At 37.9% G+C, this 43,184-nt stretch carries 37 protein-coding genes; 11 read left to right on the forward strand and 26 right to left on the reverse strand.

Going from position 1 to position 43,184, the window contains the following annotated elements; translation table 11 throughout:
• Window positions 1–814: 814 nt before the first annotated feature.
• The 7 genes from ACQKN2_RS15270 (at window position 815) to ACQKN2_RS15300 (ending at window position 11,086) form a co-directional block, all read left to right on the forward strand.
• Window positions 815–2,512 carry an Rqc2 family fibronectin-binding protein gene (locus ACQKN2_RS15270; RefSeq protein ID WP_427415702.1) on the forward strand — a complete coding sequence of 566 codons (1,698 nt, stop codon included), beginning with the start codon at window positions 815–817 and terminating at the stop codon, window positions 2,510–2,512.
• A 249-nt stretch (window positions 2,513–2,761) separates the two neighbouring features.
• Window positions 2,762–4,447 (forward strand): methyl-accepting chemotaxis protein, encoded by a 1,686-nt coding sequence (locus ACQKN2_RS15275; protein ID WP_427415703.1) that lies wholly within the window; start codon window positions 2,762–2,764, stop codon window positions 4,445–4,447.
• Between the two features lie 1,025 nt (window positions 4,448–5,472).
• Window positions 5,473–7,125 carry a peptide ABC transporter substrate-binding protein gene (locus ACQKN2_RS15280; protein ID WP_427415704.1) on the forward strand — a complete coding sequence of 551 codons (1,653 nt, stop codon included), beginning with the start codon at window positions 5,473–5,475 and terminating at the stop codon, window positions 7,123–7,125.
• Window positions 7,126–7,247: 122 nt separating this feature from the next.
• Window positions 7,248–8,177, forward strand: coding sequence for an ABC transporter permease (locus ACQKN2_RS15285; RefSeq protein WP_427415705.1), 930 nt, complete (start codon window positions 7,248–7,250; stop codon window positions 8,175–8,177).
• Window positions 8,177–9,097: an ABC transporter permease gene (locus ACQKN2_RS15290; protein WP_427415706.1), complete on the forward strand. Its 921-nt coding sequence runs from the start codon at window positions 8,177–8,179 to the stop codon at window positions 9,095–9,097. The genes ACQKN2_RS15285 and ACQKN2_RS15290 overlap by 1 nt, the downstream gene beginning before the upstream one ends.
• A 14-nt stretch (window positions 9,098–9,111) precedes the next feature.
• Complete coding sequence (locus ACQKN2_RS15295) at window positions 9,112–10,167, forward strand: ABC transporter ATP-binding protein (protein ID WP_427415707.1); 1,056 nt, start codon at window positions 9,112–9,114, stop codon at window positions 10,165–10,167.
• Entirely contained in the window at window positions 10,160–11,086 is a 927-nt protein-coding gene (locus ACQKN2_RS15300) for an ABC transporter ATP-binding protein (protein ID WP_427415708.1), read from the forward strand. Before ACQKN2_RS15295 ends, ACQKN2_RS15300 begins: the two co-directional genes overlap by 8 nt.
• 174 nt (window positions 11,087–11,260) lie before the next feature.
• Here the strand turns inward: ACQKN2_RS15300 and ACQKN2_RS15305 are convergent, their stop codons facing one another.
• From ACQKN2_RS15305 to ACQKN2_RS15330, 6 genes are read right to left on the reverse strand one after another with little or no spacing between them, the layout of a single operon-like run.
• Window positions 11,261–13,066 (reverse strand): oligopeptide ABC transporter substrate-binding protein, encoded by a 1,806-nt coding sequence (locus ACQKN2_RS15305; protein WP_427415709.1) that lies wholly within the window; start codon window positions 13,064–13,066, stop codon window positions 11,261–11,263.
• Between the two features lie 16 nt (window positions 13,067–13,082).
• The gene (locus tag ACQKN2_RS15310) at window positions 13,083–13,982 is read right to left on the reverse strand and encodes an ABC transporter permease (protein ID WP_427415710.1); all 900 of its coding nucleotides are present in this window, start codon (window positions 13,980–13,982) and stop codon (window positions 13,083–13,085) included.
• A 36-nt stretch (window positions 13,983–14,018) separates the two neighbouring features.
• Entirely contained in the window at window positions 14,019–14,981 is a 963-nt protein-coding gene (gene opp4B / locus ACQKN2_RS15315) for an oligopeptide ABC transporter permease (RefSeq protein WP_427415711.1), read from the reverse strand.
• A 1-nt stretch (window position 14,982) separates the two neighbouring features.
• The gene (locus ACQKN2_RS15320) at window positions 14,983–15,918 is read right to left on the reverse strand and encodes an ATP-binding cassette domain-containing protein (protein WP_427415712.1); all 936 of its coding nucleotides are present in this window, start codon (window positions 15,916–15,918) and stop codon (window positions 14,983–14,985) included.
• Complete coding sequence (locus ACQKN2_RS15325; protein WP_427415713.1) at window positions 15,915–16,928, reverse strand: ABC transporter ATP-binding protein; 1,014 nt, start codon at window positions 16,926–16,928, stop codon at window positions 15,915–15,917. The genes ACQKN2_RS15320 and ACQKN2_RS15325 overlap by 4 nt, the downstream gene beginning before the upstream one ends.
• 27 nt (window positions 16,929–16,955) lie before the next feature.
• Window positions 16,956–17,129 carry a hypothetical protein gene (locus ACQKN2_RS15330; RefSeq protein ID WP_427415714.1) on the reverse strand — a complete coding sequence of 58 codons (174 nt, stop codon included), beginning with the start codon at window positions 17,127–17,129 and terminating at the stop codon, window positions 16,956–16,958.
• Between the two features lie 194 nt (window positions 17,130–17,323).
• Here ACQKN2_RS15330 and ACQKN2_RS15335 point away from each other — a divergent pair, with 194 nt between their 5' ends.
• From ACQKN2_RS15335 to ACQKN2_RS15345, 3 genes are all read left to right on the forward strand, one after another.
• Window positions 17,324–17,788, forward strand: a complete 465-nt coding sequence (locus ACQKN2_RS15335; protein ID WP_427415715.1) for a helix-turn-helix domain-containing protein — start codon at window positions 17,324–17,326, stop codon at window positions 17,786–17,788.
• A 669-nt stretch (window positions 17,789–18,457) separates the two neighbouring features.
• Entirely contained in the window at window positions 18,458–19,174 is a 717-nt protein-coding gene (locus ACQKN2_RS15340) for a Fic family protein (RefSeq protein ID WP_427415716.1), read from the forward strand.
• 358 nt (window positions 19,175–19,532) lie between these two features.
• Complete coding sequence (locus ACQKN2_RS15345) at window positions 19,533–19,775, forward strand: hypothetical protein (RefSeq protein WP_427415717.1); 243 nt, start codon at window positions 19,533–19,535, stop codon at window positions 19,773–19,775.
• Window positions 19,776–19,997: 222 nt separating this feature from the next.
• Here the strand turns inward: ACQKN2_RS15345 and opp4C are convergent, their stop codons facing one another.
• The 5 genes from opp4C to ACQKN2_RS15370 form a co-directional block, all read right to left on the reverse strand.
• Window positions 19,998–20,906: an oligopeptide ABC transporter permease gene (gene opp4C, locus ACQKN2_RS15350; RefSeq protein ID WP_427415718.1), complete on the reverse strand. Its 909-nt coding sequence runs from the start codon at window positions 20,904–20,906 to the stop codon at window positions 19,998–20,000.
• A gap of 12 nt (window positions 20,907–20,918) precedes the next feature.
• Complete coding sequence (gene opp4B / locus ACQKN2_RS15355) at window positions 20,919–21,884, reverse strand: oligopeptide ABC transporter permease (protein ID WP_427415719.1); 966 nt, start codon at window positions 21,882–21,884, stop codon at window positions 20,919–20,921.
• A gap of 83 nt (window positions 21,885–21,967) precedes the next feature.
• On the reverse strand, window positions 21,968–23,692 hold the full coding sequence (opp4A, locus tag ACQKN2_RS15360; RefSeq protein ID WP_427415720.1) for an oligopeptide ABC transporter substrate-binding protein: 1,725 nt from the start codon (window positions 23,690–23,692) through the stop codon (window positions 21,968–21,970).
• A gap of 60 nt (window positions 23,693–23,752) precedes the next feature.
• The gene (locus ACQKN2_RS15365; protein WP_427415721.1) at window positions 23,753–24,742 is read right to left on the reverse strand and encodes an ABC transporter ATP-binding protein; all 990 of its coding nucleotides are present in this window, start codon (window positions 24,740–24,742) and stop codon (window positions 23,753–23,755) included.
• A gap of 4 nt (window positions 24,743–24,746) precedes the next feature.
• Complete coding sequence (locus tag ACQKN2_RS15370; RefSeq protein WP_427415722.1) at window positions 24,747–25,742, reverse strand: ABC transporter ATP-binding protein; 996 nt, start codon at window positions 25,740–25,742, stop codon at window positions 24,747–24,749.
• Window positions 25,743–26,923: 1,181 nt separating this feature from the next.
• On the opposite strand from ACQKN2_RS15370, the gene ACQKN2_RS15375 reads away from it, so the two are divergent.
• Window positions 26,924–28,453: a cardiolipin synthase gene (locus ACQKN2_RS15375; RefSeq protein ID WP_427415723.1), complete on the forward strand. Its 1,530-nt coding sequence runs from the start codon at window positions 26,924–26,926 to the stop codon at window positions 28,451–28,453.
• 629 nt (window positions 28,454–29,082) lie between these two features.
• Here the strand turns inward: ACQKN2_RS15375 and pyrE are convergent.
• From pyrE to ACQKN2_RS15450, 15 genes are all read right to left on the reverse strand, one after another.
• Window positions 29,083–29,712 (reverse strand): orotate phosphoribosyltransferase, encoded by a 630-nt coding sequence (pyrE, locus tag ACQKN2_RS15380; RefSeq protein ID WP_427415724.1) that lies wholly within the window; start codon window positions 29,710–29,712, stop codon window positions 29,083–29,085.
• A gap of 2 nt (window positions 29,713–29,714) precedes the next feature.
• Entirely contained in the window at window positions 29,715–30,419 is a 705-nt protein-coding gene (gene pyrF / locus ACQKN2_RS15385; protein WP_427415725.1) for an orotidine-5'-phosphate decarboxylase, read from the reverse strand.
• The gene (locus ACQKN2_RS15390) at window positions 30,416–31,330 is read right to left on the reverse strand and encodes a dihydroorotate dehydrogenase (protein WP_427415726.1); all 915 of its coding nucleotides are present in this window, start codon (window positions 31,328–31,330) and stop codon (window positions 30,416–30,418) included. Before ACQKN2_RS15390 ends, pyrF begins: the two co-directional genes overlap by 4 nt.
• Window positions 31,327–32,100, reverse strand: a complete 774-nt coding sequence (locus ACQKN2_RS15395) for a dihydroorotate dehydrogenase electron transfer subunit (protein WP_376075946.1) — start codon at window positions 32,098–32,100, stop codon at window positions 31,327–31,329. The genes ACQKN2_RS15390 and ACQKN2_RS15395 overlap by 4 nt, the downstream gene beginning before the upstream one ends.
• A 1-nt stretch (window position 32,101) precedes the next feature.
• Complete coding sequence (gene carB / locus ACQKN2_RS15400; protein ID WP_427415727.1) at window positions 32,102–35,299, reverse strand: carbamoyl-phosphate synthase large subunit; 3,198 nt, start codon at window positions 35,297–35,299, stop codon at window positions 32,102–32,104.
• Complete coding sequence (locus ACQKN2_RS15405) at window positions 35,292–36,392, reverse strand: carbamoyl phosphate synthase small subunit (protein ID WP_427415728.1); 1,101 nt, start codon at window positions 36,390–36,392, stop codon at window positions 35,292–35,294. Before ACQKN2_RS15405 ends, carB begins: the two co-directional genes overlap by 8 nt.
• A complete protein-coding gene (locus tag ACQKN2_RS15410) occupies window positions 36,392–37,669 on the reverse strand; it encodes a dihydroorotase (protein WP_427415729.1) in 1,278 nt (425 codons plus the stop codon). The genes ACQKN2_RS15405 and ACQKN2_RS15410 overlap by 1 nt, the downstream gene beginning before the upstream one ends.
• Window position 37,670: 1 nt before the next feature.
• Window positions 37,671–38,549 (reverse strand): aspartate carbamoyltransferase catalytic subunit, encoded by an 879-nt coding sequence (locus tag ACQKN2_RS15415; protein WP_427415730.1) that lies wholly within the window; start codon window positions 38,547–38,549, stop codon window positions 37,671–37,673.
• A gap of 212 nt (window positions 38,550–38,761) precedes the next feature.
• Window positions 38,762–40,072, reverse strand: coding sequence for a solute carrier family 23 protein (locus ACQKN2_RS15420; RefSeq protein ID WP_427415731.1), 1,311 nt, complete (start codon window positions 40,070–40,072; stop codon window positions 38,762–38,764).
• A 19-nt stretch (window positions 40,073–40,091) separates the two neighbouring features.
• A complete protein-coding gene (gene pyrR / locus ACQKN2_RS15425) occupies window positions 40,092–40,634 on the reverse strand; it encodes a bifunctional pyr operon transcriptional regulator/uracil phosphoribosyltransferase PyrR (protein ID WP_427415732.1) in 543 nt (180 codons plus the stop codon).
• Window positions 40,635–40,876: 242 nt separating this feature from the next.
• Entirely contained in the window at window positions 40,877–41,788 is a 912-nt protein-coding gene (locus ACQKN2_RS15430) for an RluA family pseudouridine synthase (protein WP_427415733.1), read from the reverse strand.
• Window positions 41,788–42,264, reverse strand: a complete 477-nt coding sequence (gene lspA, locus ACQKN2_RS15435) for a signal peptidase II (protein ID WP_427415734.1) — start codon at window positions 42,262–42,264, stop codon at window positions 41,788–41,790. Before lspA ends, ACQKN2_RS15430 begins: the two co-directional genes overlap by 1 nt.
• Before the next feature lie 51 nt (window positions 42,265–42,315).
• Entirely contained in the window at window positions 42,316–42,537 is a 222-nt protein-coding gene (locus tag ACQKN2_RS15440) for a hypothetical protein (RefSeq protein ID WP_427415735.1), read from the reverse strand.
• Between the two features lie 13 nt (window positions 42,538–42,550).
• Window positions 42,551–42,742 carry a hypothetical protein gene (locus ACQKN2_RS15445; RefSeq protein ID WP_427415736.1) on the reverse strand — a complete coding sequence of 64 codons (192 nt, stop codon included), beginning with the start codon at window positions 42,740–42,742 and terminating at the stop codon, window positions 42,551–42,553.
• Window positions 42,743–42,755: 13 nt separating this feature from the next.
• Window positions 42,756–42,884 (reverse strand): hypothetical protein, encoded by a 129-nt coding sequence (locus ACQKN2_RS15450; RefSeq protein ID WP_427415737.1) that lies wholly within the window; start codon window positions 42,882–42,884, stop codon window positions 42,756–42,758.
• Window positions 42,885–43,184: the final 300 nt, after the last annotated feature.

Raw genomic sequence — 43,184 nt, forward strand, 5'->3', positions numbered from 1 at the left:
CGAAGGCTAAATGCGTCACGTCCTGTGACAATGCCTTCGTGACCAACATCATGTTGGCCTCAGGGTCTCGTCTGTCTCGCTTTCCCGCGGGAGTCAAGTAGCCCTTCACTACAATCTGCTAAAAATGGGCACTTATAAGCAAAATATCAACATAAAACCCTTTAATTGCTCAAAACAATGTTTTCTAATCAACATTTCTTCTCAAATTAATTCAGTTGCAATCTAAATAATTTGAGAAGATAAAAGTGGTTAATCAATACACCTGATCAATTATGCCTCGGTATAATTGCGTCCGGAATCGGCTTTGTGCTTTGGCCTGCAGATGTTTTTTGCGTGAAAGCGTAGCGGCAGCAAAAGGTTTTGTCTATACGAAAGCAAAGCGTCAGTAACAACATGATGCAGGTCAGTTAGCCGTTATCGCATGGATGTGAAGATTTTAGACTTACATCCTACTTGAACTCCTTTCCGATTCCGTGACATCTGCCAGAGGCTTTAACTTCTTTCAGCGGATGTTTCACAAATGATGTCTAATAATTTGACCCTTCAGCGGAATTTAGGGATGACATTTTGCTAAAACGTATGTCATGCAAATAAGTTGATTGGAGTGGAGGCTGGGCGACTCCTCGGGGATCAGCGTCACAGATGAGACCCTGCAGCGCAGCGAAGCGGCTCATCGGACGCCCCCAGGAAAGCGCCCAGCCGGAACGGAAATCAACCACACATTATGGTAATGAGTGTGAAGCTAATTCACCATTAAATTATAATAAATACGAAAGTACCAAGGATGCTTATATCGTTGGAAAGAGGAATTCATATGGCATTTGACGGCTTATTTACTTATTCAATGACAGCCGACCTACAACAATTAGTAACAGGTCGGATTACTAAAATACATCAACCAAACGCTCAGGAGGTTGTTCTACATATTCGTGCGAACGGAAGCAATCATAAATTACTTTTTTCGATTCATTCTTCTTACGCACGTGTTCACCTTACGGAGCATTCTATTGACAATCCAGCAGAACCCCCAATGTTTTGTATGCTGTTGAGAAAGCATATAGAGGGTGGTTTTATTTCTTCTATTAAACAGCACGATTTTGATCGTATTATAATAGTAGAAATCGAAAGTAAAAATGAAATTGGCGACCCGATTGTAAGAGAATTACATGCTGAAATTATGGGCCGTCACAGTAACCTATTATTAATAGATAAGGAGCAGGGAAAAATAGTCGACAGCTTAAAGCATTTGCCACCATCCGTAAATAGCTTCCGTACAGTTTTACCTGGTCAGCCTTATATCGCACCACCCGCACAAAATAAATGGCACCCTTTAGCAGTAACCGACGAACAGATTACACTGTTTTTCTCAGAACCAAAAACGGCTAAGGAAATTGTTTCGCAATTTACTGGTTTCTCTCCTATACATGCTGAGGAATTATTATTCCGATTAACAGACACAGATGATCATGTAAATTGCTTTAAAAATTTTATAGCTTCCTTTAATAATGGTGGAGCAAAGCCAATGTATGTAATCGCAAATAATAAAACTTACTTCTCGCCAATCGCTCTAACTCATTTACAAGGAGATGTAACGATTTATCCGAATGTCCATGAGCTACTTGACCGCGTATTCTTTGCTCGAGCTGAGCGTGATCGTGTCAAACAGCAAGCTGGTGATTTGGAACGATGGCTACAAAATGAAATTGACAAACTTATATTAAAAACTAAAAAGTTAAATAAAGACTACGAACGCGCATCAAAGCTAGACCAGTTCCAATTATATGGGGAGTTACTGATGGCGAGTATTTACGCGTTTGAAAAAGGTGTAAAGGAAGTAACTGTCACTAATTATTATAGCGAAACTGGAGATGAGGAAATCACCATTCCAGTGAGTGAACGTAAAACACCTATTGAAAATGCTCAAAGCTATTTCACCAAATACACAAAAGCAAAAAATGCCCTTATTATGGTGCAAGAACAGTTAGAAAAAACGAAGGAAGAAATAGCTTATTTTGAAATGCTTGCTCAGCAAGTACAGCAAGCTGCTCCTGGAGATATAGAAGAAATTCGCGAAGAATTAGCAGAACAAGGTTATTTGAAATTACGTCATGGAAGAAAAAAGAAAAAACAAACGAAACCAGAGCCTGAACGTTATGTCTCTTCTACAGGTGTAGCGATTTCTGTTGGGAAAAATAACAAACAGAATGACATACTTACATTTAAAATGGCTAAACGCGCAGATATCTGGCTGCATACGAAGGATATTCCTGGCTCACATGTTGTCATCCATACAAGCGAACCTGACGAAACAACATTACGAGAAGCTGCAACGCTTGCTGCTTATTTTTCAAAAGCAAGAGACTCTTCCTCTGTTCCAGTAGATTACACAGAAGTACGTCAAGTAAAAAAACCAAATGGTGCTAAACCTGGTTTTGTTATTTACTTTGAACAAAAGACTTTATACATCGATCCAGATGAAGCTGTCATTTTACAATTAAAAAAACAGTCTTAAAGGGTTGGAATACGATACAAATTGTATCGTGTTCCTTTTTTATGGCGATAACCACGTAATCCGTACTATACATCTATTAACTCCCCCTTTAACTTAATTGATTTTATAGCTATTGTTTCCTATTATAATAACGCTAAAAAAACTCGTGAATATTCCGAACTGTTTATTCCGAGCGTTATTGACTTCCTCCTCTCTTAATGGCTAAATTTAAATAAACTATAAATTGCATTTCAGAAAGGGCGTATTTCTATGTCTGTAGGCAAAAAATTAAGCTTTGGATTTATCACCATCATCCTGACCTTAATTATTTCATTGGTAATTATGTTTATTCAATTCTCAAATATTGAAAAGAAAGTAGAAAATGCACTAGAAAATCGTGTAGCTCTAGTAGAATTAGCTGATAATATTCAAACTGTGCGAGCAATGCAAGGTCTTTACATTCGGGCAATACTCATCGAAGACACAGCAGCTAATAAAGATAACTTTACAAAGTATGCTAAAATGCTAGATTCGCATGTAATTGAGATCATAGAAAAATCTGATTCATCCGAAATGGTGACTTATGCAAAAGATCTAAATACATATAACGAAGCTTTTAACAAAGCCGCTGAAGAAGCACTAGCACTTCATGATGGCGGAAAATTAGATGAAGCGATACAAAAAGTTAATGGCGATGTCCAACAAGCAAATACAGATTTGTTAGCAGTATCAGAGAAAATTGTAAGTTATCAAAAAAATCAACTTGATATTGTCACGAAAGAATCTAAAGAAGTAGTATCAAATTCACAAATAATCTCAATCATTGCTATCATCATTGGTGTAATACTTGGGATATCTTTGATGTTTTATGTACAGCGTACAATTTCACGACCTTTAAAATCCGTCGTTATGGCTGCCAATAATATCGCTAATGGTGAATTATATCATCAAGATATTTCCCATCAATCTAAAGATGAAATTGGACAGCTTTCTACAGCATTTAACGTAATGAAAAGTAGCTTACGAAGTTTATTAACACATATTCAAGGCAATGCGGAACATTTATCAGCTTCTGCTGAAGAACTATCCGCCTCTATCGAAGAGATTTCAGCTTCTGCAGATGAGATTACTGTACGAATTAACGGGACGGCAAATGCGGCATCTACTGCTACAATTGCTGCCAATGAAAGTGCCCATGCAATGGATGAAACAGCCGTAGGTGTACAGCGTATAGCAGAGGCTACTCAACAACTTCACCAAAGCGCAGTGTCAACAACTGAATTGGCGAATAACGGTAATAGTACAGTTGATGAAGCTCAACAACAAATGAACGTGATTTTTAATTCTACCCAAACGATTAACAATCTCGTTCAAAAATTAAGTAAGCAATCAGAAGAAATAGGCAATATCACTACAGTCATTACAGCCATCACAGATCAAACGAATTTATTAGCACTAAACGCTGCAATCGAAGCTGCACGTGCAGGTGAACACGGCAAAGGCTTCGCTGTCGTAGCTGATGAAGTTCGTAAGCTAGCAGAAGAATCAAAGCAATCAGCCAATCAAATTGTTACCTTAACACAAGAAATCCAAGAAGATACCCAAAATGTAGAAAAAGCTGTCGAAGATGGGCTACAATCTGTCACAGATGGTGTAAAAATCATTGGGGATGCTGGCAACTCTTTTGAAGCAATCGTAAAAGCGATCAATACGATGACAAATCAAATAGAAGACATTTCCGCTACTTCTGAAGAAATCTCTGCAAGTGCTGAACAAGTAGCAGCCTCTGTTGCAGAAATTGCTCATGGTGCTTCTTCTAGTGCAGCCAATACACAGATCATTGCCGAAGCTAGTGAAGAACAAGCAGCGACAATGCAACAAGTAAATCATGTTGCTACAGATTTAAGTGAAAAATCTTCGGACTTACAAACCCAAATCAATCAATTTAAACTTTAAACATTCAAGCAGAGAATTTCTTTATTCTCTGCTTGTTTTCGTCCCAGTCCTCATTTCTGAAAGCAAAAGCATGAATGTAACGAAACGACAGTAGTAGAAACTAATATCGTTTAGCACTATGATAAGCCCTTACTTACTTAAGAAATCGTCCATCTATAACTATAGTTTCTAATTACTTTACTGTTTTTTTTAGGAAAACCACCATTTAACAATTGAAATATGGTAAAATTGACCACATAAATAGATCAAGTAATTTTCTACTTACACATTTTTCAGTAACTATATGTAGGAGCTTTCCTCCTAAGCGAGACAAATGGACTTCTCCATAAAACAACATCATAGAATTATCTTAAATTAGGTATGTTTTTCATGTTCAATCCCCTATAAACATATAATTGATTCCATACAAAGCTTTATTTATACATTATTGAATATACAAGTAATGTGTAAATTATTTCAAAAAAACGTATTTCACTAAAATAACGTTCATCTATTCTTTAAGAAAGGCACATTTTGTCATACATATACTCTACTTTTTCTTTGTTCTCTCTTATACTGGATATTCTTAAATAAATACAAAACAAGTTTCTTATATATCATTAATAGATACAATTATTCATTCTTCGAGATTAAAATTTTACAAAAAACACCTTTCCAAGAATCAAAATTACTCGATTTTGCAACAATTCTCTACAAATCCACACAAACCTCTCATAACACCCCACGTGACTTTTGACTCATTTTTAAAATAACTATAATATTATCTAAACAATATGAATTTTCGGTATAGTAAGTAAGTTCCGTATTTTTGTTTTATTTTTGATATTCAGAACAAATAAATATCAAATTTTTATTATGAAAACGCTTTTATTCTTTAATGTGATGAATAGAAAAAATTTATCATCCTCTTAAATGTCAGATAATACTATATAAATTTGAATCTTTTTTATTTTGTACACAATGATTTTTTGGTATATTAAATAAGAGCTTCACAAAAGGCTTAAAATTGTATAAGGGGGATTCACATGATTAAAAACAAAAAGTTTTTATTATTAACTGTCCTTGCAGTCTTCTCACTAGTATTAGCTGCATGTGGCTTCGGCGGTGATTCGTCTGATAATTCTTCATCTTCAGACGACAAAAAGGATTCTAGTTCAAAATCAGCTAAAGAACTTAAATTAGCAATCACTTCAGAACCACCGTCTTTACATCCACAACTTGCAACAGATACTACATCTAGTGCAATCTTAATTAACGTTTTTGAAGGTCTGACTGTTTCAGACGCTGAAGGCAATACTACTCCAGGTATGGCTGAAAAATGGGACGTAAGTGAAGATAAAAAGACTTATACTTTCCACTTACGTGATGCAAAATGGTCAAATGGTGATGCAGTTGTAGCAGGTGACTTCGAATATTCTTGGAAATGGGCGTTAAATCCAGAAAATCTTTCTGAGTATGCTTCTATTTTCTACTCAATTAAAGGGGCTCAAGCATACAACGAAGGCAAGGGTTCTGTTGATGCTGTTGGTATCAAAGCTGAAGATGAAAAAACTTTAGTCGTAACTTTAGAAAATCCAACTCCATATTTCTTAGAATTAACAGGATTCAAAACTTATTTACCAGTTAACCAAAAAGTAACTGAAGCTAATAAAGAATGGTACGCAGACGCAGGTGAAAACTTCGTAACAAATGGTCCTTATAAATTAAGCGATTGGAAACATACTGAATCTATCGTTCTTGCAAAAAATGCAGATTATTGGGATGCATCAAATGTTGATGTTGATACTGTAAATATTGATATGGTTGAAAAAGAAGCAACTGTTGCTACTAAGTATAAAGGTAACGAGCTTGACTATATCGGTGCACCATTCCAAACAGTAGATCTTAACGTAATTGATGAGTTCAAAAAAGATAAAACTTTACGAATCAAAGACCAAGCATCTATTTATTGGTACAAATTCAATACAAAAGACAAAATTATGTCTAACGCAAATATCCGTAAAGCTCTTACTCTAGCAATCGATCGTCAAAAACTTATTGACAACGTAACTAAAGGTGAACAAAAACCGGCTACAGGTATGGTTCCTATCGCAGTTCCTAAGTTTGAAGATGACCGTGGTTACATCAAAGATAACGATGTTGATGGAGCAAAAGCTGCTCTTGAAGCTGGTATGAAAGAACTTGGCATTAAAGATGCTAAAGATATTAAAGTGAATATTTCATTTAACACTTCTGAAGCGCATGCTGCAATCGCTCAATATATTCAAGAAGAATGGAAAACAAAACTTGGTATTACATCTCAGTTAGATAATTCAGAATGGCAAGTTTATCTAGAAAAAATCAACACTGGTGACTACCAAGTAGCTCGTATGGGTTGGGTAGCTGACTATCTAGACGCATATACATTCCTTGAAATGTTCGATTCTGCTAAAAACGGTAATAACGATACTGGTTGGGAAAGCGCTGAATACAAAGGCTTCTTAGATAAAGCTATGGCTGAAGTAGATGAGGCTAAACGTATTGACTTCTTAAAACAAGCAGAAGCAGTTATTATGAAAGAACTTCCAGTTGCACCTATTTACTACTACACTAACTTGTCAGTAGTTAAAGATGGTATCGAAAACTTAAATCCAAATCCAACTGGTGATGTTCATCTTAAATATGTAAAGATGAAATAATACTTTCTTTTTAAGCTCTAAGCGGAGAGCTGCCTCGTGGCCACTTGGCGCGAGTCAGCTCTTTTTAAAATACGAAGGCACTAATTTGTCAGATAATTGACAAATTGAAGGAGGAGTTTTATGTGATTAAATATATTTTGAAAAGGCTGATGTATATACTTCTCGCGCTTTTCGTCATCGTAACGGCTACGTTTTTCCTATTGCGTCTTGCTCCTGGTAACCCATTTGCATCTGAACGTAATTTCCCTCCTCAAATAGAGGAAAAGTTAAACGAAACGTATGGATTAAATAACCCTTGGTATATTCAGTACAAAGATTATTTAATCGATGCGGCCACTTTTGATTTCGGTGAATCTATGAAATATAAAGCGCGTTCTACGAATGATATGATTGCAGAAGGCTTCCCGGTATCCTTAACTTTAGGAATTGAAGCTATGCTGCTAGCTATTGGATTTGGTGTATTAATCGGTGTAGTGGCAGCGCTTTATCATAATAAGTTCCCAGATTATTTGGCAACGACCTTTGCGGTGCTTGGAATTTCCGTTCCATCTTTCATTTTAGCTGGACTCATGCAGTATTTCCTTGCATACAAACTTCAGTTATTCCCGATTAGTGGATGGAAAGGCTTTAGTTATAGTATATTGCCAGCCTTAGCTATTGCATTATCACATATGGGCTTTATCGCTAAACTGACACGCTCAAGTATGCTTGAAGAAAACAATAGCGATTATGTAAAAATGGCTCGTGCAAAAGGTTTAGGTAAATGGACAGTCGTCTTCCGCCATACTTTACGTAACGCCCTTTTACCAGTCGTTACTTATTTAGGTCCATTAACAGCTGGTGTTGTTACAGGTAGCTTCATTGTAGAGCAAATTTTTGCGGTTCCTGGTTTAGGTAAACACTTTGTACAAAGTATTACGAACCGTGACTATACAGTTGTTATGGGCACAACGGTGTTCTTCGCAATCATTCTTTTATTTGCGGTACTCATCGTAGATATTTTATATAGCGTAATCGATCCGCGAATTAAGCTGAAAGGAGCGAAAAAGTAATGACACAGCAACAAATCGAAAAAGATAAGTTTAAAATTGTTGGCGGAAATCATGAAGCAACTGATCAATTAGCTGATAAATCTGTCTCCTTTTGGAAGGAAGTATTTCTTCGTTTTTCCCATAATAAAATGGCGATCTTCGGTTTAATCGCTTTAATAGCTATTATTTTAATGGCTACCTTTGTACCAATGTTTTCACAATACCACTATAGTGAGCAATTAGGTTCTTATAATGCCCCACCATCGGCAGAATTTTGGTTTGGTACAGATGATTTAGGCCGAGATATTTTCGTTCGAGTATGGGCTGGCGCTCGTATTTCTTTATTCATCGGGTTTGCTGCTGCCGTTATTGACTTGATCATTGGTGTATTATGGGGATGTATTTCTGGTTTAGCAGGCGGTCGTGTTGACAATATTATGATGCGTATTGCCGATGTTTTAACAGCTATACCTTATCTTTTAGTTGTAATCGTACTTTTAGTAGTATTACAACCAGGTATTGTACCAATGATTATCGCATTATCCATTACAGGTTGGATCAATATGGCTCGTATTGTTCGCGGTCAAGTCTTATCTATTAAAGGCCAAGAATATGTACTAGCTGCTCGTACATTAGGTGCACGCACAGGACATTTAATTTTAAAACATTTAGTACCAAATGCACTTGGTGCGATTTTAGTATCAATGACATTAACAGTGCCATCTGCTATTTTTACAGAGTCTTTCCTTAGTTATTTAGGGCTTGGAGTTCCTGCTCCACTTGCATCTTGGGGAACAATGGCTTCTGAAGGTAATGGTGCAATTACAAATGCTCCTTGGCGTTTAATATTCCCAGCATTGTTCATTTCACTAACAATCTTTGCGTTTAACGCCGTTGGTGACGGCTTACGTGATGCATTAGATCCAAAACTACGTAAATAAGGAGGTGGCCAAAAATGAATAAAACAATTCTGGAAGTAAAAGATTTAAAAATAAACTTTAAAACGTACGCAGGACTTGTACACGCTGTTCGTGGTGTAAACTTTGACTTAAAAGAAGGCGAAACACTCGCAATCGTTGGTGAATCCGGTTCTGGTAAAAGTGTAACGAGTAACGCATTAATGAAACTAATCCCACAGCCACCTGGTATTTATGAGTCAGGACAAATTTTATTTAATGGCCGTGATTTAGTGCCTTTAAGCGATAAAGAAATGTCAAAAATACGCGGAAATGAAATTGCAATGATTTTCCAAGATCCAATGACAAGCTTAAACCCGACAATGAAGGTCGGACGTCAAATAACTGAAGTTATTTTACAACATAAAAAAGTATCAAAAGCTGATGCTAAAAAACGTGCAATCGAACTTTTAACGCAGGTAGGTATCCCCTTCCCTGAAAAACGTTATAACCAATACCCGCATGAATTTTCAGGCGGTATGCGTCAACGTGTTGTTATTGCCATCGCACTTGCAGCTGATCCAAAGCTTCTAATTGCCGATGAACCAACAACAGCATTAGACGTTACAATCCAAGCGCAAATTTTAGAGCTAATGAAAGAAATCCAAAAAAATTCGAAAACATCTATCATTTTCATTACGCACGATTTAGGTGTCGTTGCAAATATTGCCGACCGAGTTGCAGTTATGTATGCAGGTCAAATCGTCGAATACGGTACTGTTAATGATATTTTCTATAATCCTAAGCATCCATATACATGGGGTCTGCTCGGTTCAATGCCAGACTTAGATAACGATACTGATGAGCTATTACGCACGATTCCTGGTTCACCACCAGATCTTACGAACCCTCCAAAGGGCGATGCGTTTGCCGCTCGTAACGAATTTGCAATGGCTATTGACTATGAGCAAGAACCACCGATGTTCCAAGTAAGTGAAACACACTTTGCAAAAACTTGGTTGATGCATCCTGACGCACCAAAAATCCCGCTTCCAGATGCGGTTGCTAAACGTATTGAAGGATATTTAGCAAAGGAGGCACAATCAGATGACTAAATTGGGCACAAAAAAAATTCTAGAAATTAAAAATTTAAAGCAGCATTTCGGTTCAGCAGGTAACCCTATTAAAGCTGTCGATGGTATTAGCTTCGATGTATACGAAGGTGAGACACTTGGTCTTGTTGGAGAATCAGGCTGTGGTAAATCGACAACTGGTCGTTCCATTATCCGCCTGTACGACATTACAGATGGTGAAATTATTTTCGATGGTGAGAACGTCCATGGGAAAAAATCTAAAAATGACTTAAAGAAATTTAATCGTCAAATGCAAATGATTTTCCAAGATCCATACGCTTCATTAAATCCGCGTATGACAGCTGGAGAAATCATTAGTGAAGGCTTTACGATTCACGGTCTTTACAAAGATAAAAAAGAGCGTCGTGAAAAAGTTAATCAACTGTTAGAGGCTGTTGGTTTAAACAAAGAGCACGCAAACCGTTATGCACACGAATTCTCTGGTGGTCAACGTCAACGTATTGGTATTGCGCGTGCACTAAGCTTAGATCCGAAGTTTATTATCGCCGATGAACCGATTTCAGCACTTGACGTATCGATTCAAGCGCAAGTTGTTAACTTATTAAAACAAATACAAAAAGAACGTGGCCTAACGTATCTTTTCATTGCCCATGACTTATCAATGGTTAAATATATCAGTGACCGTATCGCTGTTATGTACCGTGGTAAAATCTTGGAAATCGGTAAAGCAGATGATATTTACAATCACCCTGTTCATCCGTATACCAAATCATTATTATCTGCTATTCCACTTCCTGACCCAATGTCAGAAAAACGCCGTCAACGTATTCCGTACAAGCATACGGAAGTTGACGATAGCGCATCTTACCATGAAGTTGGCGAGCAGCATTACGTTTATGGTACTGCCGACCTTGTGAAATCTTGGGTTACGAATCGATAATAACTTATAAATCCATCCATTGGAGATTTTCAGTGGGTGGATTTTTTTGTCTATGACACGGGGCTGTTTTACAAAAGATATAAATATGTAACCCACCTGCCATATTTTTACCTTTATTTTAGTTTATGAAAAACAGTCTTTCTCATATAAAGAAAGACTGTTCCTTCCATTCAATTATTTCAATGGTGCATCTGCTGTTAATTCAATTTCTTGCAGCTCTGTAGAATTTCCATACTCAACATTATAATTTTTTACACGCTTATTCACTGGAATAACTTCAGTCCGGAAGAATGTTGGGAATACCATCGCTTGTTCACTCATATATTCTTGCCAAGCACGGAATGCTTTTGTACGTTTTTCTAAATCCATCGAATCTTTAGAGTCGATATCGTTTAATAATTTTGTTAAATCGGCAGATACGAAACGGCTAAAGTTAAATTCAGCATCGTCACTATATAAACCTGCTGGAGATGGGTTTGTCCCTGTGCCCCATGCTGCCATAAACATATCGATTTCTGGATCATCTGCTCGGACTTTATCATAGAAAGCATTAAATTCGATTGGACGACCTGTTGTTAATTGCACATCTAAGCCAACCTCTTTCCAGTTTTGAATGAAATATTCACCAATCGCCTCGTCCGTTTCAGAACCAGCCTTTGTAGCTACACGAATTGTGAATTTTTTACCATCTTTATCCTCACGAATACCATCGCCATCTACATCTTTAAAGCCAGCTTTATCTAATAATTGTTTAGCCTTTTCAGGGTCATAATGGTAGCCCTCTAAAGTTTCATCATAGAATGAAAATACTGGTGGAATTAAAGAGTTCGCACGCTCACGTAAACCTTGATAGAACTTCTCTGCAACACCCTCAATATCCATTGCATAAGCAATTGCTTGTCGTAACTCTACATTGTTCATTTTTGAATTTTCATCAAAAATGTTAACTTTGTTTTCTTTATCATATTTCCCTAATTTAAAGCCGACATAATCATAAGCTAGTTCCGCTCGACCTAGTACAGCCAAATTGTTTAAATCTTTAATATTATCATATTGGGTTGTGTCGAAACTTGATGCAAGATCATATTTCCCCGTTCGTAATGCTTCACTAATTGAAGCTGGTGGTACAACCTCAAGCACAACTTTATCAATTTTTGGCTTTCCTTTAAAGTAATGCTCATTTGCTACAAATTGTACAGACTCACCATTAACAATTTTATCTATTTTAAATGGTCCAAGCGTTACAGGGTTTTTTCGTACCGCGTCGGAAGAAATTAAATCTTTTACTGGAATAGATTCTAATTGATGCTTCGGTTCCGCAGATCCCCATAAACCATCACCACCATAATAAATGGCAGGGGATACTTCCTTTAATTGAATTTGAATTGCTTTATCGTTCACTTTTGTAATACCTGAAATTGTATCTGCTTTACCATTATGATATTCTTCTGCACCGACAATATTTTTGAAATCACCATCATAACGTACTCCAGGATAATCTGGATGTCCGATAATTAAATATGGGTACATTAAATCATCTGCAGTTAATGGTGTACCATCAGACCATTTATAATCCCCTTGAATGGTTACTGCTGCTGTTTTCGCTTCCGTATCAACCTCTAATTTTGCAGCACCTTCATCATTAATTATAAAGTCGCCATCTACATTAAAAATAGAGTTAGTCATATAGCCCATAATTTCTGAATCATATCCATCTTCATAAAGTTCCCTGTTAAAAATCCCTTGGAATGGAGAACTTGTTACAAGACCTACTCGCAATGTACCGCCCTGAATCGCCTCTCCTTCATTTGTCACTTCTGTTGGTAGTAAACTTTCCGTTTCTTTAGTTGTTTCTTTTTCTTCTGTTTTCTCTTTGCTATCAGATTTTGAGCCTTTATCAGTCCCACCGCCGCCCGTACAGGCTGCTAAAATAAGCATAAATGCAAACAGCACGGACAAGAATAACCAATTCTTCTTCATGTGTAAATCCTCCCTTTTATCCTAATCGTTGTTTTGCGTCAGCCGCACGTCGTAGCGCTTGTCCGACATAATTTATACCAAGCATCAATATTAAAATTAATAATGATGCGGGCAACCATATCCACCACTTAGTAGATAATACAATTGGATTCGTTGCATAGCTTACGAGAGTCCCTAAGCTAGGTGTAGTTGGGGGTAAACCAAAGCCTAAAAATGATAGACCTGTTTCAATACCAACATTCCCTGCAAAATTCAAGGTTAATTCTACAATAAGCAACGAGCTCAAATTTGGTAATATCCCCTTAAACATAATGGCAAAATCGCTAGTGCCCATTGTTTTAGAGGCATTCACATAATCACGGCGTCCTTCTGATAAGGCTTTACTACGGATTAAACGTGCTGTCCCTATCCATTGAAAGGCACTTAATATCAGAATCAATTCAACAACACCATATTTAGGAATAATTGTAACTAGCACGATGATAATCATTAAGGTTGGTAATGTCATGAGAAAGTCGATGATACGCATAAAAAAATTATCAATAAAGCCGCCATAATAGCCCATTATAATACCGAGTGCAATCCCGATTGTATTGGCGATAAGCGTAATAGCTATTGCAATTAAAATGGAATTTTTCGCGCCGATTATAAGCTGTCCAAACATATCACGCCCAGCTTCATCAGCCCCAAGAACATAACCATTTACAGCCGGCTTTGTAAAACGCTCTAACAATTTAATTTTTAAAATTTCATCTTGGTTCATAAACATTGCCATAATTAATATCACAATAATCAGTAAAATTATGGCGAAGAATGAAAATAACGCTAGCTTATCTTTTCGAAATTCACGTATGATAACTTGTATCCCTGTTGGCGGGGTACTTTCAACTGTCATTTTGTCATTTTTTTGTTCCATTTTTATTCACCTCTCCTTAAACATTAAATTTAACGGTTAGTCTATGCGGATACGTGGATCAACAATGCTCATAATAATATCTGACAGTAGACTACCTAATAATGCTAAGAAGCCATAAAGCATAACGAGAGCTGTAATTACACTATAATCGCGACTCGTTATCGAATGGATGAATAATTGTCCCATGCCTGGGAAGCCAAAAATTGTTTCTATGAAAATCGAACCACCCAATAAACCTGTAATTGTAAAACCAAGGAAGGCTGCAATGGGCAATAAGGAATTGCGAAAAATATGTCTTCTATAGATTCTTTTCATCGGTACACCTTTACTACGTGCTGTTTTAACGTAATCCTGTGTCTTAGCATCGATAATTTCCGAACGCAAATATTGAATAATCGTCGTTGTACCTAAAATTGCATATGTCATTGCAGGTAAAATTAAATGATAGAGTCGATTCCAGTAATATTCAAGCGTTCCTGGTTCTACACCTACATCAACTGTTCCACTCGTCGGGAACCACATAAAACGATAACCAAAAATATATAAGAAAATTAACCCCAAGACAAAAGTGGGTATCGCGTAGCTTATAAAGCTATATAGTGTAATCGACTTATCGAGCAAAGTATCTTGCTTGCGACCAGCAATCATTCCTAATGGAATGGCAATCGCATAAACTAGAATCGCACTTAGTAGAGCGAGCCAAAATGTATTTAATGCGCGCTCACCAATCAGTGTGGACACCGCAATTTTATATGTATAGCTTTGTCCAAAATCACCTTGAAAAGCATTTGTGATCCAATGATAGTATTGCACATACCAAGGGTCGTAATAGCCTGCCTGAATTCTCAATTCTTCGATACGTGTAGGATCTGTTTCTGGTGTAATCAGCCCTGTAAATGGGTCACCTGGCATTTGCTTCGCCAAAATAAAGATAATTAGGCTTAGCACAAACATTTGAGGAATCATTAAAATTGTTCGTCTAGTAATCGTTTTCCACATTTTATATACCCCCTGACATTGCAACCATATGTGTTTCTGAAATGGATTTTAGCGGGTATACTTTTCCATGCTCATCATAATATTGCTGTTGCACATTCTGATAGTTCTCTTCTTCTTTTTGTCGAATTAATTTACGCTCCAAGCGTGTCTCTGGCGCAATATTTGGAATGGCAGACAAGAGACGTTTTGTGTAAATATGTTGCGGATCCATATAGATATCACTTCTCGTACCTGTTTCCACGAAGCGTCCTTTATACATAATGGATATATGATCGCACATATGTTTTACAACACCTAGATCATGTGAAATAAATAAATAAGTAAGTTCATACTCATTTTGAATATCTTTCATAAAGTTTAGCACCTGTGCTTGAACGGATAAATCCAGTGCAGATACAGGTTCATCAGCAATAATCATTTTCGGATTACAAGCAACAGCTCGCGCTATTCCAAGACGTTGCTTTTGACCACCAGAAAATTCATGCGGATACTTTAACAATACATCTTCGGACATACCTACAATTGCAAGTAACTCTTTAATGCGCTTACGTTCCTCTTTATCACTAAGCTTCATAAAATTTCGAATAGGCTCTGCTAAAATGTCTAATACACGTTTTCTAGGATTCATACTTGAATGAGAATCTTGGAAAATCATTTGAATATCTTTGTTATAAGCTGAATCACGATTTCTGCGCTTGTTTGTAACATTCTCACCTTCATAGAGAATTTGACCCGAGGTGATTTTTTCTAGACCTATAATGGCCTTCCCTGTTGTCGATTTTCCAGAACCTGATTCTCCTACTAAACCATATGTTTTTCCTTTTTCAAATTCCATTGTGACACCATCAACCGCATATACCTTATCGATTACTGTATTAAAAAAGCCCCCTCGAATTGGGTAATGAACGTTTAGATCATTAATTTGCATAAAGCTCATACAGCCCCGCCTCCTTCTTCACCTTCTAAATGAAAGTGTTTCCAGCAGGTACATCTAACAAAATGACCTGGTGCAATTTCATGTAATTGTGGTTTTCTTTCATGTGCAGATGTATCAATCCACGGTATTCGTGCTGAAAATCGGCAACCTTCCCGAGGTAAATTCACCAGCGATGGCACCATACCTTGAATAACTTCAAGTCTTTCATTTTCACTATGTGTTTGTGGAATAGAATTCAATAATGAACGAGTGTAAGGATGTTTAGCATTCGTAAATAATTCTTGAACAGGTGCTTCTTCTACTACCTCACCCGCATACATTACCGCAACTCGATCAGCCATTTCTGCCACAACGCCTAAATCATGTGTAATTAAGATAATACCTGTTTCGGTTTCTGACTGTAGTGCTTTTAATAGATCAAGTATTTGAGCTTGAATCGTCACATCTAGAGCCGTTGTCGGTTCATCTGCAATTAAAATAGATGGTTTACACGACAATGCAATGGCAATCATGACACGTTGACGCATTCCTCCAGACAATTGATGAGGGAATTGTCTTGCCACACGTTCCGGATTAGAAATACCTACCTGATTCAATAATTCTATTACTCTCTTCTCGCGCTGTTGCTTTGAGAGTTTTGAATGATACATGAGCCCTTCTGCAATTTGTTCTCCAATCCTCATTAACGGATTGAGAGCTGAAAGGGGGTCTTGAAAAATAAAACCTATATCATTACCGCGTAATCTATTAAATTTCTGTTCATTTAGTTGCGTTAAATTTTGATTATTGTAAAGAATATCACCTGTAACCTTTGTGTTAATTTCATTGTGCAAGCCTACAATAGTAGTTGCTAATGTACTTTTACCACAACCAGATTCCCCAACGATTGCTAATACTTCATTCTTTTTAAGCGAAAGTGAGACATCCTCTACAGCAGCGTGGTAAGTCTCTTTAATACGGAAACTTGTAGTGAGATTTCTAATTGTTAATAGGTCAATTGCTGTATTCAAACAATCTCCCCTTTCTTAATACTAAAATTACGCTAATGTTTCAGATTGTTTATCCTTCCGTTCAACTGACTGCATAGCCACCATTGCTCCTCGAATCAACAATGCAAATTCACGCTTTTGTTGAGGTGTCAACATTTTTAAATAAGCATCTAACTGTTTAACAGCTTCTATTTCTTCTACTGTAAGGATTCGATCACTCATTTCACTCATCCCTTTCAAATTCGATTGACGTTGCTACCGTCGTATAAGCTTTAAACTTGAATAAGTTTTTGTCTTATCACCTCATTGGGTTGAATATATATTCTATTGAGTTAAAAGTCAATGTGTTTCAATTAAAAAATATTGCAATGAGTTAAAAAGTAATATACGATAACTGTAAGAAAGGGGAAATATTTTTGAATGAGCGCTTAAAGTCACTAAGAAAGAGTCTTGGTTTAAATCAAAAAGAAATGGGCCACAGACTGAAACTTTCACAAACGCACATTTCTTCTTTAGAAAACGGGGCTAGAGAGATAACGGATAGAATAATTTCTGATATTTGTCGAGTATTCAATGTAAACAAAAATTGGCTACACACTGGCGAAGGCGATATATTTGTCCAATCCGCTACTTTTTCCTTAGATGAATACGCACAAAAAAACCAGCTCTCTGAATTAGAACTGGATATCATTAAGAGTTATATGGATTTAAATAAAGAAGTGCGTCAAAGCATTCTTAACACCGCACAACAGATTTTCGGAAGACATGCAGAGACTACAGCTACTGAAATTGAGGTAGAAATAGCAAATTATCGTTCGGAAGTAGAGGCTGAGAAAAAAACAAGAACGTTATCAGCTTCACAAAGGCGCGAAACCAGTTAAGAAAGTTCAAATATTGGTGATAAAAAAGGTTTTGAATGGTTAATGAATGATGATTTCAGATTGTTACAGCTATTTAATCAGTTATCCGAGAGCGATAAAAAATCAGTATTTGACTTCATGGGCTTAACGACATTCGAACAAATCATTTACATCAGTGTTCTAATGAGATTGTGAAAACTCAGCCATCTCGTATTGTAATGAAACATTTAAATGTAAATTATATATCTGCTCTTGTGGATGAAAGCTGGATAGAGATTTGAGCGCAAGCATTAACTTAGCAAATTATTCAATCTAAGGATTTAACTGAAACTAAACCTTAGATGTGTACACAACGATACTGCGGAATTTAAGCCTTTGAGAGTCCTACTAAATGGCAGTAGCTTTGGCGAAACCAGGCTCGGAGAATAAGGAAACACAAAAACGAAAGTCAAAAGATATAAGTTGTGTCACAGTAGAGACGTCTATATTTTTTTTAGAAATGCATATGTTTTTCGAATCGGGTAATTAGCTAACAGCCAGACATCAAATCAAAATTTAAGTGAAGAAAATGACCAGCTATCTGAAGAAAAGCTACGTAAATCATTAGAAGGATATGATTTTTCTTTTTATAAGAAATAGTCTAAAAGCAGAACAGAAAAGAATAATTAGAATGAGAAAGGAGTGAACAGCGTGAAAACGTTACCTAGGGAGTACTTAGACGATATTCTTGTGCGATTGGCTCACCATTCGTCTGCGTTAGAGGGCAATACGATTACATTGTCAGAAACTATTTCGATTATTTTACACAATCAAGTATCTAGTAGTCGCAGTATTGATTTGAGAGAAATTTATGAAATCAAAAATCATGAACAAGCCTTCCATTATTTATTAGAAGAGCTTTCAAAGGATGCTCCGCTTCATTTGCATACGGTCAAGGAAATTCATTCTTTGCTGATGGATCGCCTGCAGTACGACCGAGGCCAATTCAAATCCGTAGACAACGCTATTCTAGGAGCAGACTTTTTAACGGCTAGCGTACAGGAAACTCCTCTGCTTATGCAACAGTGGGTGGACAATTTGAATTATCGTTTAGAGGCAGCTTCTACTGAACAAGAAAAAATAGTTAGTATCGCAGAATCTCATATCGCATTTGAGCGTATTCACCCTTTTGCAGATGGTAATGGGCGTACTGGACGTTTGTTACTGAATTATTCCTTGCTCCAGCATGGGTTTGACCCACTCATCATTAACAGTAAAGACAAAGGGATCTATCTACATTTCCTCGCAGAACAAGATGCCACTGGCTTCGGTCAATTCATTGAAACGACTTTGGCAGAAGAACAACAACGTCTGCAACGCTTTGCGAATAAAGAACAGCAACAAATATCTCCAGATTCACTAGATTAAGATGTTGATTAATTTGCAAATTAATTTATAAAAAGCAGGCTCATTTGTCTTGCTCTTTTCTTATGAAAGTAACCTGCAGGCGAGCGTCGAGCCGCTTCCTCCGCTGATGTTGTTGCTGTCGCTTCGCTTTCGCACAGATAAAACATGTTGCTGTCGCTTCCTTTCCGCACAGATAAACCATTTGCTGCCGCTACGTTAGTACTACGCTTTCGCACAGAAAACATTCGCTCCGTGCAGGGTCTCGTCTGTCTCGCTTTCCCGCGGGAGTTGAGTAGCCCATAGCTGTCAACTTAAGAATATGTGTACTTTTTTTAAAAATAGGTATATAAGTACCAACTTTTTTTGAAAGGAGTATTTTTTGACGACACATGTACAATTACTCCGAAAGTTATTTGAATTCATTCGTTCTGAAAGAGTGGATGAAATTGCAAAAGAAACTGGTTTTATCAACAGGAATCGTCTTATGAAAGCTAGTGATTTTCTTTCTATACTTTTTCATGTTCCTGGTGATTTAGCAAGTTGTTCAATTCAAGATCTATGTACAAAATTACTAACAGAACAAGATATTTTGATTAGTCGTGCAGCTGTTGATAAAAAATGAAGCCATTGCTTTTTTACAGCGGCTCATTCAAAAGTTTTTACTCGAACAACAATAGCTTCAGCTCGCACCGCTCTCTAGCAAAATTTATATAACTTTATCATCTACCCCCACCTAAAAACATAAATATTCATGTAAATAAAAATTAGACACCTTTAAAAGTAAGAGCTACTTACTTTTAAAGGTGTCTAATTATCTTTAATAACAAATTCTAAGTTTAACCAATTACCTTCTTGATTTTGGATTTAATGCATCTTTTAATCCTTCTCCAATGAAGTTAATCGACAAAATTACTAGTGAAATGGCTGCTGCAGGTGGTACCCACATCCACAGCTTTCCTTTTAGTACCTCTGAGTTTCTAGCCTCAAATAACATATTGCCCCAGCTCGGAGTATCAGCTGGTACACCAAATCCTAAAAAGCTTAAACTGGATTCAGCAACAATGGTTACGGCCATTAATAATGTTGCTTGTACAATAATCGTCGAGGCAACGTTTGGCAATAAGTGCTTAATGATTATTTTCGAAGGTTTACACCCAATGGATTGTGCTGCTAAAATATATTCATTTTCCTTTTCAGCTAGCACTCTACTACGCACTATCCTTGCAACACTTCCCCAGCTTAAAAGCGAAATGACAATTATTAATGTCCATAAACCAGATACTTTTCCTGAAAGAATCGTATTTAAAACAATGACAAATACTAAAAATGGAAACATTAATACGAAGTCAGTAAATCGCATTAACATTTGATCTATTTTGCCCCCAAAATACCCTGAAATCGCACCTACCATAGTTCCGATTATAACAATAAACATCATACAGCCTAATCCAACTATTAAAGAGGATCTTCCCGCGTAGAGCATTCTAGTAAAAACATCACGTCCATTCGAATCCGTTCCTAACCAATGCTCACTTGATGGAGGCAAACCAATTTTCATAAAATCGACACGTACAATATCTTTTGTTGTAATATATGGAGCTAAAAACGATAGAATGATAACTATTAGTAAAAAGATAAGACTAATCATCGCTAATTTATTTTTAAAGAACTTCCGTCTCGCTATCACCCATGGCGAGGGGCTTTTTTTCGGTGTTTTTGGAGTTAAAACTTCTTGATTCGTTACCAATGTCATAATACCCCCTCCTTAATCTAGTCTAATACGCGGATCTACCACACCATATAATATATCCGCCACCAAATTTCCAAAAAGTGTTAAAAACGAAAGTAACATAGTTATCGACATCATCACTGCATAATCTCTTCTTCCAACTGATTCTAAGAAGAGTGCACCTATTCCAGGATAAGTAAAAATCGTTTCTGTTATTACCGCACCACTGATCAATGTTGCGATATCAAAACCAAGAAACGTAATAATCGGAATGATCGAATTGCGTAAAATATGTTTGTTATAAATTTTTGATTCCTTTGTTCCTTTTGCTCTTGCAGTTCTGACAAAATCTTTTCTACTATTTTCAATAATGTCATTTCGTAAAAATTGTGTATAGGACGCTGTTCCCATTAATCCTAATATAAGTGCAGGTAATAAAACATGATGGAACCTACTCATGTAATATTCCCAAGTTCCTGCTTCTATGCCTACACCTATGGAGCCAGTAAAAGGGAACCATCCTAGTTTAAAGGAGAAAAAGTAAATAGCAACAATTCCTGCAACAAATGATGGAATGGCTAAAGCTAAATAATTATAAGTCGCAATCAAATTATCCCCAAGTGTATAAGGTTTTCTTCCAGCATACATCCCCATAAAAAACGCAAAAATGTACGTGAAAATTAATGATGTTAATGCCAAAAATATTGTATTAGGTATCCTCTGGGCAATAATCTCTGCAGCTGGTTTTTTATAAACAGTCGATTTTCCAAAATCCCCTTGTGCTAAATTAGAAATCCATCTACCATATTGCTTGATAATCGGATCATTATAGCCTAATTTTTCTCTCATTTCTTCGATGTATTGTGGATTCGTATTAGACGGATTGATTTCTCCACCAAACGGATCTCCTGGCATCATTTTAGCTAAAAAGAATACCACCAACGAAATAAGGAGTAGCAATGGGATCATGCCTAGTAATCTTCGAAGTGTGTATTGAAGCATATGACGTCTCCTTATCTAGAAATTTACTAACTAGGCCCAATTCATGAAGTGGACCTAGTTAGTAGGTTTAGTTAGTTTACAATTTATTCCTTAATGTACCATTTGTAAACATCTGTTTGGAAACCAACAGCGTTGATATGAACACCTTGTAATCGTTTATTAATGCCATATAAATCAAAGTTTTCCCATAATGGAAGGGATGGTAATTCTTCATTGAAGTATTTTTGCCATTCCACATAAGTTTGCTTACGCTTATCTTTGTCAAATCCTTCTTCACTTAAGCCTTTATCTAATAATTCTTGGTTTTTAGCATCTACATAGCGACCATAGTTCCATTCTGCATTGTTACCCCATAATCCAGATGGGTCAAGATCTGAACCAGTACTCCAAGAACCGAAGAATGCTTCTAATGCAGCATCATCATTATCTTTCATATCATTATATAAGTTGAATTCTATTAATGTACCCGTAGCTAATTCTGTTTTCACTCCGATATCATTCCAAGCTTGAATAATCGCTTGAGAGCGACCCTCAAAGGCAGCAGGACCTGCATAGTGACCAAACGAAATTTTAAATGGCTTACCTTTAGGATCTTCTACAAATCCATCGCCATCTTTATCTACATAACCTGCAGACTTAAGTAGCTCTTTAGCCTTTTCTGGATTATATTCATATTGATTTAAGTCAGATTCCTCTGCAGCAATCCAGAAGGCACGCGGAATTACAGTATTCGCAACATCAGCTTTTCCTTCTAAGAAAGCATCGATCATTGCTGGACGGTTAATTGCGTATAACAGTGCTTGACGCAATTCTTTTGATTTAAACTTATCAACATCTGCTACATTTTTAAGAGTAGCTTTATCACGATGACCAAAACGAAGACCGATATATGAGTAACTTACACCATTCGTTTCTTCAATGCGTACGTTATCTAATGCTGACAATTCTTTAACAGCTTGTGGTCTAATGTCCATGATGTCAATTTCTCCGTTTTGGAACGCACCAACTGCCAATGATGGGTCAATTACTTTTACAATTACCCCATCAAGCTGTGGCTTGCCCTTCCAGTAATCATCAAAACGCTCTAATTCAGAATATTCACCAGCTACAACCTTTTTCACTTTAAACGGCCCTAAGCCAACAGGATTTTCACGAACTTGTTTCGACTCGCTTAAGTCTTTAACAGCAATACCTTCATAATGTTTTTTTGGCATTGGCTTATCCCAAAGATTTTCCAAATTATTTAATTTCACTTTTTCAAAAGTAATTTTTACAGTGTAGGGATCAACGACTTCAATTCCTTCGATTTTGTCAGCTTTCCCTTCTTTTTTTGCTGTTGCACCTTTGATGTTCTCAACATAATTGAATCGTGGGCCATCGTAATCCTTATCAGCTAGTGTCTCTAATGCAAATACCCAGTCATCAACAGTTAACTCCTCACCATTGTGCCATTTTACACCTTTCTTAAGGTTAAACGTATACGTTAATTTATCCTCACTAATGTCCCAAGTTGCTAAATTAGGAACATATTCTAAGTTATCATTTACATCATAAATACCATCCATTGTGAAATTTTGGATATAAGAATCTACAATACTTCCATTAAAGGCAGGATCAAATACGCCTTCAGGTGCTTGGTCAGTACCAAAAGTTACAACTCCACCTTTGGCTGTTTCACTAGTCTTCGTGGAATCTCCCTTGTCTTTTTCCTTATCTTTGTCAGTTGTTGCGTTGTCGCTAGTACATGCAGCTAAAAACAATGCCATAACTAGCATAAGCATGAAAGCCCATAATGCTGATTTTTTCATTCTTTATCCCCCCGTGAATTTTATTTTAAAAATAATTAATACACTATTCTCTTGTCGTTTTTAATATAAATGGCATGCAACCCTATGCCCCTGCTTCACCTCCTTTAAGGTTGGTTTTGATAATGAACACTCTGCCATTGCCTTCGGACACCGTGGATGGAAAGGACACCCCTTTGGAGGATTAGCCGGACTAGGGATATCCCCCTCTAATACTATACGACTACTCTTTTTCCTTGGATCAGGTACTGGTATTGCGGAGATTAATGCCTGTGTATAAGGATGCAGTGGTTCCTCATAAATATGTTCCTTATCTGCAATCTCCACAATATTTCCCAAATACATAACACCGATTCGATCACTCATATGTTTTACAACACTTAAATCATGAGCAATAAATAAAAATGTTAAGTCAAACTCATCCTGCAACTCTTTTAGCAGATTGAGAACCTGAGATTGTACAGATACGTCTAAGGCTGAAACTGGTTCATCTGCTATAATTAGTTTTGGCCTAAGTGCAAGTGCTCTTGCAATACCAATCCGTTGACGCTGACCACCTGAAAATTCATGTGCATACTTGTAATAAGCATCTTCTGGTAAACCTACTTTTTGTAAAAGCTCCATCACTTCATTTTGTAAAGAGTTCAGTGATTTTTTATGGAAATTCATGATCGGTTCAGCTATGATACTACCTACCATTTGCATCGGGTTTAACGATGCATAGGGATCTTGAAACACCATTTGGATATCTTTCCTTATTTCCCTTAATGATTTCCCTTGTAACTTTGTAATATCCTGACCGTTAAAAATGATTTTTCCATCCGTTGAGTCTAACAATCTTAAAATAGTGCGACCAGTTGTAGATTTTCCACAACCAGATTCGCCAACCAACCCTAATGTTTCACCGCTTTTTATGGAAAAAGAAATATTATCCACTGCTTTAACATGGCCAATCGTATGTTTGAAAAATCCACCTTTAATCGGGTAATAGGTTTTTAAATTAATTAACTCCAATAAATTTTCTTTATTTTGTTTCATTGCTGTTTGCTCCATGTTGTCAGCTCACACCCTTTCTAGAATTACTGCCTTCAAAAAGTAAACAAGAGACTTCATGATTGTCACCCACGTTGACAAGTTGCGGCATAACCTTGCTACATTCAGGCAAAGCCGACGGGCATCTATCAACAAAACGGCAGCCTAGTTGAGGCATATTTTTTAAAGAAGGTACTATACCTTTAATAGTGGTTAACTCATTCACTTCTATATCTATCCTCGGAATCGACGCCATCAAGAGTTTTGTATATGGGTGTTTGGGATTGTAAAACAAATTATCAACATTTGTCCGTTCTACAATCTTCCCTGCATACATAACAATTACTTCATCACAGATTTCCGCAACTACACCTAAATCGTGAGTTATCAATACAATAGACATGTTATTTTTCTCTTGAATATTTTTCAATAAATCTAGTATTTGAGCTTGTACAGTTACATCAAGTGCAGTAGTTGGTTCATCCGCTATTAAAAGTCTAGGCTGACAAGCTATGGCAATAGCAATCATTACCCTTTGTCTCATACCACCTGACAATTGATGAGGGTATTCATCTATAATTTTTTCAGCTCTTGGAATACCAACCTGTTTTAATAAATCAATCGCTTTATTTTTAGCCTCAGCCTTCGAAATCTTACTATGATTAAGCATAATTTCTTCAATTTGTGAGCCTATAGTAAAAACTGGGTTTAAGGACGTCATAGGTTCTTGGAAAATCATGCTTATATCTTTTCCCCTAATTTTATTCATCTCGTTGCTCGAATGACTTTCTATGTTTTTCCCATGGAATTTTATTTCTCCGCCCGTGATTTGACCAATTCCTTTTGGAAGAAGCTGCATAATAGAAAGAGACATTACACTTTTTCCACATCCAGATTCACCAACTACCCCAACAATCTGACCTGATTTAACCGAAAATGAAACATCATCCACTGCATGATATATTTCTCCATCTATATCAAAGCCAGTTTTAAGGTTTTTCACTTCTAACATTAAGCTCATTTTATATCACACCTTTTAAAAGTTTTTATTTAACTACTGCTGCAAATGTAGTGAGTTCAGATACCGCGCTAAGAGTTTTTTACAAAAAATTACTTTTAGGCATTCGTTTTATTGATTTAATATTCTGAAAAAAATGTCGATTCTGATAAACTTATTTCACAATCATATCAAAATAAAAAATCATCAATTTAAAATACTTTTAAAAAATATTATTTCTCCTTTATAAAGAATTTAATATAAGCACCAAATAATATAATATTCAGATAATTAAGCATGCTATCATTTTATCTAGAAATCACACATATAATCAAGTAATTTTTTACATTTCTTATATTCTTATATACAAACTAAACCATACAACTATTCCAATTTTATTCAATAATTTTATTTTTCTCTTAAATGAAAACTTGTTCAATCTTCACTTTATCGGTTTAAAGTATTATTTTTTTATTATCACAATATAGCAAAAAAATTATTTGCTCTTTTTTAATCTCCCTCACAATATCTAAATTTATTAGAATTTCATTATTATTAAAGCTTTTTAGAGGAATTTTTATAATTTACCATAGTTATACTCCTTCCCCAATCACTATCAATGTATAATTTTTTCTTTTATCGCATTAACTCCCTGAAGCAAATAATGTTACCGCAGAAAAATAATTTAATCCAATTTCTCAAGGGATTTTTTTTACGGACTTCTTCTTCCTTTTTTTATGTAAAAAAACAAATAATTTCTTTACTTAAAATAGATATTATTCTTGATTCTGTTTTATTTTCCCCTAGCGCAAAGATTTTTTTCTTGCCCCATTTGGTTAAGCAAGTTCAACACTTTGAAACAGGCCTATATACAATTTAATATTTTGCTTCTTTTTATCGTGATTACACTTTTAAACGCTGACTACATTTTCGTATTTCCGATTGTGTACCCATCCTCCAAGAATCAAGAAGGGAAATTACCATATTAGGTAATTTCGGATATCCAATTTACCGAACATTTCTTAAGTTTTTCATAATACATTGGCGATGTGATTCGCTCATTACACTAAAAACGTAACAATATACGTTGGCGTAGAAATGTCTATATTGTAAAAAAAAAGAAAACAATTTATCATAAAACTTATAAAGTACTACTTCCTCTTATAGAGATTATATGTAAGAAAGGATAGGTGACATGTATACATATGAAAAATCGCGTTGTCCAATTGCTATTTGTATTTACAATAGCAGCAATTATGATCACATTCTTAAATAAGTCCATCATTCCCTTCTCTACCTTAATCGGCTTACTATGGCCTATCTCACTTATAGGGATTGCCTTCATTATTTTTATTGAAAATCGTTCCCCGCAAAGTACATTGGCTTGGTTTTTAGTATTAGCCATTCTCCCTGTTATTGGTTTACTCCTGTACTTACTATTCGGAAGAAGTCGCTGGAGAAGAAAGAAACATTTATCTCGTTCAGAAGAAAAAAGGAAGTTATTCCGTGAAATTTTAGCAGGAAGACGTTTTGATTTAGAACCCTCTTCCCCTTTAAATGAACGATCCACCTATTTGGCACAAGTTATACAAAAATTTGGCGGTGGTCCTGTTGCTAATGATACAGCAACAAAACTCTTAACAAACGGAGATGAAACATTTACTGAAATCCTACAAGCGATTGAAAATGCTACACATCATATTCATATTCAATACTATATTTATCGATCCGATGAAATCGGTACAACAATTCGAGATGCCTTAATAAGAAAAGCAAAATCTGGCGTGATCATACGCTTTCTTTACGATGGACTTGGAAGTAGTAAATTACGTAGGAGTTTCTTACAACCGATGAAAGACGCAGGAATTGAAGTAGTCGAGTTTGATTCTATTCTTTCACCTTGGTTATTAGAAACCGTCAATTATCGTAACCACCGTAAAATTGTTATTGTAGATGGGTCAATTGGGTTTACCGGTGGACTCAATGTCGGGGATGAATATCTTGGTCGTTCGAAGAAGTTTCCTATTTGGCGTGATAGCCATTTAAAAATAGAAGGAAAAGCCTTATATAAATTGCAGGCCATTTTCCTAGAAGATTTTCTCTATGCCACTAGCAGTTTAAATACTGAGTCTTGGAATCACTTTATGGATAGCACATACTTTCCAAATCAAGAAATTCATCAAACAAAAGGTGCCATACAAATCGTTGCGAGTGGACCTAGCTCAGAAGATACAAATATTCGGAATGCTTTATTGAAAATTATGAGCTCTGCACAAAAGTCAATTTGGATTGCTACTCCATACTTCATTCCTGATCAGGAAACATTAACATTATTACGTTTGAGCGCACTTTCCGGCGTAGATGTCCGTATTTTATATCCTGGAAAAGGCGATAGCATCATTAGTGATCAAGCGTCCCAATCATACTTTACACCACTTTTAAAAGCAGGTGTCTCCATTTATCGCGTTAAAGATGCTTTTATGCATGCTAAAATTGTACTTGTTGATGATGAAGTTGGAACCATTGGCACAGCGAATATGGATATTCGTAGTTTTGAGCTTAATTATGAACTCATTGCAGTCTTATATGAAACGAAAACGGTTCTAGATATTAAAAATGATTTTGAACAAGATTTTAAAGATTCCATAGAAATTACATGGGCGTCATTTCAAAAGCGAAGTATTCAAAAACGCATGCTTGAATCTCTTATGCGACTCATTTCTCCGCTATTGTAAATAAATAAAAAGAGTGTAGTTCTTGGTCAAAACGAGGGGTTGATTTCCGTTCCGGCTGGGCGCTTTCCTGGGGGCGTCGGGGCAACAGGATGTTGGTCACGAAGGCGTTATCACAGGACGTGATGCTTTTAGCCTTCGTTCCCCTCCCGCTTCACTCGCGGTGCTCGCTCCAGGGTCTCGGGCCAACACGATGTTGGTCACGAAGGCGTTATCACAGGATGTGATGGTTTTAGCCTTCGTTCCTCTATTGCTAATCCCCAAGGAGTCGCCCAGCCTCCACTCCACATATCGTGTATCTTATTGCGTGTCATTCTACTTTATTTTAAGAAATCACCCTATCTCAAGCACTTCAACATTAGCAAAGATTTCCTTGACCTTTCAGACTGTAAACAAACTCGAAAAAATATTGAGTCTGTAGACGGTCTTTTTTATGACGCAATAGTTTTTCAACAAATGAAAGGGTGGTATGAAAAAATTATCATACCACCCTTTTTTTAATCAATTATGCCACGGCATAATTGCGTCCGGAATCGGCTTTGTGCTTGCACAAAGAACTCCTTCCCGATTCCGTGACATCCGCCGGAGGCTTTAATTTCTTTTAGCGGTGTTTAGGCACCCGCTGAAAGAAATTAAAGCTCGCCCGCTTTTAATTTTCCATGCCAGTCTTTTAAGAATGGAATATCTTCTTCTTGAATAGCGCCTGATTCATTCGCCGCTTCAATTAAATAATCGAAATTTGTTAGCGATACATATTGAATGCCAGCTTCTTCAAATGCTTGTTCAGCTCGTGGAAGATTGTATGTGTAGACACAGACAACGCCTAGTACTTCACAACCTGCAGCGCGTAAGGCTTCTACAGCTGTGATCGATGAGCCGCCTGTAGAAACGATGTCTTCTACTACAACGACTTTTTGACCCGCTGCGTATTTTCCTTCGATTTGATTACCACGGCCATGTTCTTTTGCTTTAGAGCGTACATAAACCATCGGTAAATCTAATATATCACTTACCCAAGCAGCGTGTGGAATGCCCGCTGTAGCTGTACCTGCTACGATTTCTGTTGGTCCAAAGTTTTCTTTAATTAGAGATGCTAGACCGTTTGCTAATTGCTTACGAATTACAGGGTCAGAAATTGTTAAGCGTGTATCACAGTAGATTGGGGATTTAATGCCTGATGCCCATGTGAATAGTTCTGTTGGATTTAATTCTACTGCGCCTACTTTTAACATAGCGTGTGCGATTTCATTTTGTAATGTCATATTTATGCCTCCCATAATTCACTTACGATTTTATATGCTGCTACTGGATCTTGTGCACCTGTAACGGCACGTCCAACGACGATTAACGAAGAACCGTCACGTTTTGCGCCGTCTGGTGTTGCAATGCGCTTTTGATCGTGTGCGTCGCCACCCGCTAATCGGATACCAGGTGTCACACGTAAGAAATCTTCACCGCACACTTCAGCAATCGCTTTTGCCTCATGTACGGAGCAGACAACACCATTTAAACCAGCTTGTTTTGTTAAGCTTGCATAATGTAATACAGATTCCTGTAGAGATAAAGCAATTTTTTGCTCTGCTTGCATTTGCTCTTCTGTTGTAGAAGTCAGCTGTGTTACAGCAATTAATGCCGCACGTTCCCGTCCTGCAGGTGTACCCGCTTCAAGACCCTCAAGTGCTGCCTCCATCATCGGACGTCCGCCTGCCGCATGAACGTTGACTAAATCTACGCCTAATTTTGCTAGACCTTTCATAGCAGAGCCAACTGTATTAGGAATATCGTGTAGCTTTAAATCAAGGAAAATATCATGACCTAGATCTTTTACTTTTCGTACAATATCTGGCCCTTCCTGCATATATAATTCCATACCAATTTTCACGAAAAGAGGCTCATTAAAATGCTTTAGAAAGTTTAATACTTCTGTTTCTCCAGGAAAATCTAGTGCAAGTATTGGTTTAGTATTCATGAACGATGGCTCCTTCCGATAATTTCTGAAATATGCTCTACTCCTAATTGATCGAGCTTTGCTGGTAGTTCATCAATTATATTTGGACAAACGAAGTGATCCACAAAGTTTGCTGTTCCAACAGCAACTGCAGATGCGCCGGCCGACATAAAGTCTATTACATCCTGCGCTTCTGTCACGCCACCCATCCCAATAATCGGAATATTGACAGCCTTATACACCTCATAGACCATACGAATCGCAACTGGCTTTACGGCAGGACCTGATAAGCCGCCTGTACCATTAGCAATCACTGGCTTACCTGTACGCTCGTCTAAACGCATACCGATAAGTGTATTAATCATTGTAATGCCATCTGCACCACCAGCTTCAACAGCTTGTGCAATTTCTACGATATTCGTTACATTAGGGGACAATTTCACGTATACAGGTACTTCAGAAACAGCTTTGACAGCTTTCACTAGCTCACGTGCAGTTGCTGGGTCTGTACCAAATTGAATACCACCACATTTAACGTTCGGACAAGAAATGTTCAGCTCTAATGCTTTCACATTAGGCGCAGTCGAAATACGTTGCGCTACTTCTACGTAGTCAGTTGTCTCCGTACCAGCAACATTTGCAATAATTGGCACATCATACGCTTCTAAAAACTTTAATTCTTCGTTCATTACTTTTTCGATACCAGGATTTTGTAAACCAATGGCATTCAGCATCCCTGCTGCTGTTTCAGCGACGCGTGGAGTTGGATTGCCCGGACGTGTTTCCACAGTCGTAGCTTTAATCATAATAGCGCCAAGTTTTGATAAATCATAAAGTTGCGCATATTCACGTCCAAAACCAAAGCAACCTGAAGCTGGCATTATTGGATTTTTTAACTCTAAACCTGGTAATTGAATGTTTAAACGACTCATAATGCCACCGTACCTTTCGGGAAAACTGGACCGTCAGAGCATACTTTGACATAGTCTTTTGCTACTTGATCTGTTGTTTTACATACACATGCAAAACAAGCACCGATACCGCAGCCCATACGCTCTTCAAATGATAAATAACCTTCTTTTTCTGGATAGAAGCCTTCAAGTGCTTTTAACATTGGTAGAGGACCGCATGAATAAAAGACATCGAATTCAGGTGCTCGAGACTCTAAAACATTTGTCACAAAGCCTTTTGTGCCTTTAGAGCCGTCAACTGTTACATAATGCGTTTCTCCAAGGGCACTGAATTCTTCCTCGTAGAAGCATACATCTTCCGTTTGAAAGCCCAGCACATGAATTGTTTTAACACCACGTGCGTTCAATTGCTTAGAAAGCTCGTGTAATGGAGGTACACCGATTCCTCCACCAACTAGTAGGGCTGTGCCTCCCTCTTTTACTGCTTCTACCGGGAACCCATTACCGATTGGACCAAGAACATCGACTAGCTGTCCTTCACGATTTGTCGCTAATACCTTTGTTCCGCGACCTTCCGCACGATAAATCATTGTAAATTCGTTGTTGTCTTTATCTATGTTTGCAATACTAATTGGTCGACGTAAAAGCGGCTCCATTGAATCTGACACCTTTACATGGACAAACTGGCCAGGTGTCATATCCTGAACCAGTTCTCCACGAAGTGTCAATTCGAAAATGTTTGTCGCGATTTGCTTTTGAGAGACGACCGTCATTTTCTCCTGACGAATCATATTAATGTACTACCTCCGCTTTTGGCATTTGTTCTGCTGTGAATGTCATTGATTCAATAACACGGACCATTGCTTCTGCTGTGTCTAATGAAGTGAAGCAAGGTACGCCGTTTTCTACAGACTCACGGCGAATTCGGAAACCATCACGTGCTGGCTGCTTACCTTTCGTTAATGTGTTGACAACAAGCTGTGCCTCACCGTTTTGAATTAAATCGATTAATGTTTCACCTTTTGCACCGATTTTGCCAACTATATCTGTGCGTACGCCAGCCGCTTCAAACGCTTGAGCTGTACCTTCAGTAGCGACAATACGATAGCCTACTGTTGAGAAGCGTTTTGCAAGTGCAATTGCTTCCTCTTTATCTTTATCGGACACAGTGAACAATACTGTGCCTTCTGTGCGAATTTCCATACCTGCTGCAACTAAGCCTTTGTAAAGTGCTTTTTCTAATGTTGCATCTTTCCCCATTACTTCACCTGTAGATTTCATTTCAGGTCCTAAAGTAATGTCGACACGACGTAATTTAGCAAATGAGAATACTGGCACTTTAACGAAGACACCTTTTTGCTCAGCTGCTAAGCCTGTTGGATAACCTTGTTCTACGATTGATTTCCCAAGAATCGCTTTCGTTGCAATATTCGCCATCGGAATGTTTGTAATTTTACTTAAGAACGGTACTGTACGAGATGAACGTGGGTTAACCTCGATCACGTATACTTCACCTTGTGAAATAACATACTGAATGTTCATTAAGCCTATGATGCCAAGACCTTTTGCAAGGCGAGTTGTATAATCCACTAACGTATCTTTTTGCGTTTGCGTTAATTTTTGTGGAGGGTATACAGAGATGGAGTCACCAGAGTGAACCCCTGCACGCTCGATATGCTCCATAATACCTGGGATTAATACATTTTCACCGTCACAAATGGCATCTACTTCAATTTCTTGACCCGTTAAGTAGCGGTCTACTAATACTGGATGATCAGGAGATGCTTCTACTGCGTTTTCCATATAGTGTTTTAATTCCTCTTGGTTGTAGACAATTTCCATCGCACGTCCACCTAGTACGTATGAAGGACGAACTAGTACAGGGAAGCCTAGACGTTCACTAATAGCAAGTGCTTCTTCCGTAGATACAGCTGTTTGACCTAGTGGCTGCGGAATGTTCAAGTCGCGTAATGCTTGCTCGAATTTGTCTCGGTTTTCTGCACGGTCGATATCTTCAAGTGTTGTACCTAGGATTTTTATGCCATTGGCAACTAATTTATCAGCAAGATTAATAGCTGTTTGACCACCGAATTGTACAACTACACCGATTGGTTGCTCAAGGTCGATAATATGCATAACATCTTCGATTGTTAATGGCTCAAAGTATAATTTATCTGAAATCGAGAAGTCCGTTGATACTGTCTCTGGATTCGAGTTAATAATAATCGCTTCGTAGCCTGCTTCTTGAATTGCCCATACTGAGTGTACTGTTGCATAGTCGAATTCTACCCCTTGACCAATGCGGATTGGACCAGAACCAAGTACAACAACTGATGGCTTGTCAGATTTAATCGACTCGTTTTCGTCCTCATATGTGCCATAGAAGTATGGTGTTTCAGATTCAAATTCTGCTGCACATGTATCGACCATTTTATATACTGGGATAATGCTATTTTCTTTACGATATGCATATACTTCCTCTGGCGTTGTTTCCCAAAGCTCGGCAACTTTTTTATCTGCAAAGCCTAGACGTTTTGCTGTACGTAATACTTCTTTATCGTTTTTATTGTCAGCAAGTGTTTGCTCCATATCTACGATGTTTTTGAATTTATTTAAGAAGAATAAGTCAATTTCTGACCATTCATGGATTTGCTCAATTGTTACACCACGGCGCAGTGCTTCACCGATAAAGAATAGACGCTCGTCACCTGCTTTGCGAATACGTTTTTCAATCCAAGTATCAGAGTTTTCTTCTGCATGTTTCAGCTCTAAGTGAACTTGGCCTGTTTCAAGAGAGCGCACTGCTTTTAGCATAGCTTCTTCAAATGTACGACCAAGTGCCATTACTTCACCAGTCGCTTTCATTTGTGTACCAAGATTACGCTTTGCTGATTCGAATTTATCGAATGGCCAGCGTGGAATTTTTGCTACGATGTAGTCTAGAGCCGGCTCGAAGCAAGCATACGTTGAACCTGTTACAGGGTTTTTGATTTCATCTAATGTTAAACCAACTGCGATTTTTGCTGCTAGCTTTGCAATTGGGTAACCTGTTGCTTTTGACGCTAACGCTGATGAACGTGATACACGTGGGTTTACTTCGATTACATAGTAATTAAAGCTATATGGATCAAGAGCTAACTGTACGTTACAGCCACCTTCGATTTTCAGTGCACGGATAATATCTAAAGAGATATTACGTAGCATTTGGTTTTCACGATCTGAAAGTGTTTGTGTAGGTGCCACTACAATAGAGTCACCTGTATGAATACCCACTGGGTCAACGTTTTCCATATTACATACAACGATGGCGTTGTCAGCAGCATCACGCATTACTTCATATTCGATTTCTTTATAACCAGCGATTGATTTTTCTAGTAAACATTGTGTTACTGGAGAATATTTTAGACCAGATGTAACGATTTCCACTAGATCTTGATCGTTGTAACAAATTCCGCCGCCTGTACCACCAAGTGTGAAGGCAGGACGAACAATTACTGGGTAACCAATTTTCGCTACAAAGTTTTTCGCTTCGTCTAAGTTATGGATAATATCTGATTCAGGTACTGGAGCACCTAGCTCGTACATTAAATTTCGGAATAGATCGCGGTCTTCCGCTTTATGGATAGCTTCTAATTTTGTACCAAGAATTTCAATATCAAGCTCATCTAAAATTCCTGATTTATCTAATTCAATGGCCATATTTAAACCAGTTTGACCACCAAGTGTTGGTAGGATAGCATCTGGACGCTCTTTACGTAAAATACGTGATACAAACTCAAGTGTGATTGGCTCAATATATACTTTGTCGGCAATTTCTGTATCTGTCATAATTGTTGCAGGGTTTGAGTTTATTAAAATAACGCGGTAGCCTTCTTCTTTTAAAGAAAGGCAAGCTTGTGTTCCTGCGTAGTCAAATTCTGCTGCTTGTCCGATCACGATTGGACCTGATCCGATTACTAAAATAGTTTCAATATCTGTACGTTTAGGCATGTTGTTTCCCCTTCCCTGCTTCTACTTCCATCATTTCGATAAATTCATCAAATAAGTGATTTGAATCCTCTGGACCCGGTGATGCTTCTGGGTGATATTGCACTGTGAAGACTGGATATTTTTTGTGACGTACACCTTCACAAGTACCATCATTTAATGCGATATGTGTTACTTCTAAATCTGTATCTTTTAATGAATCGATGTCGATTGCATAACCATGATTTTGAGATGTTAAGTCTGTACGGCCTGTGCGTAAATCTTTTACTGGATGGTTACCACCACGGTGACCGAATGGTAATTTATAGCTTCGCGCACCGCATGCTAGTGAGAAGATTTGGTGACCTAAGCAAATACCGAACATCGGCACTTTTCCAATTAAATTGCGTACTGTTTCAATGCCTTCTTCAACGTCTTCAGGGTTACCTGGACCGTTTGACAGCATAATCCCATCTGGACGCCATGCTAAAATTTCCTCTGCTGAAGTATTGTAAGGGACTACGAGTACGTCGCAATCACGTTTGTTTAACTCACGAAGAATTCCGTGCTTCATACCATAATCTATTAATACGACGCGTTTGCCACGACCTGGTGATGGGTAGGCTGCTTTCGGTGATACTTCACGAACATGATGTGTAATCGCTGGTGTTGTCTGTAATTTTGCTACGATTTCATCCACATTCACTTCTTCATCAGCCGCTGTTAAAATAGCCTTTACTGATCCTTTACTGCGAATAATGCGTGTTAATTTTCGTGTATCGATTCCTTCAATCCCCGGGATATCCTTGGATGTTAAGTACTCATCTACTGTTAAGTCACAGCGGAAGTTTGAAGGTGTTTTTGCTAATTCACGGACTACAAATCCACGAATAGCCGGTGAGATCGATTCAAAATCATCACGGTTAATACCGTAATTACCGATTAAAGGGTAAGTTAACGTTACGATTTGTCCGTAGAATGAAGGATCTGAAATTGTTTCCTGATAACCTGTCATCCCTGTTGTGAATACAACCTCACCTTGTGAAGCGCGCTCACTACCGAACGCTGTACCTGTAAATACTGTGCCATCTTCTAAAATAAGTAAACGTTTTTTCATTACTCTGCCTCCTGGTATACGATATTGCCTTCAAAAATTGTAAGGACTGGCCATCCTTTTGCAGTCCACCCATTGAATGGTGTATTGCGTCCTTTTGATACAAAGCCTTCTGCATCAATTGTTTGCTCTTTATTTAAATCAATTAAAATCATATCTGCTGAAGCTCCAACTTCTAATGTGCCATATGGTAAATCAAAAATTTGAGCTGCCTTTACAGACATCCAGTCAATCAACTGTTTTAATGTCCATTTCCCTGTTTCTACAAACTGTGTGTAAAGCAGTGGGAACGCTGTTTCGAAGCCTACAATGCCGAATGGAGCTCCAACCATACCACAGCATTTTTCTTCTACTGTATGTGGAGCATGATCTGTAGCGATACAATCGATTGTACCGTCTAGCAGCGCTGCGTGAAGTGAGTCTTTATCATCTACTCCACGTAATGGAGGATTCATTTTCCAGTTTGCATCATCTGATGGAATATCCATTTCCTCAAGTAATAAATGGTGTGGGCAAACTTCTGCCGTGACACGAATTCCTGCTGCTTTTGCATCACGTACTGCACGTACAGATTCCTTTGTTGATACGTGACATACGTGGTAGCGTGCTCCAGCTGCTTCTGCCAGTAGAACATCTCGTGCAATTTGAACGGATTCACAAATCGATGGAATTCCTGGTAAACCAAGCTCTTTATTACGCTTCCCTTCATGCATCACACCGTCGTAAATTAATGAGTTATCTTCACAGTGTGCGACAACAACCACATCGTGCTGTGCTGCATCCTTCATTTGCTCATACATTGTTGATGCAAGCTGGATCCCAACACCATCATCTGAAAATGCGACAGCCCCATGTGCTTTTAATTCTTCAATATTAGTACGAACCTCGCCTGAGATGTCCCTTGTTAATGAGCCGTATGGAAGTACTCGAATAGCTGCACTTTCTTTAATAAGACCATTAATCAACTGCATGTTTTCTACTGAATCTGGCACTGGTTTTGTATTTGGCATCGCGCAAATTGTTGTGAAGCCGCCTTTTGCTGCTGATGCTGAACCTGTAGCAATTGTTTCTTTATGCTCAAAGCCTGGCTCACGTAAATGTGTGTGAACATCGACAAAGCCTGGTGCAACAACTAAACCATTTCCTTCGATTACTTCTGCGCCTGCTACATCTACGTTTTGACCTATTGCAGTAATTTTGCCATCTGCCATAGCGATATTTACTGTATATAACTCGCCTTGTTCATTTACCATTTGTACATTTTGAAGAACTTTTGTCATGTTACTCTCTCCCCTTTAAAATTGTTTCAACGATAGCCATTCGTGTATAAACACCATTTCGAACCTGCTCGAAAATTCTAGAACGCTCGCATTCTACTAGCTCTGAAGCAATTTCTACATCACGATTGACCGGTGCTGGATGCATGATAATTGCCTTTTCTTTCATTTGTTTCTCACGTTCAATTGTTAAACCGTACTTTTCATGATAGCTCTCTTTTGAGAAGCTTTTATTAACCTTATGACGTTCATGCTGCACACGAAGTAACATAATCACATCGCTAGTTTCGATTAAATCATCCCAAGAATGATGTGCTTCAAAACTGCCTGCCCAGTCTTCTGGACAAAGGAAATGAACATTTGCTCCTAGTCGCTGTAACGCTAACGCATTCGATTTCGCTACACGGCTATGGCATATATCTCCAGCGATTGTTACATTTAACCCTACAAAAGAACCAAACTCTTTTTTGATTGTATAAAGATCTAATAGTGATTGAGATGGATGCTGACCAGTGCCGTCACCTCCGTTAATAATTGACACATTGATGCCTTCAAGTAGTTCATTGTAATATGCATCTTCCTTTGCACGAATGACTACTGCGTCCAAACCAATCATTTCTAACGTCTTTACTGTATCGTATAATGTCTCTCCTTTAGAGACGCTCGAAAAGCTACCGTCAAATGGGATAACAGTACATCCAACTTTACGCTCTGCCATTTCAAAGCTTGTTTTCGTGCGCGTACTTGGTTCAAAAAATAAATTTGCAACGTTGTATGGGCGAGATAACGATGATGCTTCACCATTCTCAAAAGCCTGCGCACGATCTAGAATGTGGTTAATTTCTTCAATTGTTAAATGTTCCATCGATAATAAGTTCTTCATTGTAACCTCCGTAGCGTGTGTTTCATGAACGTTATGTAACGTTTTGTAACGTTTTGTAACGTTTTGTAACGTTTTGTAAAATAAAAGCCCCGTTGATGTCATCAACGAGGCATAAGGAGGCGCAACAAACTACAGCAGGATCCATTCCTACTTTTAGACTGTCTACAACTTCCCTTTTTTTGCCTCTCTGGACAATTCATTAAAAGGTACTTTTATGAATTTTTATTTTGATTGTGCGGTATTGGTATATCCGCTTCTTTTTTACCTGGTAGAATGGCATTTAAAAGAACACCGATAATCGCTGCTAATGCCATACCTTCGATACTTAGTGATTCTGAAACAACGAACTTCGCACCACCGATACCGATGACTAAAATAACGGAAGCAATGACCAAGTTACGACTATTACCAAAGTCGATATGATTATCCACTAACATTCGTAATCCACTTGCTGCAATTATACCGAAGAGTAAGATGGACACCCCACCAAGTACAGCTGTAGGAATTGTTGCAATAACTGCCATTGCTTTCCCGAAGAATGACAGTAAAATGGCTACGACTGCTGCACCTGCAATGACATACACACTGTAAACACGAGTAATAGCAAGGACACCGATATTTTCACCGTAAGTTGTTTTCGGCGGACCACCGATACATGCACTGATAAATGTTCCAATCCCATCACCTAAAAGTGAGCGGTGTAAGCCTGGCTCTTTAATATAATCTCGATTTACAACTTTACCTAATACTAACTGGTGACCAATATGCTCGGAAATCGTTACGATAACGATTGGCACCATTGTTAGGAGCAGCGTAGTTGTGATTTCAAACTCATAGTGAACACCAGGGATTAAGAAGTCAGGTAGTGCAAAGAAATCAGCTTTCGCAATTGGTGAATAATCAACAATGTCGATCATCATTGAGTAAACATATCCTACGATTAAGCCAATTAAGATTGGCATTGTACTTAAAATGCCTTTAAAGGCAATCGTGAAAATAATGGCTGTAAATAAAGTCACTAACGCTGCTGAGAAGTGTAAAAAGTTATATTTATCATCCACATTCATCGCCATATTAACCGCTGTCCCTGATAATCCAAGTCCAATTACCATAATGACAGGTCCTACTACAATCGGCGGTAAAATTTTCATGATCCATTTATAGCCGCTTTTCCAAATGATTAGGGATACAATACCATATGTTATTCCGACTGCCATAGCACCAATCATCGCATGACCTGGATTTACACTGGAACCATCTTTATTTAAACCACCTGCTGCTAGTAAAATCGGTGCAATAAAGGCAAATGATGATCCTAAATAAGCAGGTACTTGAAATTTCGTAATTAATAAGAAGAACAGTGTAGCAATCCCACTCGTTAAAAGGGCAATCGCCGGACTAAGACCAACCAACTGAGGAACTAAGATCGTTGACCCAAACATGGCAAACATGTGCTGGAAACTTAATGTCACTAGTTGGACTGGGGTCGGTTTATCCTTAATATCTAATACTGCATTTGACATAATGTTTCCTCACTTTAAGTTAGTCTTCTTTATAAATAATGACGCAATCTTCTCCGTCTACCTCTTGTAAATTTACGACAATACGTTCAGCTCCAGATGTCGGAACATTTTTACCAACATAATCAGCTCTTATTGGTAGCTCTCTATGACCTCTGTCGATCAGGACTGCAAGTTGAATTTGACCTGGTCGCCCTAGATCCATCAGTGCATCTAGCGCTGCGCGTACTGTGCGCCCCGTATAGAGTACATCATCAACTAAAATAATTTTTTGGTTGACAATCACATAATCAATATCTACTTGCTCAACATGTGCCTGTTCATTATCATGCTTTGTCGTCAAATCATCTCGATAGAGGGTAATGTCAAGCTCCCCCGTACGGATTGGTTTGCCTTCAATTTTTTCAATTCGTTCTGCTAGGCGTTTTGCAAGAAAGGCACCTCGTGTTTTAATACCAACTAAAATACATTCGTCAATCCCTTTATTGCGTTCAATAATTTCGTGTGCAATGCGTGTTAACGCTCTTGCCATAGATGGGCCATCTAATAACTCATTTTGTGCCATGCAAGTTTCCTCCTCTCTTCTATCTATTATTGGGTCATGTGTCCATAAAAAAACCTCTCGAGGCGAATAGCCTGAGAGGGTTATATACGTGTTTAAATAGCATGTTGAAAAAATTTGCAGCACAAATTTTTCGCAACACTTTCACATGTACCTTCTCAGCCTCTCTGGACTGCCATTAAAGGTGAATATTTAGTTAAGTTGTTCATTCACTTTCGTTAGTATAGACCTTCTTTATCTATACGTCAATGCCTATTTCTTAAATCTAGTAATAATTGTTCATAATCAGCAGGAATTTGCGCTTCAAACTGCAAATATTCACCTGATGTAGGATGATCAAAGCCTAACACACCCGCGTGTAATACTTGTCCACCAAAGTCGATTGTCTTTTTCGGTCCATATTTTGGGTCACCAACAAGTTGGAATCCAATATAATTCATATGGACACGAATTTGGTGAGTGCGTCCTGTTTCTAAACGACACTCTACTAGAGTATAGTCGCCAAAGCGTTCGATAACTTGGAAATGGGTTACTGCATGCTTACCTTTGTCGACAACTGCTTGTTTTTGACGATCTTTTTGGTCTCGACCAATAGGAGCATCAATTGTTCCTTTATCATGCGCAATATGCCCGTGAACGAGCGCAGTATATTTACGTGTCACTGTTTTATTGACTAACTGATTCACTAACGATTCATGAGCTGCATCATTTTTAGCAACCATCAATAATCCTGATGTATCTTTATCAATACGATGCACAATTCCCGGACGCATAATGCCATTGATACCCGATAAATCCTTACAATGATACATTAAACCATTAACGAGTGTACCCGACATATGTCCAGGTGCTGGATGGACAACCATGCCCTTTGGTTTATTTACAACAAGGACATCTGCATCCTCATAAACAATATCAAGATCTAAGTTTTCAGCAATGACATCTAATGGCTCTGCTTCAGGAACATCGACTTCTACAATATCCCCTACTTTTACCTTATACTTCGCCTTTACAGTCTCTCCATTTACTTTGATATTACCATCAGTAATCCAATTACCAATTTGTGTACGTGACCACTCTGATTGCACACTTGAAAGCGCCTTATCAATGCGCTCTCCCTTTTGTTGTTCTTCCATTGTATATGATACTTGCGTCATTACTTCACCTGTTTCTTTCCTTTTTTATCTTCCATGATTATGCCAATCATTAATATTACTACCGCCATTGTTAAAGCTGCATCCGCAATATTGAAGATTGGGAAATCATAATTAATTACTGGAATTAATACATTTACAAAATCGACCACTTCACCTCTAAATATACGGTCAATAAAATTCCCTACAGCTCCGCCTAATAAAAACATTAAGCCAACTTGAAAAATAGGTTTGCCTTTAGCCTCTTTATGATAAAAGTATAGGATGGCACAAATAACACCTATCGTGACAATGCTAAATAACCACATTTGACCTTCTAACATTCCCCATGCTGCTCCTCTATTTCGATGAGACAATATCCCAAACCACGGATCCCATACTGAAATTCGTTCACCAAACTCCATATTTTTCACAATTAGCCACTTTGTCCATTGATCTAAAAGAATCACGAATGCGGCCAATCCATAATATTTATACACAGACATTCCTCCGTTCGCTCAACATCTAACCTATTCTACCATAACAGCCCATCACAGAATAACTAATATAGCATGAAAATATGGAGGAAACACCACCAAATCAGTTACATAAAGCATTATCTCAAAAAGCAATGACATTCTGTCTGTCGTTTTGGCGATTCTATCTGGCACTTTGCCGGTTCTTTCCGTCGCTTTGCCGGTTCTATCCACGATTTTGATGGTTCTATCCACTTTTTTGGCTGGGCTATCCACGTTTTTGATGGTTCTATCCACGACTTTGATGGTTCTATCCGCTTTGACTTCTATCCGTCACTTCGGCTCTTCTTTCCGTCGCTTTGCCGGTTCTATCCACTTTTTTGGCTGGGCTATCCACGACATTGATGGTTCTACCCACGACTTTGATGGTTCTATCCACGACTTTGACGGTTCTATCCACGACTTTGACGGTTCTATCCACGATTTTGATGGTTCTATCCACGACTTTGACGGTTCTATCCGCTTTGACTTCTATCCGTCACTTCGGCTCTTCTTTCCGTCGCTTTGCCGGTTCTATCCACGTTTTTGGCTGGGCTATCCACGACATTGATGGTTCTATCCACGACTTTGATGGTTCTATCCACTTTGACTACTATCCGTCACTTCGGCACTTCATTCCGTCGCTTTGCCGGTTCTATCCACGTTTTTGGCTGGGCTATCCACGACATTGATGGTTCTATCCACGACTTTGATTGTTCTATCCACTTTGACTTCTATCCGTCACTTCGGCACTTCATTCCGTCGCTTTGCCGGTTCTATCCACGTTTTTGGCCGGGCTATCCACGACTTTGATGGTTCTATCCACGACTTTGATTGTTCTATCCACTTTGACTTCTATCCGTCACTTCGGCACTTCATTCCGTCGCTTTGCCGGTTCTATCCAC

Origin of the sequence: Lysinibacillus sp. NPDC093688 (assembly GCF_050280145.1) — a bacterium.
GTDB lineage: Bacteria > Bacillota > Bacilli > Bacillales_A > Planococcaceae > Lysinibacillus > Lysinibacillus xylanilyticus_B.

What these genes read in the sequence shown, in the direction of transcription:
- ACQKN2_RS15270 (WP_427415702.1), top strand. Translation starts at nt 815, where the DNA reads ATGGCATTTGACGGCTTATTTACTTATTCAATGACAGCCGACCTACAA.
- ACQKN2_RS15275 (WP_427415703.1), top strand. Translation starts at nt 2,762, where the DNA reads ATGTCTGTAGGCAAAAAATTAAGCTTTGGATTTATCACCATCATCCTG.
- ACQKN2_RS15280 (WP_427415704.1), top strand. Translation starts at nt 5,473, where the DNA reads ATGATTAAAAACAAAAAGTTTTTATTATTAACTGTCCTTGCAGTCTTC.
- ACQKN2_RS15290 (WP_427415706.1), top strand. Translation starts at nt 8,177, where the DNA reads ATGACACAGCAACAAATCGAAAAAGATAAGTTTAAAATTGTTGGCGGA.
- ACQKN2_RS15295 (WP_427415707.1), top strand. Translation starts at nt 9,112, where the DNA reads ATGAATAAAACAATTCTGGAAGTAAAAGATTTAAAAATAAACTTTAAA.
- ACQKN2_RS15300 (WP_427415708.1), top strand. Translation starts at nt 10,160, where the DNA reads ATGACTAAATTGGGCACAAAAAAAATTCTAGAAATTAAAAATTTAAAG.
- ACQKN2_RS15305 (WP_427415709.1), bottom strand. Translation starts at nt 13,066, where the DNA reads ATGAAGAAGAATTGGTTATTCTTGTCCGTGCTGTTTGCATTTATGCTT.
- ACQKN2_RS15310 (WP_427415710.1), bottom strand. Translation starts at nt 13,982, where the DNA reads ATGGAACAAAAAAATGACAAAATGACAGTTGAAAGTACCCCGCCAACA.
- opp4B (WP_427415711.1), bottom strand. Translation starts at nt 14,981, where the DNA reads ATGTGGAAAACGATTACTAGACGAACAATTTTAATGATTCCTCAAATG.
- ACQKN2_RS15320 (WP_427415712.1), bottom strand. Translation starts at nt 15,918, where the DNA reads ATGAGCTTTATGCAAATTAATGATCTAAACGTTCATTACCCAATTCGA.
- ACQKN2_RS15330 (WP_427415714.1), bottom strand. Translation starts at nt 17,129, where the DNA reads ATGAGTGATCGAATCCTTACAGTAGAAGAAATAGAAGCTGTTAAACAG.
- opp4C (WP_427415718.1), bottom strand. Translation starts at nt 20,906, where the DNA reads ATGACATTGGTAACGAATCAAGAAGTTTTAACTCCAAAAACACCGAAA.
- opp4B (WP_427415719.1), bottom strand. Translation starts at nt 21,884, where the DNA reads ATGCTTCAATACACACTTCGAAGATTACTAGGCATGATCCCATTGCTA.
- opp4A (WP_427415720.1), bottom strand. Translation starts at nt 23,692, where the DNA reads ATGAAAAAATCAGCATTATGGGCTTTCATGCTTATGCTAGTTATGGCA.
- ACQKN2_RS15365 (WP_427415721.1), bottom strand. Translation starts at nt 24,742, where the DNA reads ATGGAGCAAACAGCAATGAAACAAAATAAAGAAAATTTATTGGAGTTA.
- ACQKN2_RS15370 (WP_427415722.1), bottom strand. Translation starts at nt 25,742, where the DNA reads ATGAGCTTAATGTTAGAAGTGAAAAACCTTAAAACTGGCTTTGATATA.
- ACQKN2_RS15375 (WP_427415723.1), top strand. Translation starts at nt 26,924, where the DNA reads ATGAAAAATCGCGTTGTCCAATTGCTATTTGTATTTACAATAGCAGCA.
- pyrE (WP_427415724.1), bottom strand. Translation starts at nt 29,712, where the DNA reads ATGACATTACAAAATGAAATCGCACACGCTATGTTAAAAGTAGGCGCA.
- pyrF (WP_427415725.1), bottom strand. Translation starts at nt 30,419, where the DNA reads ATGAATACTAAACCAATACTTGCACTAGATTTTCCTGGAGAAACAGAA.
- ACQKN2_RS15390 (WP_427415726.1), bottom strand. Translation starts at nt 31,330, where the DNA reads ATGAGTCGTTTAAACATTCAATTACCAGGTTTAGAGTTAAAAAATCCA.
- ACQKN2_RS15395 (WP_376075946.1), bottom strand. Translation starts at nt 32,100, where the DNA reads ATGATTCGTCAGGAGAAAATGACGGTCGTCTCTCAAAAGCAAATCGCG.
- carB (WP_427415727.1), bottom strand. Translation starts at nt 35,299, where the DNA reads ATGCCTAAACGTACAGATATTGAAACTATTTTAGTAATCGGATCAGGT.
- ACQKN2_RS15405 (WP_427415728.1), bottom strand. Translation starts at nt 36,392, where the DNA reads ATGAAAAAACGTTTACTTATTTTAGAAGATGGCACAGTATTTACAGGT.
- ACQKN2_RS15410 (WP_427415729.1), bottom strand. Translation starts at nt 37,669, where the DNA reads ATGACAAAAGTTCTTCAAAATGTACAAATGGTAAATGAACAAGGCGAG.
- ACQKN2_RS15415 (WP_427415730.1), bottom strand. Translation starts at nt 38,549, where the DNA reads ATGAAGAACTTATTATCGATGGAACATTTAACAATTGAAGAAATTAAC.
- ACQKN2_RS15420 (WP_427415731.1), bottom strand. Translation starts at nt 40,072, where the DNA reads ATGTCAAATGCAGTATTAGATATTAAGGATAAACCGACCCCAGTCCAA.
- pyrR (WP_427415732.1), bottom strand. Translation starts at nt 40,634, where the DNA reads ATGGCACAAAATGAGTTATTAGATGGCCCATCTATGGCAAGAGCGTTA.
- ACQKN2_RS15430 (WP_427415733.1), bottom strand. Translation starts at nt 41,788, where the DNA reads ATGACGCAAGTATCATATACAATGGAAGAACAACAAAAGGGAGAGCGC.